This window comes from Thermoplasmata archaeon (genome assembly GCA_035622275.1).
GTDB lineage: Archaea > Thermoplasmatota > Thermoplasmata > Lutacidiplasmatales > UBA184 > Lutacidiplasma.
This window is the reverse complement of the sequence record DASPVQ010000019.1, coordinates 1-57671: the sequence shown is the minus strand read 5'-3', so window position 1 is coordinate 57671 and position 57671 is coordinate 1. Positions and strand designations below refer to the sequence as shown.

Here is a 57671-nt window from a genome sequence, read left to right as displayed (position 1 = left end):
CCCGTAGCTGGGCAGCAGGCTCGGGTCGATGGCGCCCACGATCTCCTCCGAGGTCCGGGCGAATCGGGCGAGCCGTTCGCGCTCCTGCCGACAGCGCGGTCGGAAGCGGGCGGTGCGACCCTCGGCGGCCTCGCTCCGGACGAGGGCCGCGCGCACCGCGTCCGGCCCCAGTTCGTCGATCTCGGCGGCCAGGTCGATCTCGGGAAGGGTCGGCAGGACCGTCAGGCGCATCTCGGTGACCGGGGCGGACGTGCCGCTCATCGCCGCCAACTGGTGCACGAGCGCCGGTGCCCGGCGACGATCGTTGAGATACAGGCGGACCGAATCGGAGCGGGGGAGCGGGTCGAGCGCGCTCCACGCGGCGGCGGCGGCCTCGAACGCCGGCAGCAGGCGGCGCGCGACGGGGCGTCGGCGTCCCCCACAGACGCAGCGCTCCCCGGCGCCGTCCGGGGCGTCGAGCCGGTCGCACGAGCCGCACTCGAGCAGTCGGATCGCCGCGGGATCCTCCGAACGCGCCGGTTCGCTGACGGGCCAGGGCACGGTCTCGATCCGCTCGATCGGCCGGTCGTTCGGCAGCAGGCTGCGGTAGAGGGCGCGGGAGGCGGCGGGCAGCCGCGAGGGCTCGAGGCACCACGCACGGCCCGGCGCCCACACGAGCCCGGTGCCGCAGCGCGCGCAGTGCGGGACCCCCCGTCGCACCCGAAGCCGCGCGAAGATCGATCCGTCCTCGGCGAGGTCCCGCGCGACGAACTCGTCGCCGCTCTCGAGCTCGAGTCCCGCGTACTTGTGGACGAGCATGATGTCGAAGCGGCCCTTCGGCGTGATCAGGGGCCAGCCGGGGACTCCGAGCCGCTCCGCGATGCCCGCGTCGGTCCCGCCGTGACCCGGCACGAGGGGCACCACTCCCGTGCCCGTGTCGGTCACCTCGGCGATCGATAGGATCGTTCCCGCCGGCGGCTCGAGGCCCCCGCCGAGCGGGAACTCGTGCCGGAGCGGGTGAACGTACGGGGTGCCCTCCCAGTGACGACCGGGCTGCTCGTCCAGGACCTCGATCTCGGCGCCGGGGAGCCAGGCGCGGATACGATCGAGGGACGAACGGGCGGCGAAGATCAGCTCCTCGTCGCCCCGCCGGCGAAAGCGGGCGATCACGTACGGACGATCGGGGTGGACGAGCAGCGCGCTCGTGCCGAGGAGCCGCCAGGCCGAGTCGGCCCACACCAGCGCGTTGACGGTCCGATCCCCCGAGGTGAACGGGAACCGAACGAGCAGGGTGTCGCCGGCCTCCTCCTCGTACACGATCCGCTCCGGGTCCCGGACCAGGGCGCACGCCGGGCAGACCCGCAGCGCCACGTCGCGCACCGCGAGCGCACCGAGGCGAGCGAGCCGGCCCGCGATCGCCTGGATGCCGGCCGTGCGCGGCGCCGCGTCGAACGGCCGGCCGTCCGATCCACCGACCCAGACCCCGAGCCGCTCGAGCAGGGATTCGAGCGGCAGGTCCGCTCGTGGAGGTCCCGAGTCCTCCCGGCGCAGGAGCCCCCGGGCCCGTCGGCCGAGCAGCGCGAGCGCTCTGGCGTCGACGTCGCTCGCGAGGGCCCGCTGCACGGCGAGCACGCCCGCTTCCTGTGGGGCGAACGCGCCCTCGAGCCCGTGGACGATCGGGCCGTCGGTCCCGCCCAGGATCGCGTTGGCCGGTGGGAAGTGCTCGCGCTGCCAGAGCGCGCGCGCCTCGCGGACCGCGGTGGGATCCGATCGCACAGAGGACGGGAGCATCGAGATAGCCCAGGTCGTCGGAAACGATGGTGCGGTCGAGGATTAAATCCTCGGCTTGCTCAGGCCCGGGGCGCACGGCTCCACCCCAAGAGTTATGGCGGAGGGACCCTCCCCGCCGGACCGAGAGGCACCCGCATGGCCTGGACGCAGCAGGAGGTCCGCGAGCTCAAGGAGGGCCGCTACATGATCATCGATGACGAACCCTGCCGGATCCTGAGCATCCAGATGTCCAAACCGGGAAAGCACGGTGAGGCGAAGGCGCGCATCGATGCGGTCGGCCTGTTCGACGAGCGCAAGCGGTCCGTCGTCTTCCCCGTCACCCACAAGGTGCAGGTGCCGATGATCGGCAAGCGCCAGGCGCAGGTCGTCTCGCTGAGCGGCTCCGAGGTACAGTTGATGGACCTCGAGACCTATGCGATGTTCTCGATGCCGGTCGAGGCGGACCTCCAGGGCCAGCTGTCGCCCGGTAGCGAGGTCGCGTACGTCGACGCGATGGGCAAGCGCCGGATCACGCGCAAGTAGCCCGGCCGTGGATCGGGCGCTCCGGCCGGCGACCGGGGCGCGCCGGCGCTCTCGGTTGGTTTATAAGGGGGCCCGGGCATGAAACGACTGCCCCGGGAAGCGGATCGCCTTTCTACCGTCCGGGGGGTCTAGGGGGGAGGTCCACGTCGGGAGGTGGCGGAGGGGGCGGCGTCCCGTCGTCCCGACTCGCCCGGATCCTCCAGGAGAAGGCCGAGACGCTCAAGAAGCGTCGCCAGACCGGCGAGGCCCTGCTCAAGGAGGCCGACGACCAGGTCAAGGTACTCGAGGAGCTGGCGATCGCCCCGTTCGAGGCTCCCGAGCGGCTCCAGCAGCTGCACGAGCTCGGCCGCCGCTCGGACTGGGACGGCGTCGAGCTGCAGGCGAAGGCGCTCAACGAGTACCTCGGGCAGACCGTTCCGGCCTCGATCGAGAGCCGGCGCCGTCGCACGGTCGATGTCGCGCAGAGCTTGGCCGGCGTCGGGATCCAGATCTCCCCCGTGCTCAAGGCCGAGCTCGATAGCCTCGAGCATCCGCCGTCGGGGGTGCCCTGGGCCGACACGGTCGGCCGACTGAAGCGCGTCGAGGATGGTCTCGGCGAGCTCCAGCGCTCGTACGTCGACGTCGAGCGCCAGCGCGCGCTCGCGGTCGCCGGCTGGGCCGAGCTGTCCGCCGCCCGCCGGGCCGAGTTCTCCAAGCGCCTCGAGGCCGCGGCCGCGCCCGCCGGCGAGGGTCGCGTCGCCGAGGCGATCGACGGGATCCGCCGGACCCTGCGCGACGGCCTGCCCGAGGCGGGGCGGCGTCGCGAGGAGACCCGGGAGATCGCGCGGAAGCTGGTCGCCATCGCCACCGAGTTCACGACCGGCACCGGCGCGCTGGAGGCCGCGATGCGCGCGGACCAGGAGGCGCCGCCCGAGCGTTGGCCCGAGACCGTCCGAGGGATCGAGGACGCGATCGTGGAGACGGGGGAGACGCTGCGCGAGCGCGGATCCCAGGCGCTGGATGCGCTGAAGATCGCGCTCGCCGCGACCCGGGAGTACGGTGTCGATCCGACGACCGCTCAGCAGGCGGTCGAGGAGGCGGCCGCCCGCATCTCGACCGCCTCGCCCCTCGAGATCGCGCCGCTGCTCGCCGAGGCCCGCCGCGTCGCGGAGGAGCCGATCGTCTCCGTGGTCGCCGGGCTGCTCGACGAGGTGCGACCGCGCATCGCCGAGGCGCGGCGGCTCGGCCGCGACCCCACGGAGGTGTTCACGGCCATGAATCGGGCGCGCGAGGCGCTCCGCCTCAAGATCTACTCCGAGGCGCTCGCCGCGAGCCAGGAGGCCGTCGACCGCATCGCCCAGATCACCGAGGACCTGGAGTCGGTCCGCGAGGAGCTCGCGGCGGTCGAGGAGATGTTCGGCCGGCTGCGCCGGGCCGGCTTCTCGACCGAGCCGTTCGACCCCGCCCTCCAGCGCGTACGCGCGCAGCTCGAGCGCGCCGACACCGACGGCGCGCGCGCCGGGCTCCAGCAGGCGATCCTGCAGGTCGGGCGGGAGGCGCTGAAGTACTTCCTGCAGCGGTGGACGGAGCTCGATGCGGTGCGAGCCTACGCCCGCGATCGCGGGTTCCTGCCCGAGAACGTCGACCGCGAGCTCACCGAGGTCCGCGGGCTCCTGGACGCGGGGCAGCTCGCCGAGGGCGTCGAGCGGTTGGCCGCGGTGGAGGTCGCCCTGCGCACCGCCGCCGAGCCGTTCGTGGCCCGACGCATCGAAGAGATGGAGAAGGGCTTCGCGGACATCCCGGACGAGGCGCTCGCCGCGCCGATCCGACGGTTGCTCGCGGACGCCGATGTCACGCTGCGCGTCAAGCAGGACCTGATCGCCTCGATCGAGAGCCTGCGACGGGCGGAGCGCGACTTCTCGGCGGTGTTCGCGGCCCACGCGAGCGCGCTCGTCGAGGAGCTGGAGGCCGAGAACCGCGTCCTCGAGGAGATGGGCGGGGCCGGCGACGAGATCCAGCGCCAGATCGACGAGGTCCAGCAGATCTTCAACATGGGCGACTTCGTCCAGGCCTCGCGGGCGAGCCAGGAGATCCGCACGCGCGCGCGCCAGCAGCAGCTCCTGCGCAGCGAGGAGGCGGTATCGCACGCGAAGCTCGCGCTCGTCGAACTCGAGACGATGGGCCTCGACCTCGCCAAGTTCCGCGCGCAGCTCGAGGAGGCCCAGGCGTCGGCGCGCGCCGGCGAGTACGCCGGCGCCTACAAGGCGGCGAGCCGGCTCGAGGAGAGCGCCGCCCGCACCTCGGCACAGGCGCTGGAGATCGTCGAGGGGCTGGCCCGCGCCCAGGAGCTCCTCGGCCACCTCCGCGAGAGCGGCGCGGACCCCGGCCCGTTCTACGAGGCGTTGCGCGAGTCGCGCCTCGCCTTCCAGGCGCTCGACTTCGAGGGGGCCCGTGCCCACCTGGAAAAGGCGCTGGGCGGTCTCGCCGACGAGGGCGCGCGGGCCGAGACGAACCGCCTCCTCGCGGACCTCGAGCGCCTGATCGAGGACGGGCGACGGCTGGCGGTCCCGATGGAGCCGTTCGCGGCCCGGCTGGCCCAGCTCAAGACCGAGCAGGCGACCGCGCCCCCGGGCGCGACCCAGACCGCCGCCCAGCTCGTGCACGACGACCTCGTCGCGATCCTGCGGCCGGTGCTCGAGGAGAACCTGCGCGGTCTCGAGCGGGACCTCGACATCGCCCGGGGGGCCGGCGTGGACGTCGACAAGATCCTGGCGCCGCTGGTGGAAGCCCGGCGCCGCATCACGCTGCCCGTGCCCTCCGGCGCCGCGGCCTTGCTCGACGAGGCCCGCGCGGAGTTCGTCGACACCCGCGGCTTCGTCGAGCACGCGCAGCGGGTGGCCAAGCGCGCCCGCGACGCGCTCGCCGAGGCCGAGCTGCTGCACGTCGAGACGCCCGCCCTGCGCGCCGCGATGGAGCGGCTCGAGGCCGAGCTCGCCCGCCGCCACTACGGACGGGTCATCGAGCTCGGGGGCCCCCTCGAACGCGACCTGCTCCAGTCGACCTATCAGCACGTGTCGAAGACGCTCGCCGGTTTCCAGGCGATGCTGACGCGCCTCAAGCGCGAGGGCAGTGACACGACCGTCGCCGAGAACCTCCTCCACCAGGCCCGGATGGCGCTCGACGACGGACGGGCCGTCGAGGCCCTGCAGCTCGCGGCGCGCAGCGAGTCCGAGCTCGAGCGCGCGGAGCTGCAGCGGCGGATCGCGGAGGGCTCGCTGCAGGCGACCGAGCGCTCGCTGGCCCGCGCGATCTCGGACGGGCTCGTCGCCACCGGACCTTCCGACGAGCTCGCCCGCGCGAAGGCCGCGTTCCAGGACCACGATTATCCCGGCGTGCTCGAGCGGACCCTGGCGGTCTCCGACGCGCTCGGTCTGCTGCGGGAGAACCATCGCCGCGCGAAGGACGCCCTCGCCGCCGCCGAGCGCCAGCTGGCCGAGGCCGCGTCGCTCGACGCCGAGGCCCAGGAGGCCTCGGCCCGCCTGGAGGACGCGAAGCGCCTCGCCGATCTCGGCCAGTATCCGGAGTCGATGCGGGCCGCCCGCGAGGCCACCGAGATGGCCCGCTGGGCCATCGAACGGCTCTTCGCGGCCCCGCTCGGCGAGCTGCGTCGGCTGGTGGAGCAGGCGCGACGGGAGAAGCTCGCGGGCGAGGTCGATCTGCTCGAAGCGATCGTCGCCGAGGCCGAGGGCGCGCTGCGCGCCCGGGAGTGGAAGCACGTGAGCGAGGCGATCGACCGCGCCGAGCTCGCGGGCCGCCGCGCCTTCGAGACGGTCATCGATTCGCGCTGGCGCGAGGTCGAGACCGAGGTGCTGCGCGGCGGGCCGGTCGCCGCCGGCGAGTCCGCCCGGCGCGACGAGGTGCGGCAGCGCCTGTTCGAGCTGCGCGGCCGCCGCGAGTTTGCCGCCGCCCTCGACCTCGTCCGCACCGAGCTCGAGATCGTGCGCCGCCGGCGCCGCGAGCTCGTCGAGACGCGGATCGCCGAGCTCAAGAACCAGCTGTGGGTCGGCGAGCGCCTCGGCTTCGACACGACGCCCGTCATGCAGACGTTCAGCGAGGCGCGCAGCGCCGCCGATGCGGGCAAGCTCGAGGAGGCCGAGCGCCTCCTCGGGACCGCGATGCCCGCGCTCGAGCGCGCGGTCCGCGAACCGTTCGTGCGGCGCCAGAAGGACGTCCAGACCGAGCTCAACTTCGCCCAGGAGGGCCTCCACGTGAGCGTCGGCCCCGTCCAGGAGCGCATGCGCGAGGTCGAGGTCCTCGACCGGACCGGTCGGCTCCTCGACGCGGCGCGGATGCTGCTCGCCGTCGAGGAGGAGCTGAACCTGCGGAAGTCGCTCCACCGCGAGCTGCTGAACCTGCACTACCTGATCGACGCGGCGCTCGCGCGCGCCCAGCAGAGCCACCTGGACACGAGCCGGGCCCGTCAGCTCCTCGCCGAGTCGATCCGCCTGCGGGAGACCGACTACGCCGCGGCGCTCGAGCGGGCGCGCGAGGCGCTGCGCCTGCTGCAGGAGGAGCCACCGGCCTCGGCGGGGACCGGCAGCGGTGGGGCCGCGACGGCGGCGGGTACCCCGCCGGTCTCGCCGAGCTTCTGGCCGTTCCGGCGGCCCCCCGCCGAGACCAAGTCGTCCTAGCTCGATCCGAACATGGTCGCGGCGCCGATGGGCGGAAGACCCGGGGGTCCGCGGGGAGGCCCCAGCGGCAGGCGGTCGTACTCGACCGTGTGCTTGATGCCGCGGCGCTTGAGGAGGACCGACACCTGCTCGGTGATCTGCACGACCTCCTGGCAGCGGGCCGGCTTGGTGAAGTAGAACTCGGCGCGCTTCTCGTCCGCGAGCGGGAAGATCAGGCGCAGGCCGAAGGCGTCCTGCCGGTTGTAGCCGGCGGGCTTGCGGTCCCCTTTCAGGTCGCGCAGGTTCTCGTCGAGGAGCACCTCGGGGAGCAGCGGGTCGGTCTCCTTGACGAACGGGCGGTTCATCTCGGCCACGCGGCGGTGGATCTCGGGATAGACGCGAACGAGGTCCTTGTACGACCGCTTCACGTCCAGCAGGATGTGGCCGCTGCGCGCCTTGACCGGAGGGGTCACCGCGCGATGAGAGGAAGCCCGGCTTCTTCAACTGTTCGGCCGAGGCCGGCGACGGCCCCGGGGGCGCGGGCCGAGAAAGGCTCAAGGACGCGGCCCTCTACGGAGCCCGGGCGCTCCCGTAGTCTAGTGGTCAAGGATAGAGGCCTCTCGAGCCTCTGACGCGGGTTCAAATCGGCCGGGCGGCTGGGCCGGGCCGGGAAACTCCCGCCGGGAGCACCTCCCCGACACCGGCGGCGTCCCCCCTCGAGCATCCACCCTTATATCTCAGGGGCTCGCGAAACTAGCGCGATGACCGTGCCGGGCATCCGGGGCCGCGCGCCGGTCGCCGTGACCCTGCTCGCGGCGGCCCTGATCGCGGCCACGCTGGTCGCTCCCGTCGCGCCCCCGTCCGTCTCCACCGCCCACCTTCCGTCGCTCGCGACGGCCAACCTGGGCGCGGCCCGGTGGGCCCTCGAGTCCGGGAGCGCTCCATCGGTGCTGCGGGGACCCTCCGCCTCGGGGGCCGCCGCGGGCCTGAACCCGTACTTCTGGACGAACATCTCCGGCGCGATCGGCCGGACGGCTCCGCCGCCCGTGCTCTACGCGCAGATGACCTGGGACGCCGCCGACGGCTACGTCCTGCTCTTCGGGGGCGAGCTCACGACCGGCCAGCTGCTCAACCAGACCTGGAGCTACCTCAACGGCACCTGGACGAATCTCACGGGCACCGTCACCGGGACGCCCCCCGCCCTCATCGCGGCCGGGATGGCCTACGACCCGTCGACGCAGAGCGTCATCCTGTTCGGCGGGGAGAATAGCGTGCTCAGCGGGGAGAACTACACGTGGGCCTACCACGATCTCACCTGGACCAACCTCACCGCGACGGTCGGGCCGGCGCCCTCCGCACGCGCGTTCGCCTCGGCGGCGACGGACTCCACGGACGATGAGCTCCTCCTGTTCGGCGGGGTCTCGCCCGACGGCGCCTTGCTCACGGACACCTGGACGTTCCACGATGACGCGTGGACCAACGTCACCGCGACCTCCGGCTTCAACGCCTTCGCCGTGCTGCCGACCCTCTGCGACGACCCCGCCGCCGGCGGGGTGCTGCTCACGGGTGTCGCGACCAACCTGTCCACCCATGAGGTCCCCGCGCTCCCGATCACCTTCGTTTACTCCGGGTCCACCTGGCACAACCTCAGCGCGACGAACGCGCTCGCGCCGATGACCTTCGGCGAGCTGCCCCCCGCGATCGGTTTCCTGCCCTACGGACAGGACGTCGAGCTGTTCAGCGCGGCCGTCATCACCACGAACGGCGACCTCGTCCTGTACCCGGTCGAGTGGACGTTTTCGAACTCGGTATGGACGAACATCACGGGTCAGCGGACGACCCCGGGGGGCATCGTCCTGGCGCCGTCCGCCGCCGACCCCCTGGACAGCACGCTCGTGCTCTTCAGCGGCGAGCGGGTGGTCGCCGGCGTCACCGTCAACGACACGTGGCTGCTGTCCGCGCCCCCGGTCGTGCGTGCCAGCGCTTCGCGCTCCGTGATCGACGCCGGGCAGACGGTCAGCTTCACCGGGGACGTGAGCGCCGGAGCAGGACCGAACGCTCCGGACTGGTCGTTCGGCGACGGCGGCTCCTCGAGCGTGCTGTCGCCCACCCACACCTTCCACCAGGCCGGAATCTACTCGGTCAACCTGACGATCAGCGACCTCGTCGGAGAGAGCGGGACCGCCGCGACGGCGGTCTACGTCAATCCGAGCCCGGCCGTGTCGATCACCGTGGGCCCGGCCTCCCCGACCGCCGGTTCGGCCGCGGAGTTCGTCGCCACCGTCAGTGGCGGCACGGCTCCGTTCACTTACACCTGGTCCCTGGGCGACGGCGCGACCGCCTCGTCGATGTCGGTCGCCCACAGCTACGCGAGCTCGGGCAGCTACGCCGTCACGGTGACGGTGGTCGACGCCGCCGGCGAGAGCGTCCACGCGAACCTGACCGTGAGCGTCGGCGCGGCGGTGACGCCGTTCAGCTACACCTCGGGTCCGGGGCTCGCGCTCCTCGCGCTCGTCATCGTCTTCGCGGCGATCGCCGCGGTCCTCGCGCTGCTCTACGCCCGCGGACGACGCCGCGAGCGCCCGCCTCCGGCACCGTACGCTCCCTCCGCGGGCGCCGCGACGCCGCCCCCCGGGGCGCGCGGTCCGGTCGGGCCCGTCGGCGGCGGACCGCCTCCGCCGTGGTCCGAGGGCCCGCCGCCGCCCGGCGCTCCGCCCGTATAGGCGGGCGGCGGGCGCCGCCGTACGGCTTTATCTACCCCCTCGAAGCATGGATACGGGATGTTTGGGACCGTCCTCTGGCGAGACGTAAGGCCCTCGACCCTTCGGGCGGGTCGGGGGGCGTCCCCCCAGCGGACCGCGCGTTCGGGCCGCGCGGCTTCCCCGGGGATGGTTCGCATCGAGCGTCGAGTTGCCCGCGCCCCCGCCCCATAGCTTCATGTCATGCCGACACCCGCGGAGATCGACAGCGTGAGCGCTCGTCCGCAGCTCCCGACCGCAACGGGAACGACGATCCGCCACCCCCGCTTCGTTGCGCCTCTCGCCGTGGCCGTTGCCGTCGCCCTCGTCGCCCTCCTGCTCGTCCCGAGCCCGGCCCCTCCCACGGGGACGGCGCCCCGGCCGGAGAGCGGTGGCCCCTCGCTCGGCTCGCTCGAGCTCGCCGCAGCGCAGCAGTCACTCGCCGAGCGACTCGGGCCGGCCGCTCCTTCGCCGCGATGGGGGGCAGCGGAGGTCCGTTCGCCCGTCTTCGCTCCGTCGGGCGAGGGCTACCGATGGTTCAACGCGACCGGTGAGGCGCCGACCTCCCTCGCCGGATTCCTGCCGATGATGGCGTGGGACCCGGTCGAGGGATACGTCCTGCTCTTCGGCGGGGTGCCGCCCACGACCGTTGGGATCATGACGGGAACGTGGGCCTACCAGAACGGGACGTGGTCGAACCTCACGTCCTCGACCTCGGGCCACCCGCCGCCGATCGAGTTCGGCGGGCTCGCCTACGACCCGAGCTCGCAGAAGATCGTTCTGTTCGGCGGATGGGACGTCGCGATCAACCGACCGACCAACGTCACGTGGACCTACCAGGCCGGCGCCTGGACCAACATCACGGCGACGGCGGGTCGGGCCCCCTCGCCCCGTTCGGAGGTGGCGATGGCGACCGACTCTGCGGCCGGCGAGGTCGTCCTGGTCGGCGGCGACGTTCCCCGCGACCCGCTCGCGAATGATACGTGGGCCTTCCGCGACGGTTCGTGGACGAACCTCACGGCGTCCGCGCCGCTGCGCGCGACGATCGAGGACCCGACCGTCTGCGACGACCCGGCCGCGGGCGGCCTCCTGCTGACCGCGTCGGCGAGCAACTCGACCCGGTACTCGACGCCGCTGCATCCGGCCACGTTCCTGTTCACCGGCGGCGCCTGGGAGAACCTCACGTCGGCGAACTGGGCCGCTCCGCTCACGTTCGGCTCTTACGCCCCGGTGATCGGATATCTGCCGGACGCCGCCGCGGTCTTCATGTTCCTCTCGGTCACGTTCGAGAAGAACGAGAACGGGGTCTTCTTCGCCCAGACCTGGGCGTTCGCGAACGGCCTCTGGACGAACCTCACGGGCGCCGCGAGCGCCTCCGACCAGAACATGCAGTACCCCGCGGGGGCCGCGGACGCGGTCGACAGCACACTGGTCGTCTTCGGCGGCTTCAACATCTACTGGGGCTTCACGAGCAACGAGACCTGGATCCTCTCGGCACCGCCCGAGGTCTCGGTCGCGGCGCTCCCGAACGCCACCGACGTCGGCCGACCCATTGCCTTCGACGGTTCCGTCGCGTTCGGATCCGATCCCGATCGCTCCCGCTGGACGTTCGGCGACGGCTCGTTCGGGATCGGACAGACCGCCGCCCACGCGTATGCGAGTCCCGGCGACTTCACCGCGGCCCTGTCCGTCACGAGCTTCGCCGGCCTCAGCGGTGAGGCCTCGACCTCGGTCGAGGTACATGCGCTGCCGAGCGCGATCGTCTCGGCGAACACCACCCAGCCGACGGCGGGCGCCACGGTATCGCTCGCCGCGCTGGTCTCGGGCGGGACGGCGCCCTTCACCTTCTCTTGGACGCTGGGCGACGGGTCGACCGCGACCGGCGCGGAGGTCGTCCACGCCTATGCGAGCGCCGGGAACTACACCGTCGCGCTGGAGGTGACCGACGCCGTCGGCGTCGCGTGCGACTCCAACGAGACGATCCACGTCGTGGCGAGCCCGTCCTCGCCACCCACCAACCCGGGAGGGAGCTCGGGATCCGGCTCGGGCTCCGGCGCGGGCTCGGGGGGGAGTGGCGGAGGATCCGGCTCGAACCCGTCCCCCAGCCCGGTCCTCTCGCCGATCGCGAGCCCGTCCGCGGGGCCGAGCCTCGGTCTCGCGGCCGGGATCGTCGCCCTCGCCGGGGTCGGGGCGTTCCTCGGCGTCTTCCTGACGCTGTCCGGCCGATCGCTCTACCGCCTCGCCCGCCACCACGCGCGCCGGCGCTCCGGACCGGGGCGGGCCCGCGAACCGCCGAGCGGCTGATCCGCTCCCCGGGGCCCTCGCGGAGCTCTCAAGAGCCCGCACGCCGAGGGCCCCCCGTGACGACCGAGGTCCTCCTTGTGGTCGCCGAGTCCGATCCCGTCGCCGCTCGCGTCGTCGGCCGCTGGGGGACCCCCGCCGCAACCGGCGCCTTCGTCGACGGGACCCCGGTCCGCGCGCTCCGCCCCCGGATCTCGATGCTGCGGCGGCCGGGTCCCCACGTCCACGACGAACGACTCGATGCCCGGCTGCCCCCCGATCTGCTCGCCGATCGGCCCACCCTCGTCTTCCCCTCGATCCATCGCAGCGAGAAGGGGGTCCCGTCGCTGACCGTGCATCCGCTGGGCAATCCGGGTCCGACCGCGGAGGTCGGAGGACGCCCCCGCACGCTCGATCCCACCGATCCGGCGCGGATGGCCGACGCGCTGCGCCGCCTCCAGGAGGGTGCCGGGAGGGTCGGCCTTCCCGTGACGTTCGAGGCGACGCACCACGGGCCGGAGCTGGCCCTGCCCGCGTTCTTCGTCGAGATCGGCTACGGGGAGAGCGAATCACCCCCCGCCGCGGCCGTCCGCCTCCTCGCGGACGTCCTGCCCGCCCTCGAGCCCGCGCCGGGCGACCGGATCGCGCTCGGGGTCGGCGGGGGTCACTACGCTCCCCACTTCACGGAGCTCACGACGAAGCGTCGCTGGGCGTTCGGCCACCTGCTCTCGCGCCACGCGCTCGCCGAGCTCGATGCCGCGACCGCACGCAGCGCCTGGGACCGCACGCCGGGAGCCGACGGGATCCTCTACGCGCGGGCGGAGGACGCGAGCCACCCCGCGCTCCAGGGTCTCGCCCGGAGGCTCCGGGACGGGGAGGCGCCGCTCCGCGACGCGCGGGGCGCGCCTACGGCCGCTTCTCGACCGGCTTCTGGAACATGATCGCGCCGGATCGGTAGACCGCCTTGCCGAGGCGAACCTGCTGGGTCGACGCGACCGACGGACTGCGCTCCGCGAGCATCAGGCTCTCCACGATCTGGCGGAAGAGCGCGCTCTGATTGATCTCCGGGTGCCGCCGGAGGAACTCCTCTTCCTCGGGCGTGATGGTGATGTTCTTTCGGAGCATCCCCTGGTTCGAGGGCTCCGGTCGGGCCTGGGGCCGCATGCGCCTCGGGATGAACTAGACGTATAAGTGTGTATTGGTGGAGCGGCAGCGCGCGCGGTCTAGGCGCGTCGGAGCGGCCCCGCGACGACGGTCGCCGAGGCGTTCCGGTCGAACGCGAGCTCGGCCGCCTCCCGCACCTCCCGGGGTCGGACGGCGCGCAGGCGCGCCGGCCAGGTCAGCCAGAAGTCGGCCGGCATCCCGTGATAGGCCGCATCGACCGCGAGTTCGTGCGCGTCGGACGTCTCTTCGAGCGAGAGCGGGATCTCGCCGATCGCGCTCTCCCGAATGACGTCGAGCTCCGGGCCCGGCACCGGCCGGTCACGGACGCGGTCGATCTCGCGCTCGAGCATCCGAACGACCGTCGGCCAGCGTTCGGGTCCGGTGCCGGCCGACGCGGTCCAGAACCCGCCCCAGCGCATCGTCTCCAGGTGGCTCGACGTGCCGTAGGCGAGCCCCCCGCGCTCGCGCACTCGCTGGAAGAGGCGGTTGAGGAGCGGTCGCCCGCCAAGCAGCTGGTTCGCCAGGTAGGCGGCGGGGTAGCGCGGGGAGTCCTGCGTGATCGAGGGGCCGCCGACGCGCACCTCGACCTGGGCGCGGCCGGGCAGGTGGACCCGGACGTTCCGCGGCGCACGTCGCGGAAGGGCCGGCACCACGAGCGGGTCCGGGCCTCGATCGGAAAGCCCGCGGAACACGCGACGTGCGTCGCGCTCGACACGGTCGCTTCGGGAGCCGGTCGTCACGACGAGCAGGCCGCCGTCGGCGACGTAGTGGCGCCGGTGGAACCGGATCAGATCGCTGCGGGAGATGCGGTCGAGCGACGCCCGGGTCCCGAGGCCGGTCGAGCGGTACGGATGGGCGCGCGGAAACACCGCAGCGAGCAGCTCGCGATCCGCCCGGCCGGCCGGCTGGCGGAGCTCGCGCAGCTGGCGTTCCGACAGCGAGCGCCGGATCCGCTCGATGTCGTCCGGATCGAACCGTGGCCGCAGGACCGCCTCGGCGAGCAGTCCGAGGAGCTTCTTGCGGTCGGCCTCCGAGCCCCAGACCGTGACCTCGCCGGACTCCGGGCTCGACCGACTCGTGAGCGTCGCGCCGATTCGATCGAGCCGCCGCGCCAGCGCGACGCGCCGCAGGGTCCCCGCCGCCGTCGGCAGCAGTTGGGCGACCAGGCGCGCGGTCCCCTCCCGGCGCTCGGGGTCCCGCGCCCAGCCGGCCGGACCGACGAAGGTCGCGGCGAACGTGGCCGCTCCGGCCGGTGCGAGCTGACGGACCAGCTGCAGGGGCGGTAGCGCGTTCGAGTACTCGAGCCGGAGGGGATCGAGCGGACTACCCATCGACCCCGCCGTCCGTGGGAGTGTAGCGAACCACGAGCCGCGCGTCGTTGCGGAACAGCGCGCGCGCGCGTTCCCGGACGTCGGCGGCCCGCACCCGAAGCAGCGCGCGCAGGAGCTCGTCCTCGTACTCGGGGCGGGCGACCGTCGCGAAGTACCCCAGGCGGTATCCCGTGTGGGACGCTCCTTCGTAGACGAGCGCGGCGCCGCGCCGGATCCGGGCGCGAACATCCTCGATCTCGGTGGGTGTCGGTCCGGCGCGGCAGAGCCCCGCGACCACCGAGTCGATGCGTTCCTCGAGTCGGTCGAGCCTTGTCCCCGGGGCCGCTAACGCGTAGATTCCGAACAAGCTCGGGTACTCCCGAGGTTGCCAGGAGGTTCCTGCCCGGACCGCGAGCCCGGGATCGATGAGGGCTCGGTGGAGTCGCGAGCTCGGGTGCTCGCCGGGGCCCCGCGAGCGGAACCCTGGAGCGAAGAGCGGGACCGCACCGCCCAGCACGGCGTCGAGCACGAGGGTGGAGGGGGTCCCGGGATCGCGAAGGGCCGGCCCCCGCCAGGCGACCTGAAGGTACGGCGTCGTTCCGGGCCCGCCGAGTTCGGCCCGACGCTCCCCGTGAGGCTCGGGCTCGCGGACGTGGACCGTGACGTCGTCACCGGCGGACGCGAGCCGCGAGAACCGCCCGCGGATCGTGCGCTCGGCCGCGACGGGTGCGAAGCCCCCGGCGACCACGAGCACGGCGTTGCGAGGCCCGTAGAAGCGATGATAGTAGTCCCGCAGCTCTTGCGGCGTCAGCCGCTCGATGTCCGCGCGCGAGCCGAGCGCGTCCCAGCGGTACGGGTGTACGCGGAATCCGAGCTGCAGCAGCTCCTCCTCCACGCGGAACTCCGGCCAGTTCTCGTTGCCCTCCCGCTCCGAGTGGATGATGGTCCGCTCGCGCTCGACCTCGCCGTCCAGGAGGAGCGCGCGCGTCATACGGTCGGACTCGATGTCGAGCGGCACCGCGAGGTGCTCGCGGGGCACGGTCGAGAAGTAGACCGTGTAGTCAGTGTCGGTAAAGGCGTTGAGGCTGCCGCCGACCCGAACGATCGCGCGGTCCATCTCGCCCTTGCCGTAGCGGGGCGACCCTTCGAAGACCATGTGCTCGATCCAGTGCGAGGCACCGGTGACTCCTGGCCACTCGTTCTTCGACCCGACCCGGTACCACACCCAGACGCTCGCGGTGGGGCTCGCCGGCTGCGGCGCGAGCACGACGTGGAGTCCGTTGCGGAGCCGGAACCGACGCAGCGGCGGCCGGGCGGTGACTCGACGGACCATCCGTCGCTCCTCAGGCGGCCGCCCATATAACTCGCCGCCGAAACCGCGGTGAGCGCGCCGAACCGCGCCCGCCTCCAGCACAACGGTTAAGCGAGCGCTCCCGCCATCGGCCGACATGCACCCTGCCCTGCGGCTGGTGCGGGCCGGGAACCTGGCCGTTTCGTTCGTCGGAACGATCGTCGGGGGCCTCGCCGCCCGAGGGGCCGGGATCGGGGTGCCGCCGAGCTTCTGGCTATACCTGCTCCTCGCGGCCGGCTCGACGGCGCTGGTCACCGCGGGCGGGAACGTACTCAACGACCTCGACGACATCGAGGGGGACCGGGTGAACCACCCGTCGCGGCCGCTGGTCACCGGCGCGGTGTCCGTCGGGAGCGCGCGGATGTTGACCATCGGTCTGTTCGTCGGTGGGATCGAGCTCGCGATACCGGTGATTCTGGTCTACCCGCTGCTCGGCGTGATCCTGGCGGCGGCCCTCGCGCTGATACTGTCGTACGAGTACTCGCTCAAGGCGCTCGGGCTATCGGGAAACGCGGCCGTCGCGGCACTGACCGGTCTCGTGTTCCTGTACGGCGGTGCGGCCGCCGGTGACGCACTCCTCCTCGTACCGTTCGCCCTCATGGCGTTCCTGGCGACGCTGAGTCGGGAGGTGATCAAGGACCTCGAGGACGTCCGGGGCGACGTCGACCGGCGGACCCTGCCCAAGACCCACGGGGTCCCGATCGCCTCGGGCGTCGCCCGGGGCGCCGTGGTCGCGGCCGTGGCGCTGAGCTTCGTACCGCTGGTCTGGTTCCTCCCGCCGGCGTCGCTCGCGGGGATTATGTACCTCGCGCTGGTGCTCGCCGCGGACGGGGTCTTCGGGATCTCGATCGCCTACCTGCCGAACCGGCTGCACTGGGAGCAGACGATGAGCAAGGTCGCGATGACCATCGCGCTGCTGGCGTTCCTGGCGGTGGCGTTCCGGTGACCGTCGCTCCGCCGCCGGGCCGGGTCGAGGGCTACCTCGCCGAACACCTCCGACGCGGCCCGCTCCACCTCACGCTGATCGATCCGGACAAGTCGCCGGGCGATCGGGCGGCCGCGATCGCGCGGGGCGCGGTCGAGCTCGGGAGCGACGCGATCCTGCTCGGGGGCTCGACCGGGATCTCTCCGGACGTCATGGGCGAGGCCGCCCGCGCGATCAAGGCGGCCGCTCAGGTGCCGGTGATCATCTTTCCGGAGGGGCCCAGTTCGCTGACGCCGCAGGCCGACGCGGTTCTGTTCATGAGCCTTCTCAACTCGCGGAGTCTCGAACTCGTGATCCGGGCGCACGCCCGGGCGGCCCGGGCGATCCGGGCGATGCACCTCGAGGCGATCCCGCTCGGCTACCTCGTGATCGCACCCGGCATGCGGGTCGGCGAGGTCGGCCAGGTCGACCCGGTGCCGCGCGACGACCCGGACGCGGCGGCCGGCTACGCGCTCGCGGCCGAGATGCTGGGAATGCGGTTCGTCTACCTCGAGGCCGGCTCGGGCGCGCCGGCGCCGGTGCCGGCACCGATTGTCCGCGCGGCGCACGGGGTCCTCGCCATCCCACTGATCGTCGGTGGCGGAATTCGCTCGGGGCCCGATGCGCGGACCCTCCTTGAGGCGGGCGCGCAGATCCTCGTGACCGGCACGATCACCGAAGAGCAGGGCCTGGGGGCCGGCTTCCGGGGAATCCTGCAGGAGGTGCGTGCGGCGCGTGAGCGCTGAGATCAGCGCTCCGCCGACCGGCCCGGGGAGCGGCCCCCGGCGGACCTCGATGCTCTTCCGGGCGCCGAGCCCTCCGGTCGCGCTCGCCGGGATCGTCGCGCTGAGCGCGTTGCTCGCGCTCGTCCTCTGGGGGACGGCCCTCGTGCCGTTCTCGGAGGGCTTCCTTCTCGTGTTCGCGGCCCCGGCGCTGATCGCGGGACTCGCCACCGGCCCGCTCGCGAACGCCCTCGCCGGCCGCTTTGAGACGCGGCGCGCGATCTTCCTCGCCCTGACGGTCCTGTTGATCCAGCTGCCGCTCGCCGCGATCTGGCGCGGCGCGCTCTTCGCGTGGCCGACCCAGACGCCGGGCGTGCTGTATCTGGGGGCCTTCCTCGCCGGTCCGGCGATCTTTCTGCGCGAGATCAGCCTCTTCGGGATCTCGCGGCCCAGCCACGCGCGCTCGCTGCCGCCCGCCCTCCTCCAGCCGGTCCTGTCGATCGCGGGCCTCTTCGTCATGATGCCGCCGACGCTCGCGGTGGGGATCGCGGCGATCGCCTACGTCCTCCTCGGGTTTGCCTGCGGCGTCGTCCTCCTGAGGGCCGCTGACCGGCCGATGCGGCGGGAGTTCCAGACGTCGGGGATCTCGCTCATCCGGCCGATGCTCGACCACGTCGGGCTGCGCGACCCGGCCTCGACCCGCGCGCTCGAAGCGTTCTTCGAGAAGTTCTCGCTGCCGAGCGATCTGCGCGTCACGATCGTCTCCGTGGCGCGAGGCGAGCACGGCCCCGTCACGCTCGCCCTCCCGACGGCCCACCCCGGCCCGTTCGCGGCGCTCGGGGCGAGCGACCTGCCGCGCAAGCTCGCGGAGGCGCTCGGGCCATCGGCGGGCACGGTGCTCGTGCCCCACACCCCGTCGGACCACGACCTCGACCTTCCGACCGGGGCGGACGTCGAGAAGCTGGCCTCCGCCGCCCGCGAGGCGCTCGCCTCGCCCGGCCCGGTGCTGCCGGGCCGCGCGAGCGAGCTTGTCCGCCCGTACTCCGGCAGCTTTGCGCGGGCGCAGTGGCTGGGCGACTGCGCCCTGGTCGTCCTCTCGCAGGCACCGGCGCCCACCGATGACATCGCCTTCAGCGTCGCGGACCGGATCGAGCGGGAGGTCGGCCCCCGCAGCGGAGGGCCCCGACTCGCCCTCGTCGACGCGCACAACTCCTACGTCGAGGGCCACGGCGACATCACGTACGGGACGAGCGCCGCCGAAAAACTCGTCCAGGACGCGCGCGCGGCCGTGGAGGCGGCGCGCGCCGCCGCGCACGACGGCCCGATCGAGGTCGGGGTCGCCGTCTCCCGTGCATACGAGACCGCGCGCGACGGGATCGGGCCTCAGGGCATCGCCGCGCTCGCGATCCGGGCGGCCGGCCGCACGACCGGCTACGTCCTGATCGATGGCAACAACCTCCTGGTCGGCATGCGCGACCCGATCGTGCGAGCGCTCGAGTCCGTGGTCGACGTCGCCGAGGTGTGCACGACCGACAACCACGTGGTGCACGAGGTCGATGGGGGCCTCAATCCCGTCGGCGAGCGCCGCCCGCTCGAGGCCCTGTGCCGCGATGCGGTCGCCCTCATGCAGCGGGCCGTGCGGGATCTCGCGCCGGCCGACCTGCGCTTCGCCGAGCGCGACGTCCCGGGGGTCAAGGTCCTCGGGGCAGGGTTCACCGCTCGGCTTTTGACCTCGCTGGGCGACACCCTGTCGATGTTCACCAACATGTCGGTCGCGACGTTCCTGCTGCTGCTCACGAGCTCGCTCGTCGTCACGTTCGCGTTGCGGTAGGGGGCGGTCGTCGCGTCGGCGGAGCCGGAGCTCGTCGGGGCCGCGCGCGCGCTCGGCGACGACGCCTCGCTGCGGCTGCTCGCGCAGCTCGTGGCGAGCGCCCCGACCAACGTGGAGGACGCGCCGCGCCAGCGCTGGGAGAAGCCGAACTACCTACGGACGGCCGACGTGATCGTTCGGGCGGCCCGCTCGCTGGGCCTCGCGACGCGCGTGTTCGACGCGCTGACCGCCGGCGACGGCCGGACCGACCTCCACGGGATCCCGCGGCCGAACGTGATCGTCGACCTCGACGTCGGCGCGCAGGAGCGCGTGCTGGTGCTGGCGCACTTCGACGTGGTGCCGGTGCCAGCCGAACAGCTGGCGCGCTGGAAGAGCCCGCCGCACACGCTGACCTACCGTGCCGACGGGCGCCTCTACGGGCGCGGGGCGGCCGACGACCTCGGGAGCGGCGTGGTCGCGTCGCTGCTGGCAATGAAGCGACTCGCAGAGGGCGGCGCGCCGTCGCCCCGGAACGTGCGCCTGCTCGCCTGCTGCGACGAGGAGACAGGAGGCACGGGCGGCATCGACGCCCTGCGCGAGCACGACCACCTCCTCGCAGCGGACGACCCGGAACGCATCGTCTCGGGGGACGTCGCGCTGATCCCGGACGGGAGCCCGGAAACCATCGCGGGCTCGAGCGGGATCGCCGTGCTCGACGGCAGCTTCTCCGACGCGGTACCGCTTCGGGACGCGGTCGCGTTCGGCGCCACGCTCGTGGGGCTGCACGAGCTCGCGCGGACCTGGAAGTCGGTCTACGCCTCGCCCGACTGGCCCGACCGTCACGCGCCCGAGCCGGTCCTCACCGGCCGGGCGACCGTGACCCGTTTCGATCTGACCGGCGTGGCGCCGGATCCCGGCCACATCCGCCTCCTTGCCGCCCACGCCGAGAACGACGCGGCGAACCAGATCGCCCGCGCGGTCACGCTCGCGCTCTCCGGGCCCGAAGAGGAGATCGCGATCCTGCGCGACCGCCTCGGGCCGCTCGTGCCGCCGCCGTACCGCCTCGAGCCCGCCGGCGCGACCGCGCTCGCGATCCCGCCGGGCGCCCACGCACTGCAGCTGGTCGGCGAGTCCGGCCACGGCGGCTACCCGCATCGGGCGCACAACCCGGTGCCGATCGTGCTGACGCTGCTGCGCGCCGCGATCGACCGGGCCTGGCTGGACGGCCGGGCGACCGGTCGGGCGACGTTCGTCGTGGACCTGCGACTCCCCCCCGAGATGGAGCTCGAGAGCGGGCTGCCCGCCGCCCTCGAGTTCGTCCGGTCCTGGGCGAAGGTTCACGCGCCGACCGCGCGCATCGACGCTCCGGCCTCCCGGAGCCGTGCCGGATACGCGTTGGCGCCCGACGACCCGAACGCGATCAAGCTCGAGGCGATCCTGGCGGAGATCTTTGGCGTCCACGGGGTTCGCGGCGAGTACGGCGGCACGGATGCCAGTGCACTGCGCGGGCTGCTCACGCCCCGCGGCCGGCCGCTGCCGGCCCTCGTCTTCGGTTGCATGGAGCCGGAGTCCCACATCCACGAGGCGGAGGAGAGCGCGGATCCGGCCAAGATCGCCGGGGTCGCTCGCGCGATCGAGCGGTTTGTCCGCGAGCCGTAGCCGGAGCTCGCCGTGCTGAACGCGCTCGAGTCGTCCGCGCTCGCGGTCCTCTGGGTCCTGTTGCCCGCGTACGTCGCCAACGCGCTGGCCACGCTCCCCCGCGGCTGGGGGCCGCCGATGGACTTCGGCCGCGTCGTACGGCGCGACGGCCGACGGGTCCTCGGTCCGTCCAAGACCTGGTCCGGGTTCCTCGTCGGTTCGCTCGCGGCGATGCCGGTCGGCCTGCTGGAGGCCTGGCTCATCCTGCTCGCGCCGCCGAGCCTGGCGATCGTGCCCCAGCTCGGGCCGAGCGTGCTCGCGGCCGTGCCGGTCGTCGCGCTCCTCACCTTCGGGGCGATGACGGGCGACGCGCTCGGCTCCTTCGTCAAGCGCCGGCTGGGTCGCGAGAGCGGGCGCCGCACCCTCCTGCTCGATCAGCTCCCGTTCGTGCTCGTGCCGATCGCACTCGGGCTCGCCTTCTATCCGGCGCTGTTCGTCAGCGTGTTCGCGAGCTGGGAAGCGGTCTTATGGCTCCTCGTCTACACGCTCGGGCTGCACGCCGCGTTCAACTACGTCGGCTACTGGGTCGGCCTGAAGAAGGTGCCGTGGTGACCGCGACCACCGCTGCGCCCCCGAGTCGGGGCGAGCTCGTACGCCTGCTGATCGACTCGGGCGCCGTCCGCTTCGGGGAGTTCACGCTCACCTCGGGCGAGAGGAGCGACGTCTACATCGACGTGAAGCGCGCGTGGACGGACCCGGCCCGCTTGGCCCGGCTCGCGGGCGCGCTCGTCGCCCGCGCCGGCTCCGAGCCCCGGCTCGCCGGGATGGAGCTGGGGGCCGTGCCGCTCGTGGTCGCCGTCGCGCTCGAGACCGGCCGGCCGTACGTCGTCCTGCGCAAGGCGCCGAAGGAGCACGGGACGCGGCAAGCGTTCGAGGGCGAGCTGCCGGCCGGCGAGCGCGTGTTGCTCCTCGAGGACGCGACCACGACCGGGGGCACGACGATGCGATCGATCGAGATCATCCGCGCCGCCGGCGCCCTCGTCGACCGGACGGTCACGGTCGTTGACCGCGAAGCCGGCGCGACCGAGCGCCTCGCCGCGGCGGGGGTGCGGCTGGAGGCCCTCGTCACGCTGAGCGAGCTGCGGAGCGCCGCCACGTGACGGGCGAGCTCGCGCGCGACGGGACGGCCCGGTTCACCGACCCGGCGGAGTCGAGCGCGATCTACGCCAAGGGCTACTTCGGGACCGTCGCGGACGAGGGGGGGATCCGCCTCGACCGGTACGAGGCGGTCTATCTCGCCGAGATGGGACGGGCGGAGATCGCGGGACGCGGGGGCCGCCGGGTGGAGTGGCCGAGCGTCTTCCGACGCGCGGTCCGAGCGGACCGCGGGTTCCCGGTGCGCTACCTCGTCTACCGGGACCTGCGCCAGCGCGGCTACGTCGTGCGGGCGACCCCGCCGCCGGTCGACTTCGCGGTCCTCCCACGGGGAGGGGTCCTCCACAAGACGCCGTCCCGCTACTGGGTCGAAGCGCTGAGCGAACGGGTCCCGTTCGACCTGGCCGCGCTGTTCGAGCTCGCCGACCGGGCCCAGAGCGCGAAGAAGCTCCTGCTGCTCGCGCTCGTCGACGAGGAGTCGGACCTGACGTACTATCGGGTGCGCCGCTCCGCGCCGTCCGGCGCCCTCGTGCCCGTGCCGCTCGCCCGGGCGACCGTCGGATGGCTGAGCGACGACCGGGTGACCGTCCACGAGCCGACGGCCGTGGAGGGGCTCGGGCGCGCCCTCGCCTACGGGAGTCGCGTCGGCTCGCGCCTCGAGCTCTCGCTGATCGAGGCCGCCTACCTGGTCGACACGGGGCAGCTCGCGCTCCGGGACGCGAAGACCGGCCGCGCCGTGAGCCGCGAGCGCCTCGAGCGACGGGCGCGGCGGCTCGATCCTCGCTTCGTGGAGCGACGGGCGGCCTACCGGGACCTGCGGGGACGCAAGCTGGTGGTCAAGACCGGATTCAAGTACGGCGCGCACTTTCGGGCCTACCCGCGCAACCCCGAGCACGCCCACGCCCGCTACCTCGTCCAGGCGGTGCCCGCGACGCACCGGGCCGCCTGGCCCGAGATCGCCGGGGGCGTGCGCGTCGCCCAGGGCGTGCGCAAGGAGTTCGTGATCGCGGGCGTGGGCGACGACGGCCGGATCCGCTTCCTCGCGCTCGATCGCGTGCGGCCGTAGGGCGCGCGACCGGCGACCCCCTCAACGGGGACGGACTCGCCGTCGGCGGTCGCTACGCCGCCGGTGCGCCCAGCCCGAGACCTAGCAGGAACTCGGTGAGCGCCCCGGACACGGGACGTCCGCGGAGCCGTTCCTCGATCGCCGTGCCCACCACGACCCCGTCGGCGCCCGTCGCCATCGCCCGCCGGGCGCTCGCCCGATCGCGGATCCCGAAGCCGAGGAGCACCGGCAGGTGAGGCGCCGCCCGGTGCGCGGCGGCGATCGCCGGCCCGAGGTCGACGCTCGCCCCCGGCGCCGCGCCGCCCGTCGTCCCGTAGTGCCCGACGACGTAGAGGAAGCCGCGGGACCGGCGCGCGATCCGGGCGATCCGCTCGCGGGTCACGCCGGGCGCGGCGAGCAGGACCAGGGCGAGCCCCTGCCGACGCGCGGCGGAACGGTAGGGGCCCGACTCCTCGAGGGAGAGGTCCGGAACGATGAGGCCGCTGACGCCGGCGCGGGCGAGGCTGCCCATCGCCGCATCCAGCCCCCGGTGCCACAGCGGGTTCGCATAGGTCATCACCGCCGTGGGGAGCGCGCGGCTCGCGACGCGCGCCGCCGCCAGGAGGTCGGTCCAGGTCGTCCCGTTCCGGAGGGATCGCGCGTGAGCGGCGGCCAGCACCGGTCCGTCCGCGATCGGTTCGGAGAACGGGAAGCCGAGCTCGAGGCCGGTCGCTCCCGCGGCCGCCAGGTCCCGGACGATGCGGGCGACTCGAGCGCCGCGGGCCCGGTCGACGAGGAGGTACGGGACGAGGATCGGGGCTCCCCGGGCTCGCGCCCGGGCGAGGGCGCTAGCGAGCCGCACCGAGGACCACCTCGAGGTCCTTGTCGCCCCGACCGGAGAGCGTGACCACGATCTTGTGGCGGCGCGGTCGCCGGCGGGCCTCGCGCACCGCGGCGAAGATCGCGTGCGCCGGCTCGAGCGCCGGCAGGATCCCCTCGTCCCGGGCGAGCCAGTGGAACGCCCTCAGGGCTTCCTCGTCGTGGACGGCGAGGTAGCGGGCGCGGCCGGACTCCTTGAGCTGCGCATGCTCGGGGCCGACGCCGGGGTAGTCGAGGCCGGCGCTGATGCTCGCGGTCTCGGCCACCTGGCCGTCCCGGTCCTGGAGGACGTAGGAGAAGCTGCCGTGCAGCACGCCGGGCCGGCCGCGCGCGAGGGAGGCCGCCCCGGTGCGATGGCCCTTCGGGCCGCCGGCCTCCACTCCGAGGAGGTCGACCGACGTCGCGCGGAGCGGGTGGAACGTCCCGATCGCGTTCGATCCCCCGCCGACGCACGCGACCGCGAGGTCCGGCAACCGGCCGAACGCGCGACGGGACTGCTGCCGGATCTCGCGGCCGATCACGCTCTGGAAGTCCGCGACGATCGAGGGGAACGGGTGGGGCCCCACCGCCGAGCCGAGCAGGTAGTGGGTCGTCCGGACGTTCTCGATCCAGTCCCGGAGCGCGGCGTTGATCGCGTCCTTGAGGGTTCGGCTCCCGTCCCGGACCGGCACGACCTTCGCGCCGAGCAGGCGCATCCGCTCGACGTTCGGACGCTGTCGGGCCATGTCGAGCGTCCCCATGTAGACCTCGGTCTCGAGACCGAGGGCCGCGCCGATCATCGCGGTCGCGACGCCGTGCTGGCCAGCGCCGGTCTCGGCGATCAGCCGCGGCTTGCCCATGCGCACCGCGAGGAGACCCTGGCCGAGGGCGTTGTTGAACTTGTGCGCGCCGCCGTGCACGAGGTCCTCGCGCTTCAGCCAGATCTCGGCGCCGCCGGCCCGCCGGGTAAGGTTCTCCGCGAAGTAGAGCGGCGTCGGCCGGCCGGCGAGGGTGGATTGGAGGCGGCGATGCCGCCGCCGGAACTCGGGATCGCGTCGGGCCGAGCGCCACGTCGCCTCGAGCTGGACGAGCGCGGGGACGAGCGTCTCGGGGACGTAGGCGCCACCGAAGGGGCCGAACCGTCTAGGCATGGCTCGCCTCGTAGGCCGCGACCGCGGCGATGAACCCTCGCATGCGGGCGGGGTCCTTCTCTCCCGGTGCGCTCTCGATCCCCGAGGAGACGTCGACGCCCCACGGCCGCACGACCTCCAGCGCCTCGGCGACGTTCTCGGCGGTGAGACCGCCGGCGAGGACGAACTTGCGGCCCGGGTGGGCGTCGACGATCGTCGCGCACATCTCCCAGTCGGGCCGCGTGCCGCTACCGCCGGGGAGCGGCTGCCCCGCCGCGTCCAGGTGGACCCGGGGATAGTCCTCGGCCGCCGGGACCGCGGGAGCCGGCGCACCGCTCCCGGGGGGCGGGATCGGCATCGACGGGACGAGGTGATGCACCTCCAGGAACTCCAACCCCTCCGGGACCGGGCCGTAGACCTGGATGCGATCGACGCCGACCTCGTCGAAGAGACGGTGGATGAGCGCCGCGTCCGGCTGCACCACCACCGCCCAGGCCTCCGCCTCCGTGGGGACCTCGTCGATGAGTCGCGCCGTGGCGTCGAGCGAGAGGTTCCGCGGGGAGGCGGGCACCTCGACGACGAACCCGGCGGCCCCTCCCGCCGGCACTTCGTGCACCGCGGCGGCGTCCTTCAGCCCGCAGAACTTGACGAAGGTCTTCATCGGGCACCTCGGCGAGGCCGCCGCAACGAGCGCAGGAACGCCGCCGGATCGCTCGCCCGGGCCACGGCGCTCCCGACCAGGATCCCGTCGACCCCCTGGGACCAGAGGCGACGCGCGTCGTCGGGGGACGCCACGCCGCTTAGGCCGAGCAAGGGTCGCAGCTCGGCGGCGGCGCGCAGGGTCTTGGCGGTCACCTCCGGGGTCATCTGGAGCGTGTCGAGATCACGGACGTTCACCCCGTAGGCGTCGGCACCGATGTCGCCCGCGCCCTTCACCTCGCCGCGCGCGTGAAGTTCCAGCAGCACCTCGAGCCCGCGCGTGTGGGCCATCTTCGCGAGCTCGGCGAGGGGGCGCTCCAGCAGCCCTTCCGATTCGAGTCGAGCGATGAGCAGGACCGCGCTCGCGCCGGCGAGCTGGGCCGCGTCGAGCTGGACGGGATCGACGACGAAATCCTTGAAGAGCACCGGCCGGGGAGTGGCACGAGCGACGGTCGCGACGTCCCGCGGCGAACCCTCGAACCGGGGGCCCGTCGCGACGCACGAGTAGGCCGTCACGTTCGCGCCCTGGGTCGCCGCGAGGAACGCCTCGACGGTGCGCGACGGGAGACGCGGGACCGTCGCCCCCGGGGAGACCCGCTTGTACTCGACCAGGAGCGCGCCCTCGGGCCCCGCGCCCTCGATCGCGCCCCGGAGGCTGGGCCGCGGAGCCCCGTCGGAGATCGGAGCGTCGGGCACATAGTCCGGGCGCAGGATGTCCCGGCGGATCTCCGCCACGATCTCGCTGAGGAAGCCCACGCTCACGCCTCCTCGGGTTTCGGGAATCGGCCGGCGAGCTCGCGCAGCTGCTCCAGGATTCGCTCGGCCCCGCCGCCGTCGAGCGCCCGCTCCGCGGCCACGACGCCGCTTCCCAGGTCGCGCGATCGACCGGCGACCCACAACGCGGCGCCGCTGGTGAGGAGGACGGCCCCGCGGCGGGCTCCACCGGACCCGGCCAGCAGCCGTTCGGCCTGCTCCGCTGCGGCGGGGGGCGGCAGCGCGCCCCAGCTCCCACGACGATCCTCGGGCGGGAGGAATCGCTGGGGATCCAGCCGGAGGCGGCGCACGCGGGTGCCGTCCCAGTGCACCATCGAGGTCGGCGCGCGGGGCGAGAACTCATCGCAGCCGTCGTCCGAGGTCATCGTGATGCCACGCCGGACCCCGAGCGCTCGCAGGGCGGCCGCCGTGCCGATCGCAGCCGGCACGTCGACCGTTCCGGAGACCTGGCATCGGAGCTCGGCCGGGTTGGAGAGGGGACCGAGCCGGTTGAAGATCGTCGGGATGCCGAGCTGTCGGCGGGCCGTGGCGACGGCAGCGGTCGCGGGATGGAACAGCGGGGCGTGCAGGAAGGCGATGCCGTAACGTCGGTAGCTCGCGCTCGCGAACTCGGGCGTCGACGTGACCGGCAGCCCGAGGGCGGCGAGCAGGTCGCTCGAGCCGCACAGTCCCCGGCTCCGGTTGCCGTGCTTCGCGACCGGGAGGCCCGCCGCGCGGACCACGAAGGCGCTCACCGTGGAGACGTTGTACGATGGCCGACGGGCCCCGCCGGACCCGCAGAGGTCGATCGCGCGGTCCCGGGCGGGCACGGGGAAGGGCCTCGCACGTCGTCGCATCGCCCGGGCGAACGCCACGAGCTCCTCGGTGCGGGACGGTCGCGCCGCGAGGGCGACCAGGATCTCGCCACGCTCGGCATCGCTCGTCCGATCGTCGACCAGTCGATCGAAGAGCGCGCGAGCCTCCGCGGAGCTCAGCGGCCGCGGATCGAGCAGTCGGCGCAGCCGGTCCGCGATCATCGGCGCACCCGGTGCAGGAAGTTCCGGAACATGCGCCGCCCGGACGGGGTAAGGTAGGACTCGGGGTGGAACTGCACGGACTCGACCGGCCGCAGCCGGTGCCGGGCGGCCATCACCACGGTGCCGTCGCAGCGGGCCGACACCTCGAGGGCCGCGGGCACGGCGCGGGGATCGACCACGAGCGAGTGGTAGCGGGCGACCTCCGTGGGGTTGGGGACCCCGTCGAAGAGGCCGCGCCCGTCGTGGTGGATGCGTCGGGTCTCTCCGTGGACCGGCGCGTCGGCCCGAACGACCCGGCCGCCGTAGAAGTCCGCGATGAGCTGGTGACCGAGGCAGACTCCCAGGAACGGTCGCTCCTCGTCCCAGCGTCGCAAGAGTTCGCGCGCGAGCCCTGTCATCCGCCGGTCACGGGGGTGGCCGGGCCCCGGCGAGAGGACCACGGCGTCGGGGTCGAAGCGAACGGCCGCGCGCAGCGGTGCCGTCGCCCGCAGGCACCGGACGTCCGCGCCCTCCCGGCGCAACGCCTGTTCCACGTTGTGGACGAAGGAGTCCTCGTGATCGATCAGCAGGATCCTCACGACGGCCCTCCCACGAGCGCGGATTCGACGAGCGCGAGCTTCGTGAGCGTTTCGTGGAACTCGCGGAGCGGCTCGGAATGCTGTACGATCCCGGCCCCGGCGGCGGTGTAGAGCCGATCGCGCACCGCAAATCCGGTCCGGATCGCGAGCGCCCACGTCGCCCGACCACCCGGCTCGAGCAGGCCGACGGTGCCGGCGTACGGCCCTCGCCAGCTCGCCTCCTCGCGACGCAGCAGCTCGGTCGCGCGGATCTTGGGCGCGCCCGAGACGGTACCCGCGGGGAAGGTCGAGCCGAGCACCTCCCACGGACCGACGCCCCGGGGCAGGTCGGCGCGGACCCGGGTGACGATGTGCTCGAGCCGGGCGAACCGCTCGATCCGCTCCCGGGAGACGAGCCGCACCGTGCCGGCCGACGCCACGGCCCCGAGGTCGTTCCGTGCGAGGTCGACGAGCATGCGATGCTCGGCGAGCTCCTTCGGGTCGATCGCGAGCGGCAGACGTCGTCCCGCCCGAACCCCGCGTGGGATCGTGCCCGCGATCGGGTTGATGTAGGCTCGGCGGCCCTCCACCTCGACCACCGATTCCGGCGAGGCGCCGGCCAGCTCGAGGTCGCCGAGCCGCAGGTAGAAGAAGAAGGCGTACCGCTCAGCGGCCCGGAGCGCGCCGGCCCTCGTCAGCAGGTCCGCCGGCCGTCGCCAGGCCCGACGATGCGCCAGGACCACCTGGTACGCTTCTCCGTCGCGGATCTCCTCGATGAGTCGCCGGACGCTTCGGCCGAAGCGGGGGAGCGGCAACGAGTCGGAGATCGGCCGGGCCGGGGGCCCCGTCGCGACCGGGCGCAGTCTCGGCCGCGGCGGCACGAGTCCCCGGCTCGGGCGGTCCACGAGCGCCACTGCGCCGAGGGGGAACGGATCGCCGTTCGGGAACGAACGCAGGCAGGGCTCGAACAATCCGACCGCGTCAAAGCCCAGGAAGCCCATCGCGGCCCGGCCCGGCGCGCTCGAGAGATGCCGCTCCACCCGGGCCGCGAGTGCTCGAGGCGAGCTAACGGGCGAGACGCGGAGCACCTCGCGCGCCCGGGTGAACCAGACCGCGCGGCCGGTCCCCGCGCGACGCGCGGGCCCGATCTCGAAGTAGCCGGCCTCGTCGCGGTCGGCGGCCGCGGTCGAGAAGGTCCGCCAGGGATCGGTCACACGGCCGCCTCCTCGACGAGCGCCCGATGGAGCTCGCGCAGGATCCGGGCGCCCTGCCCGAGTGGGACCGCCAGCGACAGGGCGCGGGGCGTGGCGCTGAACCCCTGCGCGCCGAGCAGCGCGCTCGCGGGCAGCCGATGGAGGTCGTCGAGCACGCCGTCGCCGATGGCGGTCACCAGGGCCACGCGGTAGGGTCCGTCCAGCATCGCCGCGGCCTCGCGCGTGATCGGCGCGAGGGCGCGGATCGCCGGAACGACCTCGCGGGGACCGAGGACGAGGCAGAGGAGCGCCGACGACGTGTAGAGCTGGACGAGGTTGACGCCGGCCTCGGAAAGGCGTCGCGAAACCTCGGCGACGATCCCGGGCCGTTGTCGACCACCGGGCACGCGCAGCCGCAACAGGCGAAGGGGCCGCAGGATCGTCAGAGCCCGATTGTGCCGATCCGCCCGGGGCGGGGCGATGGTCGTGACGACCGACGGATCCTCCAGAGAACGGACGCGCAGGGTCAGGCCCGCCGCCCGGGCGGGTTCGATCGTGAGGGGATGCAGCACTCGGGCGCCGAACTGGGCGAGCTCCTCGGCCTCCTCGTACGAGAGCTCGGGGATGGGACGCGCCTGCGGTACCTCGCGCGGATCCGCCGATAGCACAGCGACGTGCCGCTTCACGAGCTCGACGCGCGAGGCCCCGATGAGCGCGCCGATCCCCGCGGCGGCGTAATCCGAGCCCCCCCGACCGAGCGTCGCGACGCGACCCTCGAGGCTCCGGCCGAAGTAGCCGGTCACGACGGGGATCTCCCCGGCCGACAGCCGGCGGCCGAGACCGCGCCGGACGGCCGGGCCGGAGCGGTCGAACAGGATGCAGGAGGCTCCGTAGGCGTTGTCGGTGATCAGACCGAGATGGTCGGCCTCGATCGGCACGGCGTGCAGGCCGTCGGCCGCCAGCTCGCGGGCGAGCCAGTGCACGGCGAGCCGCTCGCCCTGGCTCAGGATGCGATCGGCGAGGGGGGCGTCGCGCTGGGACGACTCCTCGACCTCCCGGAAGAGGCGATCGAGCCGCTCGAGGTGGCGGCGCCCGGCGGCCGGCAGACCGGGATGGCGGGCCCGGAGCTCCTCGACGAGCCGGCGATGCTCCGCGCGGGCCCGGGGGTGCGCGAGGCCGCCGGCGAGCCGGTCGGTCACGCCCTCGCGCGCCGAAACGACGACCACGAGCGGCGCGCCCTCCGAGAGGGCGCGCCGCACGTCGTTCCCGACCTGGGCGGGGTGCTCGAGAGACGCGCCCCCAAACTTGAGGACCACGGGTGCGCGTCGCGTCACGGGCCGGTCCCTCCGGAGACCGCGAGCCAGCCGCCGTCGTCCGCGAGCTCCGCGTTGAGGATCGAGCCCCCGGCGCCTCCGCGCACCGCGTTGTGCACCAGCAGGAAGAACCGCAGGTAGGGCGGTTCCCATCGGAAACGGCCGACGGTCACGGCCATGCCACGAGCTCGGGTCGGGCGACCGGCCCACCGGTCGCGTAGGGGCTGCGGTCGATCGGCCTCGGGCCGGACCTCGAGAGGTGGGTGGGGGGCCGTCGCGAGCGCGCGCCCGGCGAGCGGATCGTACTCGCCAAGCCGTCGCAGGATCTCGCGCAGCGACGGCCGGCGGGCGGCCTGGACCGTGACGGCCTCCAGGTGGCCTTCCCGGGTCGCCACCCGCGCGCACTGCGTCACGAAGGGGATCGGGAGTGGCGCGACCCGGGCGCCGCGTCGGCGACCGAGCATGCGCGCCGACTCGCGCGCGATCTTCTCCTCCTCGTGGGCGATGAGCGGCACCACGTTGTCGGTGATCGCGAGCGACGGGACTCCGGGATAGCCCGCGCCCGAGAGCGACTGGTACGTGGTCACGTGCACGGATCGGGGCGCGAGGAGCGAGAGGAGGGGGGCGATCCCCAGCACGAGTCCCGCCGCCGAGCAGTTCGGGTTCGTGACGAGGAGGCCGCGGCCCTTCGGCCGCCGGGCGGCGAGACCGAGATGGTCGGCGTTCACCTCGGGCACCAGCAAAGGGACCTGCGGGTCCATCCGATGGTCGGCTGCGTTGGAGAAGACATGCACGCCCCGGCGGACCAGCTCGGTCTCGAACGCGGCCGCCGTACCGGACGGCAGGGCCGAGAAGACCACGCGGACCCCGGCGCGCGCGAGCCGCCCGGGCGTCGCGCGGTCGAGCCGTTGTTCCGAGAGCCCGGGCGGCGCCGGTTCCGCCAGCTGCCAGACGTCCTCCAAGGTCCGGCCGGCCGAGCGCTCGCCCGCGCCCAGTACTTCGAGCTCGAACGTCGGATGCTCGTCGAGCAGCCGGGCGAAGTGCTGGCCGATGTAGCCGCTCGCGCCCAGGAGGGCGCTCGGGTACCGACGCTCGCTCATCGCAGGTATCCTCCCCGCAGCGCGAGGTCGGCGAGCGCGATCGCGGCCACGGACTCGAGGACCACCACCGCTCTCGGCACGATGCACGGGTCGTGGCGCCCCGCGACCACGATCGTCGTCGGCTCGCGGCGGGCGAGGTCCACCGTGGACTGCGGGCGGGCGATCGAGGAGGTCGGCTTGACCACGGCCCGGAAGACCACGGGCATGCCCGTGGCGAGGCCGCCCAGAATCCCGCCCGCATGATTGGTCGCCGTGCGGACCTGCCCGCCGACGAGGGCGAACGCATCGTTGTGCTCGCTGCCGCGCATCCGCGCCGCGGCGAATCCGGCCCCGAACTCGATCCCCTTGACCGCGGGCACCGCGAAGACCGCGTGCGCGATTGCGCCTTCGATCGAATCGAAGAACGGTTCGCCGAGGCCGGTCGGCAGCCCGTCGACGCGTACCTCCACGACGCCGCCCAGGCTGTCGCCGTCGCGACGCGCCGCCGCGATCGCCGCCTCCATCCGGCCGGCCGCCCCCGCGTCGGGGCTGGCCATCTCGTTCGCTCCTGCCCGCGCGCGCAGGGAGCCGAGGTCGAGATCCGAGGGGATCGTCGCGTCGACCGGCCCGATCGAACGGGTGTATCCCGCGAGCTCGATGCCCCGCGCCCCCAGCAGCTGGCGCGCGATCGCCCCGGCGATCACGAGTCCGACCGTCATGCGGCCGGAGAAGATCCCGCCGCCCGAAAGGTCCGCATCCGGTCCGTAGCGTACCCGCGCGGGATAGTCGGCGTGCCCCGGTCTCGGCGTGTCCCGTAGCCGATCGTACGGCTCGCGCTTGACGTCCTCGTTCGCGACGTGCGCTCGGATCGTGCCACCGTCCGCGCGCCCGTCGGAGATCCCAGCGTCGACGATCAGCCGGTCCTCTTCCTGGCGCTTCGTGGCGAGCCGGCGGCCGACCGGTCGACGCCGGTCGAGCTCGGCCTGGATACGGCTCAGATCGATCGCGGTCCCGGGCGGCACCCCGTCGACGGTCACCCCAACCTCGGGCCCGTGGCTGGTGCCGAAGATGGAGATCCGGAACGCCCGGCCGAACTCCATCATGTGCGCACGCTCGCCCCGAGCGATCGAAGGGCGTCCCAGAAACCGGGGAACGACTTGCGCACCGCCCCGGCGTCGGCGATGTGCGACGGCGTGCCCGCCGCGAGCGCTCCGACCGCGGCGCTCATCACCACGCGGTGGTCGTCGAGGTCGGTGAGTCGGAATCCACGGGGCGCGGAGGTGCCGCGGATCCGCAGGCCGCTGCGAGTCGGCCGGACCGACGCTCCGAGCGCGGCAGCGAGGCGGATCGCCTCGGCGCGTCGATCGGACTCCTTGTGGATCACGTGGGCCGCGCCGAGAAGCGAGCTCGCGCCGGGGACCGTGGCCGCGAGGACGGCCGCGAGCGGGTACAGGTCGGGGCAGGCGGTCAGGTCGACCCGGAACGGCGAGGGCCCACCCGACGCGACGATCGCGCCATCGGAGCGTACCTCCACTCTCGCGCCGCGCGCTCGCAGGAGCCCGAGGACCGCGAGATCCGCCTGCGGCAGGTCCGGCGGTATGCCGCGAACTCGCACGCGACCCCCCGAGATCGCCGCGCCCGCCCAGAGGTAGGCCGCGGAGGAGGCATCGCCCGGGACCCGGGAGCGCTGGCCCTCGTAGCGCTGCCGTCCCGGGATCGAGAAGTGCCGGCCCCACCGGCGCAGGCGTATCCCGTGCCGGCGCAGGATCGCGATCGTGGCCTCGAGATACGGCTCCGAGACGATCGTGCCGGTGAGTCGGAGCTCGGAGTCCTCGCCGAGCGTCGGCAGGGTGAGCAGGAGCGCGGAGGCGAACTGCGAGCTCTGGGAGGCGTCGAGCCGGACGGACCCCCCATGGATCGGTCCGACGAGCGTGAGCGGAAGCGTCCGACGCCCGGCAGGTCGTCGCACCTCCGCGCCCAGCGCGGCGAGGGCGTCGAGGAGCTCGCCCAGGGGTCGCTCGGGGAGTCGGCCCCGCCCCCGCAGGACGGTCCGCGTTCCGCTCCGCGCGGCGAGGGCCGCGATGAACCGTAGGGTCGTGCCGGACTCGCCGCAGTCGATCGAGCGACGTCGCGGAACCGTGCCTCGATCCGGAACGATCCGCCAGACCCCCCGGGCCCGCGAGACCCGAGAGCCCAGCGCGTCGATCGCCCGCGCCGTGGCCCGGGTATCGTCGGCGTCGAGCGGCCGCACGACCGAGAACCGCCGCCGGGTAAGGTGGCCGACGACGAGCGCTCGGTGCGTGTAGCTCTTCGACGGAGGGGCCTGGATCGAACCCTCGATCCGACCGGGCCGGACGGTCGCCAGGCTCATCGTGCCTCCCGCGGGAAGGGGCCGTCCGAGGAGAATCGAAGGCTCCGATGCGCCGAGGTCGGGCCCGGAAGCATCCGTTCGACCGATGCGATCCGATCGCTGGGTGCGATCGCGGCCAGGGCTGGGCCGAGGCCGCTGACCCCGCAGGCGAGCGCGCCCGCGTCGAGCAGCCGCGCGCGCGCCGCCGCGTAATCGTAGCCCAGGGCGCGCTCGACCAGCTCCGAGTTCTGCCGCATCGCCTCGACCCAATCGCCGCGCAGGGAGGCCGCGGCGGCCCGGCGGCCGGCCTCGTGCTCCCGTGCCAGGCGCGCGTGCAGGTCGGGCGCCGCGGCGTGCGTCTGCTCCGGAATGTACACGGCGACGCGAAGGTCCGGATCGAGCGGGATGGCGGCGAGGCGAGTTCGGCGCTCGTTGTCCGTCACGACGATGCCGCTCGTGAGGCCCGCGAGCGCGTCGTCGAACGCGCCCGTGGCGCTGACCCCGGCGGCGATCGACGCCCGGGCGGAGATCGCGGCGATGTCGGTCGGCCCGACCGACGCGTCGGTCGCCCGCGCGACCGCGAGCGCGACGGCCGAGCTGACGGCGCTCGAGCTCTTCAGGCCCCGCGCGACCGGCACCTCGGAGGCCAGGGAGAGCTCCCCCTGGCCGGAGCTCCCGGGCGCGAAACACCGAAGCGACTCCGACAGCGACTCGATCACCAGGGGTGTCCGCGTCGGGGGCTCGATCCGAACGTCCCAGCGCTCGCTCGAGCCGGACGGCCGCAACTCCAGTTCTGCGCGGACCGCGAGCTCGATGCCTGCGGCCGAGCCGATGCCGGTCGGGAGCGCGTTGACGATCGTGATGGCGCCCGTGCTCACGCCGACACCGCGCACGGTCCCTCCTCGATCGTCGCCGCGACCTCGGCCTCGTCCGGCTCCTCGCCCCACCAGATGCCGAAGCTCGCAGCGGCCTGGTAGACGAGCAACCGCCAGCCGTCCTCGTACGCCGCGCCGCGGCGTTGGGCCGTCTCGCGCAGCACCGGATGGGCCGGCGTGTACACCCAGTCGATCAGCCGCGATCGCTCGTCGATCCAGGGCGCGATCGCGACGCCGAGGTCCGCGTCGTCGGGGCGGCCGACCGGCGTCGCGTGCACGAGCAATGGGAACGGCCGGGGGCGGGCGGGGTCGAGCAGCTCGGCGCCGAACTGGGCGGCCACGGGCGCGGCGCGGGCGGTGTCGCGGGCGATGACCCCCGCTCGGGCCCCCAGCTCGCGGGCCGCGGCCAGGGTGGCCGCGGCGGCGCCGCCGGCGCCGACGACCGCGAGCTCGCCGCCGTCCCAGTCGTCCGAGGAGCGAAGCTCACCGAGTCGGCGCAGGATCGCGATGAGATCGGTGTTGTCCGCCTCGATCTCCCCCTCGCGGAAGGTGAGGAGATTGGCGACCGCGCACGTCTCGGCCGCCCGGGTGACCCGGCTCGCGACGGCGAGAGCGACCGGTTTCCAGGGGTGGGTGACGTTGAGGCCTCGGAAGCCGCCGGCGGCGAGCGCGGGCAGCGCGTCCACGAACTCCGACTCGCTCTCGATCTCGATGGGCACGTAGAGGCCCGGGTGCGCGGATCGCTCCATCCAGCGCGCGTGCAGGTACGGGCTCTGGGAATGCGCGACCGGTCGCCCGAGGATACCGAACAGCGGCGCCTCGCGGCCTCCGGACAGGAACCATCGCAGTCGGTCGACCGGGATCTGGCTCGGCTCGACGGTCGGCCGGGTAGCGCCTCCGGGCCTCTCGGGAAGGCTCGTGAACACGATCGGGTACTCGAGACGGGCGGCCCACGCGCGACAGAGCGCGCCGGAGGCGCCCGTGGTGAGCAGCAGCCGCGCGCCGTCGCCCGAGGGAGGGATCCGGGGCAGGAGCACGCGCAGGAAGGTGCCGACGGAGGCCGGAACCACGACCTTGCGGATCGCCTCGCCCCCGAGCGCGGAGCGCAGCGTCCCGACCACATCGGACTCGGCCGTCCCCGGCCGCAGGTGCGACGAAACGATGCGCACCGCGAGGTGCGTCGGGAGCGTGGGCAGCAGGGCGAGGTCCCGGGCGGCCTCGAGGTCGAGCCCCTCGAAGGGGAGGTCCGCGAGAGCTCGCAGCGCCGCGGCCCGCTCGGCCGGATCGTCCGGGCCCTCGCCCCCCTCCGCGCGCGAGCGCAGCGTCGCCAGCAGCGCCAAGGGGGACGGGAAGAGGGCAGCGGCGCGCTCTCGTTCGAGGGGGTCCCAGCGATCGAGCCGGACCTCGGCGAGGTCCGCGCCCGCATCGGCCGCCTCGCGAGCTTCCGCGCGAGCATCCGCGGCGGTCCGTGCGGGCAGGCTGACGACGAGGCGGGGGGCGTTCACCATCATCGCTCCTCGATCGTCTCCTCGATCGCCCGGCCGAGATGTCGGGCGGGGGGCAACTTCACGCCGTGCACGACCGCGCCGGCCCGCAGGTCGGTCGTCGCGATCCGCCCCGACTCTGTCGAGAGCCGGACGGTCTCGGCCTCCTGGAGAAAGACCGTGCGATCGGTGCCCGCGTCGTCCGCGTGCACGACGACGAAAGGTCGTCGTTCGATCTTGATCCGGCCCACGCGCACCGATCGGTTCGAGCCGGTCGGCTCCGCGACGAGCACCGCGTCGCCCGCGCCGAGCTCGGAGAGGTAGCGTGTCGAGCCGTCAGCCATCAGCACGTAGGAGTGGGCCGCGCCCGCGTTCACGCGGAACGGTCGGGGCCGGCTGAACTGCGAGCCGACGGCCTCGCTCGCGATGTGGAAGAGGAACGCGGCCGCGCTCCCCACGAGGAGCCCTTCCGCCGGCCGCAGCAGCGACGTCGTGTCGACGATGACCCGGTCTCCGACCCCCACGGGTCGGCTCGCCCGGACCGGCACCCGCGCCCAGTCGAGGTGCGAAGGAAGCGGGCCCTCGACGATGGACTCGAGCAGGTCGACCTCCTCGGGACTGCGGACCTCCACGAACACCCGGTCGGCACCGTGTTCGAGCGCACCGAGCGCCCCGGGCACCTCGAGCGGTCCCCTCGCGTAGACCCAGAGCGCGTAGCGGCGGCCGCGCGAGGCGATCGCGTTCTCGAGCGGGATGACCCGGTCGCCCGTCCACTCGATCACGAGGACGCCCTGGTCCGGGGCACCACGGGTCGCGGCGTCGAGCGCGGACTCGTCCCCGACCGTGACCACCGGGAGTCCGGGCTCCGGCGCGCCGGTGAGATAGAGGCGATCCCCCCGGCGCAATACGACCTCCTCGCCGGGATCGGGGCGCAGCGGCTCCGCGTGCGCGTCGTGGAACCGGGAGAAGCCGCGGCGTCGGGCCCGATCCACGATCGCGGCCCGGAGCGTCGGCTCCGTGGCGCGGATCGCGATCGTGACCCGGTCCCGCGTCACGGTCTCGACCTATCCCCCGTGGAGAAGAGCGGCGATCTGACGGGCGAGGGGGACGACCGGACGCCGCTGGAACAGGTTGCGGCCGATGCAGATACCGGCGCCACCGGCGCGCACGCTGTCCTCCACGATCCGAAGGAACGCGGCGTCGTCGTCGAGCCGCACGCCGCCGCCGATGAGCACCGGCACCGGGGTGGTCCGGCACAGGCGCGCGTACTCCTCGGCCGTGCCCGGGTAGCTCGTCTTGACGATGTCCGCGCCGAGGTCCGCGGCGGCCCGGGCCGCGTGGCGCAGCTCCTCCGGGGTGCCGCCGCTCGGCTTCTTGACGTAGGCCATGCACAGGAGCGGGAGGCCGAGCGCTCGGCACTGGTCGACCGCGAGGCCGAGGTCGGTCAGCATGTCGCCCTCCTCCGGCACGCCGAAGTTGACCTGGACCGACAGTAGGTCGGCGCCGAGCGCGACCGCTTCCTCAGCGGAGCCGACGAGACGCTTGTGGTTCGAGCTCGGCCCGAGACTGGTCGAGGCCGAGACGTGGACCCCGAGCCGCGTGGACGGTCGCAGGACCGGGGCGAGCTCGCGGACCGCCCCTTTGGTCACGATCAGCAGGTCAGCGCCGCCTTCCTGCAGATCGCGCGCGAGGGGGGCGAGCTCCTCCAGGCCGTCGATCGGTCCCATGGACAGCGCGTGGTCCAGCGGGACCGAGAACAGCCGGTATTCCGGCCGCGGGAACAGTCGGCGCAGTCGGATCGTCTTTCCGTACATCGGTTTCTTCTCCTTCGTTCCGTTCCGAAGGGAGGTCACCGAAAGGGGCCGACCCAAAAGCGTGGTGGGCACGCTGGGGGGCGCCCTCCCGGCGCCTCCCGTTCACCAGAGCCAGGCCCCGGCAGCCCGCAGGCCCGGCCGCGCCATGATCGAGCGGCCGCCCCGGTCTGCCATCGCTCCCTCGAGCCCGTTCCTATTATTTATGCTTCACTCGGGCGGGCTGGCCGTTCGCCGCCGCAAGGACGCCGTCGACCAGCAGTGCGTGGATCGAGAAGCCGCGCAGCATCTGGTCCCACATCTGCTTGCGGACGGGGGTCGAGGAGGCGAAGCCGGCGACGATCTGGCCGATCCACTCGCTGTGCTCCACATCCGCCGTGACGTGCAGTCGGTAGTACTCGAGGTGGTCCTCGTCGACCTGGTAGTGCCGGCGGAAGGCGGGCAGCAGCCGAGCGCACAGTTCGACGTTCGGCGGTTCGGAGGAGCCCGCCGCCGAGACGTAGAATGGATTGATCCGGTTCGTGTAGAGGAAGTCGTCGATCGCGACCATGGTGCTCGGCAGCAGCGGTGCCGACTGCACCTCGGCGCGTGGTACCCCGAGCCCCTCGCAGAACCGGAGCCAGAGCTCCGGGTGGCCGGGTTCCTTGCCCTTCGGGTCACCGGCTTCCTCCACGAGCTGGTCGAGGATCATGCGACGGTAGCGGTCGTTCGCCGGCTCCCACGAGCAGTTCGAGAACCGCTCGGCCATCGCGATGGGGACCGACGCGAGCCACGGGTAGAACTGCTGGACCCAGGCCGCGAGGAGCGGGCGCGGCACCTCTCCGCGCTCGATGCGGGCGAAGAACGGGTGCGTCTTGAACGGGTGGTTCGCCATCTTGAACTTCGTCAGCTCGTCCCGGAACCGCTCGCCCTCGTAGATCTCCCACGGCGCGCCCGTCATACGCGCGCCGGACCCGCGCGGCGTATTTGGGACGGGAGGTTTCGGGCTGAACCTCGGGATTTATCGCGCTCGCGGCACCTCGAGGGCGATGTCGTCCCCGACCGGCTCGGCACCGTTCCCTCCGCCGTTCGGGCCCCTCGAGGGGCTCCGCGTTCTCGAATCGGCCCGCTTCGTCGCCGGCCCTTGGGCGGCGACCTACCTCGCCGAGTTCGGGGCGAGGGTGATCCACATCGAGGGCCCGCCGTTCGGCCCGCCCTACGCCGACGCCACCCGGTCGCTCCGGCCGCTCCTCGCGGGCGACGATCCAGCGGACCGCGTGTCCGAGTCGTGGGTGCAGTATGCCCGGAACAAGCTCTCGGTGGGCCTCGATGTCCGCGACGCCGCGGGCCGGGCGGTCTTCCTCGATCTGGTGCGCGCCTCCGACATCTGGATCGAGTCGTCGCGCCCAGGGACCTACGCGAAATTCGGCCTTTCCGACGAGGCGGTCTGGGAGGCGAACCCGAGGCTCGTCATCGTGCACGTCTCCGGGCACGGGCAGACGGGCGAACCGAGCCGGGTCAACGCGCCGTCCTACGACTTGACCGCCCAGGCCTTCAGCGGGTTCCTCGCGCTACAGGGCGAGCCGGATCCTCGGCCGCCGATGCGCAGCGGGACGGCGCTCAACGACACGGTGACGGGTCTCGCGGCGGCGACGGCGGGACTGATGGGCTACGTCTGCGCGCAGCGGACCGGCCGCGGGCAGTCCGTCGATGTCGCGCAGTACGAGGTGTTCTTCATCTTGCTCGAGAACCTCGCGCTGGACTACTTCATGCGAGGAGTCGTCCGGGGGCGCTACGGGACCGCGCACCCCCGTCTCCACCCGTACGATGTCCACCGCGCGGCGGATGGGTGGGTCGTGGTCGCCGCTCCGACCCCCGAATCCTGGCGTGCGCTCCGCGCGCTGATCGGCTTCCCCGATGCCGGGTACGACGACCGGGACTTTCGCCTAGCGCATCGCGAGCCGGTCGACCGCGCGATCGCCGAGTTCTGTGGGTCGCGCTCTCGCGACGAGCTGGAAGCGCTCGCGCGGGCGCACGACGTCGCCATCAACCGGGTCCCCGACATCGCCGAGCTGGCCCGGGATCCGCATTACCGGGCCCGAGGGATGTTCGTCGAGTGGGACGACCCCATCGCGGGCCGGGTCCGGGGGGCCGGCGTCGCGCCGCGCTTCTCCGCGACGCCCGGGGGCGTCTGGCGCGGCGCGCCGTGGCTGGGCCAGGACAACGACCGGGTGCTCGGTGGCGTTCTCGGCTATTCCGCCGATCGGATCGAGCGACTCCGGCGCGATGGAGTGGTCGGCGCGGACCCTCCGAAGGGCCCGGCATCCTCCGCGGCGCCGTTCTATCGACGAGGTTCGTCGTAGATGGCCGAGCTTCCTCCGCTGCCCGCCGATCCGCTCGCAGACGAAGTGCGTGGGCTCGCCGAGCGCCTCCGCCTCGGGGAGCGAGCCCGAGCGATCGACCGGGACCGGGAGTTCCCGCGCACGGAATTCCGCGCGTTGGGCGAGGCGCGCATGCTGGGCCTTCACGTTCCGCCGCGCCTGGGGGGGCGCGGTCTTCCGCTGCCGCGGGTCGGGACCCTCCTCTTCCACCTCGCGTATCACGGCGGCACGGCGTTCGCGAAGCTCTCGCTGCAGCCCGAGTTCTGCGCGGTACTCGCCGACCACGGCGCCCCCGAGATCGTCGACGAGTGGTTTCGGCCGATGATGCGCGGAGAGCGGCTCGTCGGCAACCAGATGACCGAGCCCGGGGCCGGCTCGGATGCCGCGGCGATCGGTCTAAGGGCCGAGCGGACCCCGGAGGGATACCGCCTGACGGGGACCAAGAGCGAGGTCGCCTTCGCCACCGAGGCCGATGCCGCGATCGTCTACGGACGATGCGATGCGGCTTCGAAGGGGATTTCGGCGTACCTCGTCCCCCAGGACCGAGCCCGCGTGGAGCGCGAGCTCGGGGCGCCGGACCTCGGCGAGCGCTGGCAGCGACGGGGCACGGTCCGCTACGCTGGCGCGACCGTTCCCCGAGAGAACCTGCTGGGGCCGGAGGGCGCGGGGCTCGACCTCGCCCGCGCCGAGCTCGTCCGCGAGCGGGCGCTCCTCGCGTCGATCTACCTGGGCGTCGCGCGGGCCTCGTGGGACGAGACGGTGCTCTACGTCGAGGAACGCCGCGCCTTCGGGCGAACCCTCCGCGAACAGGAGGCCGTCGCGTTCCCCCTGGTCGAAGACGGGGCGGCGCTCGAGGCCGCTCGGTTGTACGTCGACCGGGCGCTCGAGAACGTGGAAGCGGGGCGGCCGGCGGACGCGATCACGGCGATGGCGAAGTGGCTCGCGGTCGAGGCCGCCCTGCGCACGCTCGATCATGCGATCCAGTTCCACGGGGGCCGCGGCTACTCCGGTGGACTTCCCCACGAGCGGCGCTGGCGGGACGTGCGCAGCGGCGCGATCGCCCACGGGCCCTCCGAGGTGATGCATCTGGTCGCGGCACGCCATCTGTGGCCCAAGCCGCGGCCCTGACAACCCTTATCTTCGGCCAACCCCCGGGGCGTCGAGCGCCGCGACGCCCGCGCTCCGGACCACCTCGTGATCGGAACCGAGCGTCGAGTTCGTGCGAGGGTCTCGACCCTTCTGGCGCTCGCGATCCTCGTCCTGAGCACCGCCGCCGGCTCGGCTGCGATCGTCGCGGTCGGCGCGTCGACCGAACCGATTCATGGACTCCTCGTGCCACCGCTCGCCGCGCTGGAGCAGGGGCCCCGAGCCGCCGTGCCGCTGCTCCCGAGCGACCGTCCGACGCTCGGCGCGGTTCCGACCGACGTCTCCCCGAGCGGAGCGCAGAGCGTGTTCGTGTCCTTCGCGCCATCGAACCAGTCGGCCCTGCGCGTCTTCCTCGCCGCGCTCAGCGACCCATCGTCGCCGGAGTACCATGAGTACCTGACGGCTCCCGAGTACTCGGCGAGGTACGCTCCCTCCCCCGCCGCCTACGCGACCGCGCTCGAGTACTTCGAGTCCTTCCCGGTGCAGGATCTGCAAACGTTCAGCGATCGCGCGGGCATCGGGTTCACGGCCGCCCCGAGCGTGCTCGCCCAGATCTTCGGGACGACCCTCCGGACCTACGCCTCGGGTGGGTCGAGCTACGTCGCGCCGGCCGGCAGCCCTACGCTGCCCGAGGCGTTCGGGGCGTCGGTCGACCAGGTATCGGGACTCGGTACCCGCACCGCGCTGCTCGCGACCACGCTCTCGCTCGAGCGCTCCTCCACGGCGCCCGCGGCCGCGAGCCCGTCGCGGCTGGTGCAGGACGGGTTCCTCGCGCCGGCTCAGGCCGGTCCGATCCAGTACGAGTACGCGCCCGACTTCCAGGTCGCCTACGACGAGCAGTCGCTGTTCAACACCTCGGGATTCCCCACGAACCAGACGATCGCGACGATCCTCTGGAGCGGAGAGTACGGGGCGACGAACGACTCTTCGGTCTGCTCCTCGCTTTCGCTGAACGAGGCGGTCGGCCCGTACGACCCGTCCGACATCGGCTCGTTCTTCAACGCGACGCTCCCGGCCGGGGAGCCTCACGCGGAGGTCTTCCCGGTGCCGCTCCACGACGCCCCGTACCCCAGCCCCCAGGCGTCGTGCGACACGACCGGGGCGGTGTTCGAGAACACCCTGGACCTGGAGATGGCGGGATCCACCGCGCCGGGCGCGCATCTCTACAACATCTACGTTCCCGATGCAGCGCGGACCGAGGCCGACTTCGATGACGCCATCGCCTTCGCCCTCAGCCCGAACGCCTCCGAGTCGGGGCTGAAGAACGTCTCCGTCATCTCGAACTCCTGGGGGGAGCCGGACCTCAACGACACCGCCTGGATGGACTCGCTCGAACAAGCCCAGGCACGCGGGATCACGGTGCTCGCCGCCAGCGGTGACTCCGATGACAGCAAGTCGAGCTCGAAGTACGTGGGAGGACCCGACTGGACGGAGTTCCCGGCCTCCATGGCCTACAGCACGTTCGGGATGACGGCCGTCGGTGGGACGGTAGTCACCCTCAACGCCACGACCCTCGAGCTCCAGAATCAGACCGTCTGGAACGAGTCGGTCGGCTACACTCACGGCGACCCGGTCGGCTCGACCGGCGGGATCAGCTCCGTCTTTCCCGAGCCGTCCTGGCAGCGGACGACGTCGGCGAACGTCGTGATCGGGGGTGCCGGTCGCGGCGTCCCCGACATCGCCGGCCTCGCCAACGACACGCTCGTGACGTTCAGCGTCAACGGCGAACGGTTCAATGCGACGAACGCCACCCACGGCGGGGTGTTCTACTTCGCCGCCGGGACCAGCGTGGCGACGCCCCTCGCGGCGGGATTGATCGCGACGATCGACCGGGCGCTGCTCGTGCACCACGACCCGGCGGTGGGATTCCTCGATCCGAACGTCTACCGCATCGCGAACGTCGAGTACACGCCGATCCCGACGACGCCGACCACGGGGGACTACGCGGTCCCGCAGTACAACTCGAGCCTGCCCGCGCGCCCCTTCCAGGACGTCCTCTACGGCTCGAACTATGCCGAGGCCGCGCGGACCGGCTACAGCCTCGTCACCGGATGGGGGTCGCTGGACGCCTACAACTACACGATCTACGTGCTCAGCGTCAGCTCCGACGGCGTGAAGGGCCACCTCACGGCCCTCCAGGACCGACTCGACCTGACCGGCCTGGCCGTGACCTCCACGCTGCCCTCGTTCGTCGGCGGCGGGATCAACACCTACTTCAACGCCTCGACGCAGCAGAACTTCTTCGTCGCCGACAGCCTCGGCGCCCCGATCTATTGGATCCAGAACGTCATCTACATCAGCGGGACCCCGGGCGACTGGGCGATGAACTTCAGCGGCTGGGTGGTGTATCCGTTCTGGGGAATCTATCCGGCGCTCGCCGGCTACGAGTACAACTTCCCCGTCTCGGGCCTGATCGAGCCGCTGCCGCTCGACCTCAATCTCACCACCTCGCTGTCGAATCCCGGCGGCTTTGACACCCAGAGCGTCACGTTCTCCTTCGGCGCGCCGGGCACGCCGGCGCTCTCGCTCCCCGTTCCCGGCGCGTCGTACATCCTCGGCAGCCTCAACGCGACGTTCTCGTGGGAAGGCACGTGGTATACGAACGGGCCGTACGCCGGCGTGCCCGCGAACCTCAGCGGGTTCCTGGCGCCTCAGTTCGGGTTGGTCGGCGGTCCCAGCTACGGGATCGGCAACTTCCTGCCGCCGACCGGCGGAACGCTGTCCGCCTGGATCGAGCCGAGCGGCGTCGGCCAGTTCCTCGCCGCCGCCACCGAGCTCGTGACGCCGTCCTTCACCCAGACCGGGGAGAGCTCGAGCAACCTCACCTACGCCCAGGTCGGCGGGAATGTCTACCAGCTCCAGTACGGGCTCGGCAGCACGACGCAGGGGGTCGCGCAGTACGAGGGCGTCGTGCCCGAGACCCAGACCGTCCAGTTCAACGAGACCGGCGCCCCGCTCGACACGAGCTGGTTCGTCAACCTCAGCACCGGACTCTCGCTCGAAGCCCCGGGGACCGATCTCACGATCTCGACCACCCTGGTCGCGGGGCTCTACGGGTTCGCCGCGAGCGAGAGCGACCCGAACGTCGTGATCTCACCGGACAACGGCAGCTTCCGCGTCGTCGGCGCTACCGTCTACATCGATCTCGCGATCACGCCCGCGACGGGGACGGTGCTGTTCGTCGAGAGCGACCTGCCGACCGGGACGAGCTGGTTCATCAACGTCACCGGCGGTCCCCGGCTTTCGAGCTCGGGCACCGAGATCGAGCAGACGCTGACGGTCGGGCTCTACGACTTCACCGTCACGGACGGGAACGCGAGCTGGGCCCCCCCGGAGTACGTGGCCTCGGTCGACGTCGCCGTGGGCACGAACCGGGTGCCGATCACGTTCCACCTGGTCCTCTTCGGCGTGACCTTCCACGTCCTCGGCCCCGCCGGCGAGGTCGTCGACTGGAACCTGTCGGTGGACGGGCAGATCTACGAGAGCGGCCCGGCGGTCACGAGCTATCTCGAGTTCCCCAACGGCACCCACCACTTCGTTATCACCGGCGTCTCCGCCGGGTTCACGGTCTCGCCGGCGAGCGGCTCGTTCCCGGTGGAGGGCGCGCCGGTCACCGTCGCGATCAATTTCAGCGCGAACGCGACCGCGCCCCCGCCGGCCCCGACGTACTTCGGCCTCGGGCTGGCCGAGCTCGTGGCCATCGCGGCGCTCGTCGCGATAGGGTTGCTCGCGGTCGCCCTGGTCGCCACCCGCCGACGTCGGCCGCCCGAGCCCCGCCGCGACCCACCCGCCGGATAGACGATCGCCGCCCGGGCGGACGTCAACCCGCCCGGGGCCGACCGGAGCGCGAGCGACCGGGCTCCGTGGCGACGTCCGGGGACGCGGCCGGTGGCGGCGCCGAGAACTGCTCGCGTTCGGTCGAGCCGCTCATGGCGAGGGTCGAGGTGAGGCCTCCTGAGAGGACCTGCGCGACGTCGTCGAAGTAGCCGGTGCCGACGAACGACTGGTGCTTGACGGCGGCGTATCCCTCCTCCTCCGCGCGGAACTCCTCCTCCTGGAGCTCGGAGTAGGCGGTCATCCCGCGCTGCGCGTAGCCCCGCGCGAGACGATAGACCGAAAGGTTCAGCGCGTGGAACCCGGCGAGGGTGACGAACTGGAACTTGTAGCCCATCTTCGCGATCGCGCCCTGGAACTCGGCGATCGCGTCCGGGGCGAGCTTCTTGCGCCAGTTGAACGACGGCGAGCAGTTGTAGGCGAGCAACTTGCCCGGGTGCTCGAGATGCACCTCCCGCGCGAACCGCTCCGCGTCCTCGAGATCGGGGCTCGAGGTCTCGAACCACAACAGGTCGGCGTACGGTGCGTAGGCGATCGCGCGCGAGATCGCCATGTCCAGGCCGCCGGTGATCTCGTAGAACCCCTCGGGGGTCCGCTTCCCCGTGAGGAACGGCGCATCGCGCGGGTCGATGTCGCTCGTCAGGAGCTTGGCGCTGAGCGCGTCGGTTCGCGCGACGACGAGCGTCGGGACCCCGAGGATGTCCGCGGCCAGGCGGGCCGCCCATAGCTTCTGGTTGAACTCGCGCGCCGGGACGAGGACCTTGCCGCCCATGTGGCCGCACTTCTTCACCGACGCGAGCTGGTCCTCGAGGTGGAGGCCGGCCGCGCCCTCCTCGATGAGCGCCTTGGTCAGCTCGAATACGTTCAGCGTCCCGCCGAATCCGGCCTCGGCGTCGGCGACGATCGGAGCGTACCAATAGACGTCGCCCCGTCCCGCCGCGTGCTGCTTCTCGTCCTCGCGGCGCAGCGCGTTGTTGATCCGACGGACGAGCGCCGGCATCGAGTCGGCCGGATACAGGCTCTGGTCGGGATAGGTCTGGTCCGCGGTGTTCGCATCCGCCGCGACCTGCCAGCCGCTCGCGTAGATCGCGGGGAGACCGGCGGCGACCATCTGCACGGCCTGCGTGCCGGTCATCGCCCCGAGGCTGGGCACGAACGGCTCGGAGCTTAGCAGGCGCCAGAGTCGACGCGAGCCGAGCTGCGCCAGCGTGTACTCGACCCGGACCGACCCGCGCAGCCGCTCAACGTCCTCGGGCCGGTACGGGCGTACGACACCGGCCCAGCGGTCGTCGCTCTTCCAGGCCGTCCCGATCGCCTCGCTCATCCGCTCCCCCCGCTCGGCGGCTCGAGCCGGTCGTAGGCGTCCCACGTGATAAACTCCGCGAGCGCCTCCGACGTAACGGCCCGATCGAGGAGCCGGACCGCGCCGTCGATCGCGGCGTCCCGACCGGAGGGGCCAGACTCCGCTCGCAGCTCCGCGACCTCGGCATCGAGCGCCGCGCGGAAGCGGGCGATGTCGACGACCCCGCCGTCCTCGGTCGTCGCCCCGTGGTGGATCCACTGCCAGAGCTGGCTGCGCGAGATCTCCACCGTCGCGGCGTCCTCCATCAGGTGGTCGATCGGAACGCAGCCCGCTCCCCGGAGCCAGGACTCTAGGTAGCGCACGGAGACGCGGACGTTCCGGCGGATCCCGTCCGCGGTGACCGCGCCGCGCGGCAGCTCGACGAGCTCTTCGGGTCGCGCGGGTCCGCCGTGCGGCACCCGATCGATCTGGTTCGGCGTGGTCATCCAGCGGTCGAACACCTCGCGGGCGATCGGCACGAGACCGGGATGGGCGACCCATGTCCCGTCGTGGCCGGCGCGCGCCTCGCGTTCCTTGTCCGCCACGACCGAGGCGATCGCGCGAGCGTTCGCCTCGGCGTCGTCCCGGATCGGGATCTGCGCCGCCATGCCCCCCATCGCGTGGGCTCCCCGCCGGTGGCAGACCGCGATGAGGTGGCGGGAGTACGCGGCGAGGGACGGGCCCGTCATCGTGAGCAGCCGCCGGTCCGGGAAGACGACCTCGGGTCGGTCCTGGTACTGTTTGATCATGCTGAACAGGTAGTCCCATCGCCCGCAGTTGAGGCCCGCCGAGTGTTCGCGCAGCTCGTAGAGGATCTCGTCCATCTGGAAGGCGGCCGGTAGGGTCTCGATCAGGCTGGTCGCGCGGATCGTGCCCCGGGGCACGCCCGCCACGTCCTCCGAGAAGGCGAACACGTCGTTCCAGAGACGGGCTTCCAGGTAGTGTTCCAGCTTCGGCAGATAGAAGTACGACCGGGCGCCGCGCGCGCGTAGCTCGCGGGCGTTGTGGTGGAAGAACAGTCCGAAATCGACCAGGCTCGCCGACATCGGACGGTCGGCGACCGTCACGTGCCGTTCCTGGAGGTGCCAGCCTCGAGGACGAACCATGAGCACGGCCGTGCGCGTCGCGAGCCGGTACTCCCGTCCGTCCGCCGTCGCGAAATCGATGCGTCGGCGGACCGCGTCGGACAGGTTGATCTGACCGGCGAGCGTCGCCGCCCACAGCGGGGCATGGGCGTCCTCGAAGTCGGCCATGTAGACCGACGCGCCGGAGTTGAGCGCGTTGACGACCATCTTTCGCTCGGCGGGCCCGGTGATCTCCACCCGACGATCGCGGATCTCCTCGGGCGGCGGCCGGACCCGCCAGTCCGACGTCCGCACGCCTTCCGTTTCGGTCGGGAACTCCGGGCGCGTGCCGGCCGCGACGCTCGCTCGGAACGTCCCTCGACGGCCCAGGAGCTCCCGGCGACGGTCTTCGAAACGTGCGTCCAGCTCGCCGAGGAACTCCAGCGTCGGACGGTCGACGATCTCCCTCCCCCGCCCCGGCAGGTCGCCGCGGACCTGCGCCCGGGGGGCGACCGGAGCGAGCATGCGTCGGCCTCAGTGCGCGCCGCCCGCCCGAAGGGGGTGATCGGGGTCGTCGCCGCCGGCGCCGGTCATCGACGCGCCTCGGACCCGCGGCGCGTAGATAAGCCTCGGTCCCGCGCTCGACGGGGCGCCGGCGGAAGCAGGTCGAGTCGCATCTCATTGGTCGCCCGGAACCCTTGGCGGGCGTAGATGGACCGGCCCGCCTCGGTCGCGTGCAGTTCCACGCGCGGGTAGCCGCACGCCCGGGCGTCCGACACGAGCCTCGCCACGAGGCGACTCGCCAGACCCCGGCGCCGGTACGCCGGCGCGGTCACCACGGAGAAAACGTACGGGATGGACGTGTGGGGAAAGCGGGGCGATGGCTGGCGAGGACGCAGCCAGGCGAGCGCGCTCGCGACCGGTCGTCCTCGCCCGTCGAGGGCGAGGTAGCCGCTGAGGCGGCCCGCCCGAAACTCCTCGAGGAACCAGCGGCGGAACCGGGGCAGGTAGTGCCGGAGGGTCGAAGTTCGGACGCCCCCGATGTCGTGGTAAAGGAGCGAGCGCTGGCGGAGCAGGAAGGGCAGATCGGCGGGGCGTACCGGTCGAAGCGCCCCGCCGCGCAGTGGGCTCGCGATCGGGCGGCGACCCGGGCGGGACCGGGACCGCACGCGCGGCATTCCGACCGGCGAGAATCGGACGGAGGGTTAAAGCGGTCGGCACGGTCCGAACCCACGCGATATAAGGTCGGGGGTGACCTACTACCCGGTGTCAGAGGAACACCCGCTCCTCCGCGCGGTCTCCGTCCTGACGCTCGGCGAGACTCGGGCCCTCCTCCGCCGATCCCACGCGCGGATGATGGTGGCGTTCTTCGCCATCCTGTACGCCCTCGGGTCGATGGCGCTCGGGGGCATGCTGATCGTCGCCCACGTGTCGGGGGGCTACGGGGTCGAGATCCTGTGGTGGAACGCGCTCGGTATCGGGCCCTGGAACTACCCGGGTCTTCTGATCGTAGGTCCATGGGGTGTCCTGTCGCTACCGTTCCTCGCGACGATCGCGATGGTCTTTGTCTCCATCGGGGTCGGGCTCGGAGTCTCGGTCGCGATCCTGCTCATCGTGCGACTGATCCGGGACCGCCAGATCCGAGCAGCGCGGGGCGCGGGGGTCTCCACGATCGCGGGCTTGACGCCGGCGATGGTCGCGCTGGTGACGCTCGGGGCATGCTGCTCCACCGTAGCGGCCGCCACGGCCGGCGTGGGCCTGGTGGCCCAGGCGAGTGGCTCGACGCTCAACAACCTCCTCGTGAACAACTGGTTCCTCGATGTGTTCCAGATGGTCGTCGTGTTCGTGGCGCTGCTCGCTCAGGAGCTCGTGCTCCGCGTCTACGGCGGGCTCATTGGACTTCGCGCTGGGAGCGATGGCTCGGCATCGGCTCCGGCCTCGACCCCCGTGACCCGATCCCGCCTCGTCGCGGGAGGAGCGTTGCGGGCCGCGCTGCTGGTCGCCGGACTCACCTGGTCGCTGGCGATGTTCGCCCAGTGGACGACCGTCGTCCCTCAGGGAGCTTCGGCCGCGCTCTGGTTCCAGTGGCTGGTCCAGCACCAGCTGCTCGGCGTCTTCGCGCTCGCCGTGGCACTGCGGCCGACCGCGGTGCAGCGATTCCTCGGTTCGACACGACGGTCGCCACTCGCGTGGGTGCTGCGCGTGGCCCTCATCGTGGGAGGGATCTCGCTGGTCGCGTGGACCCCGCCCGCGGTCGCCGCGGCCGGCGCGCCCGGATTCGTCAACGAGCTTTTCGGGGTGCTGGGCCTTCCGACGGCGTGGGGAGCGGTCCCGCCGGTGTTTGCGCCGGGCGTCGCCCTGTATCTCCGATGGGGCTTCCAGTACGGGCTCCTCGGCACGTTCGCCTTGGTGGCGGGGATCCGACCGTCCCTGGCGCTGGCCCCGACTCAGTGGGGACTCTACGAACCCTCCACGGTGGCTCCAGGCTCCGCATGGCGCGAATGGCCCTCGCCGGGCTGGCGAGAGGGCGAGGCATCGGCCCCCAACGCGGCCCGGACTCGTGCGGTGAGCCCGCCGGCCGCGAGCGCGGGCCGGCCGCCCTAAAGCAGCGTTCCAACGGAGGTTCGATCTCGGGATGACGATCTCGAGCGAGCTGGTGCTGTCGGTCCTGGCCGCTGGCATGGTCCTCACCACGGCGGGTCTGGTCAAGTGGGCGTCGACGGCGCGCACGGCCCTCCGGGCGGCCACGGTGCTCTTCCTGCTGATGATGATGGCCGGGATGCTGATCGGCGCGGCGATCTACTTCCTGCATCCGGGCGCGACCGGACTCGTGGAAGGCTTCTGGGTCGCGAGCGCGCTCATGTCGGTGAGCGTTCTCGCCGTATTCGTCGCGTTCCTGCAGGAGGCGCGCGCGCAGGCCGCCGAAGGGGAGCGATACAGCTCCCCGGGCCTGCGCCACACCGCCGGCTTCGTCGCCTCGGTCATCGCCCTCGTCTTCGTCAACGAGCTGCTGATGGGTTGGACGTTCTCGGCGGCGGCGGGCTCGGCGATCGGCAGCTCGGGCTCAGGGCTCGCCGGGACGTTCGGCCTGCTGATCGCGGTAGTCAACTCGCCCTGGTTCCTGTTCACGATGTCCGGCGAGATGATCGTCACCGCCGTCCTGCTCCGGGACCAACTGCCGCGACCCCTGTTCATCACGGCGCTCTTCCAGGCCGGTATCATGTTCCTGTCGCCGCCGGCGCTCACCGCCGGCTGGTGGACATCGCTCGCGATCTACGGCTCCAGCGTGCTCATGATCGTCCTGTTCGTCTACGCGATGGAGTTCCTCTACCGCCACCGGGAGCTCCCCGGCGGCTTCGCGACCTACCTCGTCGCCCTCCTCGGGATCTACGGCCTGATGATGGCCGGGATCTTCGTCTGGCAGTACTACGGCGACGCGAGCCTCTTCGCCCTCTCGGTCGCGGCCGAGATGGTACTGTTCTACGAGGCCGTGGTGCGTCCCGAGCGTCTCGCGGCGCGCCCCGGCCTCACCTGGCAGCTCAACGCGCGATGGGCGTTCAGCGTCCTGGCCGCGATCTTCGTCGCGGAGCTCTTCATGGGCGCCGTCCTCGACCTCGCGCTCGAGCCGAGCCTCTACGTCGGAGCGTTCGGGGCGCTGCCGGTCGCGGGCGGCGTCGCTACCGCCACGGGGAATGCGCTCCAGAACGGGTTCTGGTTCATCGCCACGGTGACCGGCTCCACCTGGTTCCTCGCGATGATGGGCGCCGAGATGGGAGCGCTCGTGGTGTTCAAGTACCGGGAGACGAAGAGCCGGGAGACCCGGATCCGGCTCGGGTTGATGCTCGGCTGCTACGGGGCGTTCGCGGTGTTCTACCCGAGCCTGTACTACGGGCTCGCCTTCCCGAACGCACCGAGCGGGACCACCGTGCCGGTCCTCGGATGGAGCATGGGGATCGGGTCGGCCCCGCTCGCGGTCGGGGTCTTCGGCGTCCTGTTGATCACCTACGCCGTCACCGGAATCCTCACGTTCCTCTTCGGCCGGCGCGTCGTCTGCTCCGTCTTCTGCACGGCGCCGCTGATGTATCAGGGGACGACGATCGACGCGATGAAGTCGTTCAACGCGCACAGCCCGATCGGCCGGAGGTACCTCTCGAGCCGCCTGTCCAACGCCTACACCGCGACGACCGGAGCGGTGATGGGATCGCTCGCGATCGCGTCCGTGATCAGCTACCTGAACACGACCGGGCGCACGAGCTGGTACCTGCCGGGCTCGGTCGACCCGACGGTCTTCCTCTTCAGCCTGTACTTCGGCGTCCTCTGGTATGTGATGTTCGTGACGATCCCGTATACCGGCAACTACAACTGCGTCACGATGGGGTGGTGCTACACCGGCACGTTCGCCCAAGCGTTCCAGAAGCTCGGGCCGTTCAAGCTGAAGGTGCACTCGAAGGACGTGTGCCGGGCGTGCACGACGGTCGACTGCGCGAAGGGCTGCCCCATCGGCCTCACCGACATGCCGGGCCACTTCCGTCGCACCGGGGAGTTCCGGAGCACGAAGTGCTGCGGCGTTGGCAACTGTGTCGAGGCCTGCCCGTACGGCAACCTCTACATCTACGACATCCGTCACTGGATCCGCGAACGGCTCGGGCTTCCGATCCGGCCGTCGCCGTCGCCGATGCTACCGATGGCCCGCCCCTCCGCCCCCTCGCGACCCGCCGCCGCCGCGTCCACGGCCAGCGTCGGGCCCGCGACCGCGGCCAGCGCGCGCAGCCGTCTCTGAGCCACTTCCCGGCCGAAGCGCTTACGCCCGTGACGCGTTCCGGTCGCCAGTGAACGCCCGGCCGGAGAGCACCGCGAACCCGGCGGACAGGGTCTGGATGGACCGCCCGCTCTCGAGTGACCCGAGCCTGTCGGCGGATGGGCAGTGGCTGTACTACGTCTCGGATCGGGAGGGCGTTCCGCAGCCCTGGCGGCAGCCGGCCCGCGGCGGGCCGGCCGAGCGGCTCTCCCGTGCCCTCGAACGAGCGGGGAGCGTACTCGCCGCGCGGTCCGGCGACGCCGTGATCGTTTCGCAGGATCGGGGGGCGAACGAGCACTGGCAGCTGCTCCTCTGGTCCCGCGACGGGGTGGGCGGGGCCCGCGCGATCACCGACGCGCCCAGCGTGATCCATTCTCCCGGGGCCTGGCGCGACGACCACCGCTTCACCTTCTCCAGCAACGAGCGCGACGCTCGGTTCTTCGACTCGTACGAGATCGACGTGCGCACCGGCGGCCGTCGCCGGATCCACCAGCTCGACAGCCGGTTGGCCGTGGTCGCCGCCGACGCCGGTCGGGTGCTCGAGGCCGAGGCGCACACCCCGCTCGATCACGACCTCTACCTCATCAGCGAGGGAGCTCCGCGACTGCTCACGCCGCACTCGGGGGAGCAGACGGTCTTCGGCGCCGATCTGACCCCGACCGGCGTGCTGGTGGCGACCAACCCCGAGCGCGAGTTCGCCGCCCTGTTCGCCTACCGCGAGGGACGCACTCCCGAGCTCCTGAGGGCCTACCCGGGCGACGTCGAAGCGCTGCGGACCGACCCCGTCGCGCAGACCGTGGCCGTCGTGGTCAACCGGGACGGCGCGAGCGAGGTGCATCTGGTGGACCTCGCGACGGGCGAGGACCGGCGCGTCCCGCTCCCCGCCGTCGGGGTGGTCCCGTCGGCGCCGGTCTGGTGGCCCGACGCGAGCGCCTTCGTCTTCGAGTTGAGCTCCCCCCAGCTCGGCGTCGAGCTCTGGAAGTGGGACCGCGGCACCGGCGCGACGACGCCGCTCACCCATGGCCCCGCGCCGCTGCCAAGGACGGTGAGCGATTGGTCGCTCGTCTCGTACCGGGCGAGCGACGGTCTTCCGATCCCCTACTGGGAGTTCGGTCCGCGCGACGGAGCCCCGCGTGGGACGATCGTGGTCGCGCACGGCGGACCGGAGTCGCAGGCCCGACCGCGGTTCGTGCCGCACCATCTGATGCTCGCGGCCCGCGGTTGGCGAGTGGTCTTCCCGAACATCCGCGGGAGCACCGGCTACGGTCGCACGTACGTGCACCTGGACGACGTCCGACGTCGGCCGGACGCCCTCCGGGACCTCCGCGATCTGGCGGATCACCTCGTCGCCTCCGGCAAGGTGAGCCCCGGCCGCCTCGGGATCTACGGCGCGAGCTACGGGGGATTCCTGGTCCTCGCGTCGATCGCCGCCGATCCCGAGCGCTGGGGGGCGGCGGTCGACGTGGTCGGGATCTCGAACCTGGTCACGTTCCTCCAGAATACGGGCCCCTGGCGACGGAAGCTGCGGGAGGCGGAGTACGGTAGTCTGGAATCGGATCGAGAGTTCCTCGAAGCGATCTCGCCGATCCATCGGGTGGACCGGATCACGACACCGCTGCTCGTGATCCACGGCGCGAACGATCCCCGGGTGCCGATCGAGGAGGCGGAGCAGATCGTGGCCGCCCTGCGCGCCCGAGGTCGGCCGGTCGAATTCCTGCGCTTCGACGACGAGGGCCACGGACTCGTGCGGCGCGCGAATCGGGTCGAGGGCTTCGGTGCGATGCTCGACTTCTTCGACCGCTATCTGGGGAACGGGGCGCCGGCGGGCGGGCCTCGTGCCGCCGACTGAGGTGGCGGGGGCTCCGCGCTGCGTCGATGTCTCCGCGGTGGACGGCGCTCCTCTACGTCCTGCTCGCGCTGTCGACGGTCCCGCTCCTGGTAGGGACGACGGTACCCGGGTTCCTCTTCCTCATCGTCCCGATCTTCCTCGTGACCGTGCTCGTCGCCCGCGGGCTCGACCGGCGCGCCGACGCGGTCCCGTGGGCGGTGCCGGCGCTGCTCGCCGTGGGCGGCGGGATCGCCGTCGTGTCGGTGCTCACCGGCGTCCTCAACGGGCTCTCGGACGAGCCGTACAGCACCCCGGCCTATGCCGCCCTCGGCTGGAACCTCTACAGCCACCCGGTCGTGTTCTACTACGTCCAGTACGGCAAGACCTACCTCGAGAACTCCTACGACGTCTACCTGCCGCTGCTCGCCTTCGTTCAGATCCCGGGGGTCGATTACCGCTGGATCTCCCTGATCGCCTGGGCTGCCATGCTCTATCTGCTGCGGGGGAACGGGCGAGCGCTCGCCGGCCTCGCGGTCCCCTGGGTGCCGCTGCTCGCCGCCAACGGACAGAACGACTTCGTTCCGCTGTTCGCCCTCACGCTGGCGCTTGCGTTCACGGGGCCCCTCGGACGGGCGCGCTGGGCGGCCGAGGTGTTCGCCCTCGCGCTCAAGCAGCTCGCGAACGTGGTGGTCGTGCTCTACCACCTGGCCCGCCGTGAGTACGTTCGGGCGCTCGCCGCCGTGGCGATCACGGCCGCGATCCTGGCGCCGTTCCTCTACCTCGACGCGTCAGGGGTCTGGTGCCACGTGATCGTCGGCGACCCCGGATCGACCTGCACCAGCCGGCCGCTCTCGTTCTTCGTGTTCAAGCGCAACTACTGGCTGTACCCGACCTGGGTCGCGGTCGTCTTCTACGCGCCGCTCCTCGACCTCGTGCGACGACTCGGCTCGGCGCTGCGACGGCCTAGGTCCCCACGACCGGCGCCGGGCCCCCGGAGCGATTCGCCACCAGGGCCTCGGTGAGGCTCTCGACGTCCTTCTCGATGCCGTAGGGGTCCGGGACCAGGAGCCATTCCTCGACCCCGGGGGGCTCGTCGGGCCTCCGGCCGGGATGCTGGGACGCCACGACCGGTGCCGCGCCGGGAAACTGCAGGGAGTTGAGGCGCACGAAGCCGATGCGCAGCGCTCGCTGGACCATGCTCTGCTTGACCTCAACGTCCCGGATCTGGACCAGCGGGATCTCCTCGAACTCCGTGCCGAGGATCCCGTATTGGTGGAGGACCCGGAAGTTGGTCACGGCGAAGACGTACCGTGCCCACCGCCACAAGACGAAGAATCCGTAGACGCCGGCCGCCACGGGCACGAGCAGCGCGATCGTGGCGATCGTCAGGCGCGCATCCGAGCCGGCGCTCACGAGCGTGCGCATGACCGGCGTCAGGTACGGGATCGTCCCCAGCACGGTCGTCAACCCGGTCCACAGCCAGTAGTCGACGAACCCAAAGACGGCGATCCAGACGATCAGCTTCGGCAGTACGCCCCACAGAGACTCGTGGCTGGCCCGCCGCACCACCTCCCGGTCGCCCAGGATCTTGCGGCGGACGAGCCGAGAGCCCTGGCCCAGCTGGTACGGCATCGGCGATCGCGTTCGGATGGTCCTCCGCGCCATAAGCGTTCGTGCGGGGGCCGCGGGAGGCGACGTTCGCCGAGGGAGCGCATCCGCGGGCGCGGCCGCCAGCCTAAAGAATCGGGGACCGAATCGCCACTCGCATACCGGAAGAGCCCATGCTTCTGCGACCGGGAGAGCGAGCCATCGCCACCGAGGTGGTCGACGCCGACGACGACGGGGAGGACCTGCCGGGGGTGCTCTATCTCACGAACCTGCGGCTCGTCTTCGAGGGGACCGTCGGCGGCAACCTGCTCAGCCCCGGGACGCCCCGCACGCTGCTCGACGTCGATCTAGAGCAGGTCAGCAACGTCGTCATGACCGATCCGGCCATCGGCCGCCCGCGCCTCAACGTCGAGACGGAGCGGGGCGCCAACGCCTTCACGTTCAAGACGCGCAGCGCGGCGGCCTGGGTGCATTCCATCACGAGTGCCCGATCGGCCCGACTGTCCGCCCCTCGGGCGCCGGCGGCGGGCGCCACGGCCCCGTCCCCGAGCGCTCCGGCCGTCTACCTCCATTGTACCCACTGCGGCACCCTGAACCCCGCCGGACGCACCCGCTGCGCGAGCTGCGGGGCCGCCCTGTAAGCGTTCGAGGACCTCCTTGCTGCGTCGGTCCAGAGAGCCGGGCTTGGGGACGGCGACGGTTCGTGACCGCCGGAGGGGCAGCGAGGCCCCCGTGCACACCGCGCCGATGTGGCCGACCGGGCGACGGCGGCCGGGCCATCGAACGAGCTTCCGAGGTCCCGCCCGGGGGGACGGCTCACCCGATCGATGGGCCCAGTCGGATTTGAACCGACGACCTCCCGGTTATCAGCCGGGTGCTCCAGCCAACCTAAGCTATGGGCCCTGCGACAGCGGCAGGATGATTCGGCTTTAGGCATTTCGGCGAAATCCTCGGCACCCTCTCGGGGGAAGGCGTTTAGGGGTCGTTCGACCGTAGCGACGGTCGCGGCCGGGAGGGTGGGCCCGGGGAAGCGTTCCGTGGTCGACGAAATCGAGACGAAACCTGCTCCAGATCTTCCGGGGGGTCCGATCCCCAGCGTCGTCGGGAGGGTCGTGCAACTGAGCCTCAAGCCTGAGACCCCGGGCGAGCGGGGCCTTCCGAAGCGGTCCGTCGAGCATGTACGGCTGAAGCACACGGGTTTGGAGGGGGATTTCAACCGATATCGCCACGAGGAGAAGCACGACGACCCAGCGATGGCGGTGCTGATCCTTCCGCTCGAGATCATCGAAGAGTTCCGGCGAGAAGGCTGGCCGGTCCGCCCCGGGGACTTTGGCGAGAACATCACTTCCAAGGGAATTCCGAACGCGCAGTATGCGGTCGGGCGCAGCTTCGAGGTCGGAGGTGCGTTGGTCGAGATCACCAAGCCGTGCGATC

At 72.5% G+C, this 57671-nt stretch carries 47 protein-coding genes and 2 tRNA genes (1 of these 49 running past the window's edge); 22 read left to right on the top strand and 27 right to left on the bottom strand.

All coding sequences use genetic code 11. The features are described 5' to 3' along the window. Positions 1–1770: the 5' end (the start) of a class I tRNA ligase family protein gene (locus VEL82_05285; protein ID HXW67267.1), read on the bottom strand. 2865 nt of this gene lie to the left of the window's left edge; only the first 1770 of its 4635 coding nucleotides appear in the window; the start codon lies at positions 1768–1770; its stop codon lies beyond the left edge, outside the window. 135 nt (positions 1771–1905) lie between these two features. Between VEL82_05285 and VEL82_05280 the strand changes: the two genes are divergently transcribed. Continuing rightward, positions 1906–2292 carry a translation initiation factor IF-5A gene (locus VEL82_05280; GenBank protein ID HXW67266.1) on the top strand — a complete coding sequence of 129 codons (387 nt, stop codon included), beginning with the start codon at positions 1906–1908 and terminating at the stop codon, positions 2290–2292. A 128-nt stretch (positions 2293–2420) separates the two neighbouring features. On the opposite strand, the gene VEL82_05275 is transcribed toward VEL82_05280, so the two are convergent. Further along, a complete protein-coding gene (locus VEL82_05275; GenBank protein ID HXW67265.1) occupies positions 2421–2630 on the bottom strand; it encodes a hypothetical protein in 210 nt (69 codons plus the stop codon). Between the two features lie 129 nt (positions 2631–2759). Between VEL82_05275 and VEL82_05270 the strand changes: the two genes are divergently transcribed. Further along, positions 2760–6962 carry a hypothetical protein gene (locus VEL82_05270; protein ID HXW67264.1) on the top strand — a complete coding sequence of 1401 codons (4203 nt, stop codon included), beginning with the start codon at positions 2760–2762 and terminating at the stop codon, positions 6960–6962. Here the strand turns inward: VEL82_05270 and VEL82_05265 are convergent. After that, the gene (locus tag VEL82_05265; GenBank protein HXW67263.1) at positions 6959–7414 is read right to left on the bottom strand and encodes a hypothetical protein; all 456 of its coding nucleotides are present in this window, start codon (positions 7412–7414) and stop codon (positions 6959–6961) included. The two genes, VEL82_05270 and VEL82_05265, sit on opposite strands and share 4 nt — an antisense overlap. 112 nt (positions 7415–7526) lie before the next feature. On the opposite strand from VEL82_05265, the gene VEL82_05260 reads away from it, so the two are divergent. The 4 genes from VEL82_05260 to VEL82_05245 all read left to right on the top strand — a co-directional run bounded on the left by VEL82_05260 (position 7527) and on the right by VEL82_05245 (position 12900). Continuing rightward, positions 7527–7630 (top strand) — tRNA-Glu (locus VEL82_05260). Between the two features lie 72 nt (positions 7631–7702). Beyond that, positions 7703–9664, top strand: coding sequence for a PKD domain-containing protein (locus VEL82_05255; protein HXW67262.1), 1962 nt, complete (start codon positions 7703–7705; stop codon positions 9662–9664). A gap of 246 nt (positions 9665–9910) precedes the next feature. After that, positions 9911–11983: a PKD domain-containing protein gene (locus VEL82_05250; GenBank protein ID HXW67261.1), complete on the top strand. Its 2073-nt coding sequence runs from the start codon at positions 9911–9913 to the stop codon at positions 11981–11983. 56 nt (positions 11984–12039) lie between these two features. Next, the gene (locus tag VEL82_05245) at positions 12040–12900 is read left to right on the top strand and encodes a D-aminoacyl-tRNA deacylase (GenBank protein ID HXW67260.1); all 861 of its coding nucleotides are present in this window, start codon (positions 12040–12042) and stop codon (positions 12898–12900) included. Here VEL82_05245 and VEL82_05240 read toward each other — a convergent pair. Genes VEL82_05240 through VEL82_05230 form a run of 3 tightly spaced genes read right to left on the bottom strand, consistent with a single transcriptional unit; the run spans position 12866 to position 15766 of the window. Beyond that, positions 12866–13123 carry a hypothetical protein gene (locus VEL82_05240; GenBank protein ID HXW67259.1) on the bottom strand — a complete coding sequence of 86 codons (258 nt, stop codon included), beginning with the start codon at positions 13121–13123 and terminating at the stop codon, positions 12866–12868. The genes VEL82_05245 and VEL82_05240 overlap by 35 nt on opposite strands. 59 nt (positions 13124–13182) lie before the next feature. Beyond that, positions 13183–14454: a pitrilysin family protein gene (locus tag VEL82_05235; protein ID HXW67258.1), complete on the bottom strand. Its 1272-nt coding sequence runs from the start codon at positions 14452–14454 to the stop codon at positions 13183–13185. Beyond that, positions 14447–15766: a pitrilysin family protein gene (locus tag VEL82_05230; GenBank protein HXW67257.1), complete on the bottom strand. Its 1320-nt coding sequence runs from the start codon at positions 15764–15766 to the stop codon at positions 14447–14449. The genes VEL82_05235 and VEL82_05230 overlap by 8 nt, the downstream gene beginning before the upstream one ends. A gap of 115 nt (positions 15767–15881) precedes the next feature. Here VEL82_05230 and VEL82_05225 point away from each other — a divergent pair, with 115 nt between their 5' ends. The 7 genes from VEL82_05225 to endA all read left to right on the top strand — a co-directional run bounded on the left by VEL82_05225 (position 15882) and on the right by endA (position 23139). After that, complete coding sequence (locus VEL82_05225) at positions 15882–16730, top strand: geranylgeranylglycerol-phosphate geranylgeranyltransferase (protein ID HXW67256.1); 849 nt, start codon at positions 15882–15884, stop codon at positions 16728–16730. After that, positions 16727–17494: a geranylgeranylglyceryl/heptaprenylglyceryl phosphate synthase gene (locus VEL82_05220; GenBank protein ID HXW67255.1), complete on the top strand. Its 768-nt coding sequence runs from the start codon at positions 16727–16729 to the stop codon at positions 17492–17494. The genes VEL82_05225 and VEL82_05220 overlap by 4 nt, the downstream gene beginning before the upstream one ends. Further along, positions 17484–19301, top strand: a complete 1818-nt coding sequence (locus tag VEL82_05215; protein HXW67254.1) for a DUF2070 family protein — start codon at positions 17484–17486, stop codon at positions 19299–19301. The genes VEL82_05220 and VEL82_05215 overlap by 11 nt, the downstream gene beginning before the upstream one ends. A gap of 90 nt (positions 19302–19391) precedes the next feature. Next, the gene (locus tag VEL82_05210) at positions 19392–20939 is read left to right on the top strand and encodes a M20/M25/M40 family metallo-hydrolase (protein ID HXW67253.1); all 1548 of its coding nucleotides are present in this window, start codon (positions 19392–19394) and stop codon (positions 20937–20939) included. Between the two features lie 12 nt (positions 20940–20951). Then, entirely contained in the window at positions 20952–21530 is a 579-nt protein-coding gene (locus tag VEL82_05205) for a CDP-2,3-bis-(O-geranylgeranyl)-sn-glycerol synthase (GenBank protein ID HXW67252.1), read from the top strand. Next, on the top strand, positions 21524–22078 hold the full coding sequence (gene pyrE, locus VEL82_05200) for an orotate phosphoribosyltransferase (protein ID HXW67251.1): 555 nt from the start codon (positions 21524–21526) through the stop codon (positions 22076–22078). The genes VEL82_05205 and pyrE overlap by 7 nt, the downstream gene beginning before the upstream one ends. Continuing rightward, positions 22075–23139: a tRNA-intron lyase gene (gene endA / locus VEL82_05195; GenBank protein HXW67250.1), complete on the top strand. Its 1065-nt coding sequence runs from the start codon at positions 22075–22077 to the stop codon at positions 23137–23139. Before pyrE ends, endA begins: the two co-directional genes overlap by 4 nt. Before the next feature lie 52 nt (positions 23140–23191). Here endA and trpA read toward each other — a convergent pair whose 3' ends face one another. From trpA to VEL82_05115, 16 genes are all read right to left on the bottom strand, one after another. After that, positions 23192–23980, bottom strand: coding sequence for a tryptophan synthase subunit alpha (gene trpA, locus VEL82_05190; protein ID HXW67249.1), 789 nt, complete (start codon positions 23978–23980; stop codon positions 23192–23194). After that, positions 23967–25127: a tryptophan synthase subunit beta gene (trpB, locus tag VEL82_05185; GenBank protein ID HXW67248.1), complete on the bottom strand. Its 1161-nt coding sequence runs from the start codon at positions 25125–25127 to the stop codon at positions 23967–23969. The genes trpA and trpB overlap by 14 nt, the downstream gene beginning before the upstream one ends. Next, on the bottom strand, positions 25120–25767 hold the full coding sequence (locus VEL82_05180) for a phosphoribosylanthranilate isomerase (protein HXW67247.1): 648 nt from the start codon (positions 25765–25767) through the stop codon (positions 25120–25122). The genes trpB and VEL82_05180 overlap by 8 nt, the downstream gene beginning before the upstream one ends. Further along, complete coding sequence (locus tag VEL82_05175; protein ID HXW67246.1) at positions 25764–26567, bottom strand: hypothetical protein; 804 nt, start codon at positions 26565–26567, stop codon at positions 25764–25766. Before VEL82_05175 ends, VEL82_05180 begins: the two co-directional genes overlap by 4 nt. Beyond that, positions 26564–27595 carry an anthranilate phosphoribosyltransferase gene (gene trpD / locus VEL82_05170; GenBank protein HXW67245.1) on the bottom strand — a complete coding sequence of 344 codons (1032 nt, stop codon included), beginning with the start codon at positions 27593–27595 and terminating at the stop codon, positions 26564–26566. The genes VEL82_05175 and trpD overlap by 4 nt, the downstream gene beginning before the upstream one ends. Continuing rightward, the gene (locus tag VEL82_05165) at positions 27592–28173 is read right to left on the bottom strand and encodes an aminodeoxychorismate/anthranilate synthase component II (GenBank protein ID HXW67244.1); all 582 of its coding nucleotides are present in this window, start codon (positions 28171–28173) and stop codon (positions 27592–27594) included. The genes trpD and VEL82_05165 overlap by 4 nt, the downstream gene beginning before the upstream one ends. Continuing rightward, entirely contained in the window at positions 28170–29366 is a 1197-nt protein-coding gene (locus tag VEL82_05160; protein ID HXW67243.1) for an anthranilate synthase component I family protein, read from the bottom strand. The genes VEL82_05165 and VEL82_05160 overlap by 4 nt, the downstream gene beginning before the upstream one ends. Continuing rightward, a complete protein-coding gene (locus VEL82_05155) occupies positions 29363–30661 on the bottom strand; it encodes an aspartate kinase (GenBank protein ID HXW67242.1) in 1299 nt (432 codons plus the stop codon). Before VEL82_05155 ends, VEL82_05160 begins: the two co-directional genes overlap by 4 nt. Positions 30662–30675: 14 nt before the next feature. Continuing rightward, complete coding sequence (gene asd, locus VEL82_05150; protein ID HXW67241.1) at positions 30676–31758, bottom strand: aspartate-semialdehyde dehydrogenase; 1083 nt, start codon at positions 31756–31758, stop codon at positions 30676–30678. Then, positions 31755–32840, bottom strand: coding sequence for a chorismate synthase (gene aroC / locus VEL82_05145; protein ID HXW67240.1), 1086 nt, complete (start codon positions 32838–32840; stop codon positions 31755–31757). The genes asd and aroC overlap by 4 nt, the downstream gene beginning before the upstream one ends. Then, the gene (gene aroA / locus VEL82_05140) at positions 32837–34108 is read right to left on the bottom strand and encodes a 3-phosphoshikimate 1-carboxyvinyltransferase (protein HXW67239.1); all 1272 of its coding nucleotides are present in this window, start codon (positions 34106–34108) and stop codon (positions 32837–32839) included. The genes aroC and aroA overlap by 4 nt, the downstream gene beginning before the upstream one ends. Next, the gene (locus VEL82_05135; protein ID HXW67238.1) at positions 34105–34980 is read right to left on the bottom strand and encodes a shikimate kinase; all 876 of its coding nucleotides are present in this window, start codon (positions 34978–34980) and stop codon (positions 34105–34107) included. The genes aroA and VEL82_05135 overlap by 4 nt, the downstream gene beginning before the upstream one ends. Beyond that, positions 34962–36473, bottom strand: a complete 1512-nt coding sequence (locus tag VEL82_05130; GenBank protein HXW67237.1) for a type I 3-dehydroquinate dehydratase — start codon at positions 36471–36473, stop codon at positions 34962–34964. Before VEL82_05130 ends, VEL82_05135 begins: the two co-directional genes overlap by 19 nt. Next, the gene (locus VEL82_05125) at positions 36470–37501 is read right to left on the bottom strand and encodes a 3-dehydroquinate synthase II (protein ID HXW67236.1); all 1032 of its coding nucleotides are present in this window, start codon (positions 37499–37501) and stop codon (positions 36470–36472) included. Before VEL82_05125 ends, VEL82_05130 begins: the two co-directional genes overlap by 4 nt. Positions 37502–37510: 9 nt before the next feature. Continuing rightward, complete coding sequence (locus tag VEL82_05120) at positions 37511–38299, bottom strand: fructose-bisphosphate aldolase (protein HXW67235.1); 789 nt, start codon at positions 38297–38299, stop codon at positions 37511–37513. A gap of 157 nt (positions 38300–38456) precedes the next feature. Further along, positions 38457–39197, bottom strand: coding sequence for an iron-containing redox enzyme family protein (locus VEL82_05115; protein ID HXW67234.1), 741 nt, complete (start codon positions 39195–39197; stop codon positions 38457–38459). Positions 39198–39285: 88 nt separating this feature from the next. Here VEL82_05115 and VEL82_05110 point away from each other — a divergent pair, with 88 nt between their 5' ends. The 3 genes from VEL82_05110 (at position 39286) to VEL82_05100 (ending at position 45561) form a co-directional block, all read left to right on the top strand. Next, a complete protein-coding gene (locus VEL82_05110; protein HXW67233.1) occupies positions 39286–40599 on the top strand; it encodes a CoA transferase in 1314 nt (437 codons plus the stop codon). Beyond that, on the top strand, positions 40600–41745 hold the full coding sequence (locus VEL82_05105; protein ID HXW67232.1) for an acyl-CoA dehydrogenase family protein: 1146 nt from the start codon (positions 40600–40602) through the stop codon (positions 41743–41745). A 66-nt stretch (positions 41746–41811) separates the two neighbouring features. Continuing rightward, on the top strand, positions 41812–45561 hold the full coding sequence (locus VEL82_05100) for a protease pro-enzyme activation domain-containing protein (protein HXW67231.1): 3750 nt from the start codon (positions 41812–41814) through the stop codon (positions 45559–45561). 22 nt (positions 45562–45583) lie between these two features. Here VEL82_05100 and aceA read toward each other — a convergent pair whose 3' ends face one another. The 3 genes from aceA to VEL82_05085 all read right to left on the bottom strand — a co-directional run bounded on the left by aceA (position 45584) and on the right by VEL82_05085 (position 49181). Further along, the gene (gene aceA, locus VEL82_05095) at positions 45584–46921 is read right to left on the bottom strand and encodes an isocitrate lyase (protein HXW67230.1); all 1338 of its coding nucleotides are present in this window, start codon (positions 46919–46921) and stop codon (positions 45584–45586) included. Continuing rightward, the gene (aceB, locus tag VEL82_05090; protein HXW67229.1) at positions 46918–48528 is read right to left on the bottom strand and encodes a malate synthase A; all 1611 of its coding nucleotides are present in this window, start codon (positions 48526–48528) and stop codon (positions 46918–46920) included. Before aceB ends, aceA begins: the two co-directional genes overlap by 4 nt. A gap of 65 nt (positions 48529–48593) precedes the next feature. Continuing rightward, positions 48594–49181 carry a GNAT family N-acetyltransferase gene (locus tag VEL82_05085; protein ID HXW67228.1) on the bottom strand — a complete coding sequence of 196 codons (588 nt, stop codon included), beginning with the start codon at positions 49179–49181 and terminating at the stop codon, positions 48594–48596. Positions 49182–49269: 88 nt separating this feature from the next. Between VEL82_05085 and VEL82_05080 the strand changes: the two genes are divergently transcribed. From VEL82_05080 to VEL82_05065, 4 genes are all read left to right on the top strand, one after another. Beyond that, complete coding sequence (locus VEL82_05080) at positions 49270–50607, top strand: hypothetical protein (protein ID HXW67227.1); 1338 nt, start codon at positions 49270–49272, stop codon at positions 50605–50607. A 31-nt stretch (positions 50608–50638) separates the two neighbouring features. Next, positions 50639–52783, top strand: coding sequence for a 4Fe-4S ferredoxin (locus tag VEL82_05075; protein ID HXW67226.1), 2145 nt, complete (start codon positions 50639–50641; stop codon positions 52781–52783). Between the two features lie 97 nt (positions 52784–52880). Then, on the top strand, positions 52881–54650 hold the full coding sequence (locus VEL82_05070; protein HXW67225.1) for a S9 family peptidase: 1770 nt from the start codon (positions 52881–52883) through the stop codon (positions 54648–54650). A 26-nt stretch (positions 54651–54676) separates the two neighbouring features. Next, positions 54677–55651: a hypothetical protein gene (locus VEL82_05065; GenBank protein HXW67224.1), complete on the top strand. Its 975-nt coding sequence runs from the start codon at positions 54677–54679 to the stop codon at positions 55649–55651. On the opposite strand, the gene VEL82_05060 is transcribed toward VEL82_05065, so the two are convergent. After that, complete coding sequence (locus VEL82_05060; GenBank protein ID HXW67223.1) at positions 55593–56261, bottom strand: PH domain-containing protein; 669 nt, start codon at positions 56259–56261, stop codon at positions 55593–55595. The genes VEL82_05065 and VEL82_05060 overlap by 59 nt on opposite strands. Positions 56262–56410: 149 nt before the next feature. On the opposite strand from VEL82_05060, the gene VEL82_05055 reads away from it, so the two are divergent. Continuing rightward, complete coding sequence (locus VEL82_05055; protein ID HXW67222.1) at positions 56411–56878, top strand: zinc finger Ran-binding domain-containing protein; 468 nt, start codon at positions 56411–56413, stop codon at positions 56876–56878. 187 nt (positions 56879–57065) lie between these two features. Here VEL82_05055 and VEL82_05050 read toward each other — a convergent pair. Further along, positions 57066–57140: transfer RNA gene (locus VEL82_05050), tRNA-Ile, on the bottom strand. 209 nt (positions 57141–57349) lie between these two features. Here VEL82_05050 and VEL82_05045 point away from each other — a divergent pair. Beyond that, on the top strand, positions 57350–57671 hold a 322-nt coding region (locus tag VEL82_05045), incomplete at its 3' end, for an MOSC domain-containing protein (GenBank protein HXW67221.1).

Bases quoted from the DNA above. Each gene is read 5' to 3' on its own strand.
- VEL82_05105 (HXW67232.1), top strand. From the start codon at position 40,600: ATGGCCGAGCTTCCTCCGCTGCCCGCCGATCCGCTCGCAGACGAAGTG.
- aceB (HXW67229.1), bottom strand. From the start codon at position 48,528: ATGCTCGCTCCGGTCGCCCCCCGGGCGCAGGTCCGCGGCGACCTGCCG.
- VEL82_05225 (HXW67256.1), top strand. From the start codon at position 15,882: ATGCACCCTGCCCTGCGGCTGGTGCGGGCCGGGAACCTGGCCGTTTCG.
- VEL82_05180 (HXW67247.1), bottom strand. From the start codon at position 25,767: ATGAAGACCTTCGTCAAGTTCTGCGGGCTGAAGGACGCCGCCGCGGTG.
- VEL82_05240 (HXW67259.1), bottom strand. From the start codon at position 13,123: ATGCGGCCCCAGGCCCGACCGGAGCCCTCGAACCAGGGGATGCTCCGA.
- VEL82_05230 (HXW67257.1), bottom strand. From the start codon at position 15,766: ATGGTCCGTCGAGTCACCGCCCGGCCGCCGCTGCGTCGGTTCCGGCTC.
- aceA (HXW67230.1), bottom strand. From the start codon at position 46,921: ATGAGCGAGGCGATCGGGACGGCCTGGAAGAGCGACGACCGCTGGGCC.
- trpD (HXW67245.1), bottom strand. From the start codon at position 27,595: ATGATCGCGGACCGGCTGCGCCGACTGCTCGATCCGCGGCCGCTGAGC.
- asd (HXW67241.1), bottom strand. From the start codon at position 31,758: ATGAGCGAGCGTCGGTACCCGAGCGCCCTCCTGGGCGCGAGCGGCTAC.
- VEL82_05235 (HXW67258.1), bottom strand. From the start codon at position 14,454: ATGGGTAGTCCGCTCGATCCCCTCCGGCTCGAGTACTCGAACGCGCTA.
- VEL82_05065 (HXW67224.1), top strand. From the start codon at position 54,677: ATGTCTCCGCGGTGGACGGCGCTCCTCTACGTCCTGCTCGCGCTGTCG.
- trpB (HXW67248.1), bottom strand. From the start codon at position 25,127: ATGCCTAGACGGTTCGGCCCCTTCGGTGGCGCCTACGTCCCCGAGACG.
- VEL82_05070 (HXW67225.1), top strand. From the start codon at position 52,881: ATGGACCGCCCGCTCTCGAGTGACCCGAGCCTGTCGGCGGATGGGCAG.
- aroA (HXW67239.1), bottom strand. From the start codon at position 34,108: ATGAGCCTGGCGACCGTCCGGCCCGGTCGGATCGAGGGTTCGATCCAG.
- VEL82_05060 (HXW67223.1), bottom strand. From the start codon at position 56,261: ATGCCGTACCAGCTGGGCCAGGGCTCTCGGCTCGTCCGCCGCAAGATC.
- VEL82_05085 (HXW67228.1), bottom strand. From the start codon at position 49,181: ATGCCGCGCGTGCGGTCCCGGTCCCGCCCGGGTCGCCGCCCGATCGCG.
- VEL82_05075 (HXW67226.1), top strand. From the start codon at position 50,639: ATGACGATCTCGAGCGAGCTGGTGCTGTCGGTCCTGGCCGCTGGCATG.
- VEL82_05255 (HXW67262.1), top strand. From the start codon at position 7,703: ATGACCGTGCCGGGCATCCGGGGCCGCGCGCCGGTCGCCGTGACCCTG.
- VEL82_05055 (HXW67222.1), top strand. From the start codon at position 56,411: ATGCTTCTGCGACCGGGAGAGCGAGCCATCGCCACCGAGGTGGTCGAC.
- VEL82_05130 (HXW67237.1), bottom strand. From the start codon at position 36,473: ATGATGGTGAACGCCCCCCGCCTCGTCGTCAGCCTGCCCGCACGGACC.
- aroC (HXW67240.1), bottom strand. From the start codon at position 32,840: ATGATGGAGTTCGGCCGGGCGTTCCGGATCTCCATCTTCGGCACCAGC.
- VEL82_05115 (HXW67234.1), bottom strand. From the start codon at position 39,197: ATGACGGGCGCGCCGTGGGAGATCTACGAGGGCGAGCGGTTCCGGGAC.
- VEL82_05280 (HXW67266.1), top strand. From the start codon at position 1,906: ATGGCCTGGACGCAGCAGGAGGTCCGCGAGCTCAAGGAGGGCCGCTAC.
- VEL82_05110 (HXW67233.1), top strand. From the start codon at position 39,286: ATGTCGTCCCCGACCGGCTCGGCACCGTTCCCTCCGCCGTTCGGGCCC.